50 protein-coding genes and 1 other RNA gene (1 of these 51 running past the window's edge) are annotated in these 46,763 nt (G+C 35.3%); 26 read left to right on the top strand and 25 right to left on the bottom strand.

The window, feature by feature from the left end; all coding sequences use genetic code 11:
- Positions 1 to 355: 355 nt before the first annotated feature.
- The 9 genes from C3K47_RS19820 (at position 356) to C3K47_RS15680 (ending at position 8,160) form a co-directional block, all read left to right on the top strand.
- Positions 356 to 478: a hypothetical protein gene (locus tag C3K47_RS19820; RefSeq protein WP_262508186.1), complete on the top strand. Its 123-nt coding sequence runs from the start codon at positions 356 to 358 to the stop codon at positions 476 to 478.
- A gap of 369 nt (positions 479 to 847) precedes the next feature.
- Complete coding sequence (locus C3K47_RS15715) at positions 848 to 1,168, top strand: hypothetical protein (protein ID WP_103790109.1); 321 nt, start codon at positions 848 to 850, stop codon at positions 1,166 to 1,168.
- Between the two features lie 358 nt (positions 1,169 to 1,526).
- Positions 1,527 to 2,759: a site-specific integrase gene (locus tag C3K47_RS15710; RefSeq protein ID WP_103790108.1), complete on the top strand. Its 1,233-nt coding sequence runs from the start codon at positions 1,527 to 1,529 to the stop codon at positions 2,757 to 2,759.
- A gap of 128 nt (positions 2,760 to 2,887) precedes the next feature.
- Entirely contained in the window at positions 2,888 to 3,748 is an 861-nt protein-coding gene (locus tag C3K47_RS15705) for a hypothetical protein (RefSeq protein WP_103790107.1), read from the top strand.
- A gap of 132 nt (positions 3,749 to 3,880) precedes the next feature.
- Positions 3,881 to 4,168, top strand: a complete 288-nt coding sequence (locus C3K47_RS15700; RefSeq protein ID WP_103790106.1) for a helix-turn-helix domain-containing protein — start codon at positions 3,881 to 3,883, stop codon at positions 4,166 to 4,168.
- 12 nt (positions 4,169 to 4,180) lie between these two features.
- Complete coding sequence (locus C3K47_RS15695; protein WP_103790105.1) at positions 4,181 to 4,540, top strand: hypothetical protein; 360 nt, start codon at positions 4,181 to 4,183, stop codon at positions 4,538 to 4,540.
- 70 nt (positions 4,541 to 4,610) lie between these two features.
- Positions 4,611 to 5,744, top strand: coding sequence for a hypothetical protein (locus C3K47_RS15690; RefSeq protein WP_103790104.1), 1,134 nt, complete (start codon positions 4,611 to 4,613; stop codon positions 5,742 to 5,744).
- A gap of 212 nt (positions 5,745 to 5,956) precedes the next feature.
- Positions 5,957 to 6,433 (top strand): DUF5675 family protein, encoded by a 477-nt coding sequence (locus tag C3K47_RS15685; protein WP_103790103.1) that lies wholly within the window; start codon positions 5,957 to 5,959, stop codon positions 6,431 to 6,433.
- An 8-nt stretch (positions 6,434 to 6,441) separates the two neighbouring features.
- Positions 6,442 to 8,160 carry a hypothetical protein gene (locus tag C3K47_RS15680; protein WP_103790102.1) on the top strand — a complete coding sequence of 573 codons (1,719 nt, stop codon included), beginning with the start codon at positions 6,442 to 6,444 and terminating at the stop codon, positions 8,158 to 8,160.
- A 477-nt stretch (positions 8,161 to 8,637) separates the two neighbouring features.
- On the opposite strand, the gene C3K47_RS15675 is transcribed toward C3K47_RS15680, so the two are convergent.
- The 7 genes from C3K47_RS15675 to C3K47_RS15650 form a co-directional block, all read right to left on the bottom strand.
- Positions 8,638 to 8,853, bottom strand: a complete 216-nt coding sequence (locus C3K47_RS15675; protein WP_103790101.1) for a hypothetical protein — start codon at positions 8,851 to 8,853, stop codon at positions 8,638 to 8,640.
- A gap of 34 nt (positions 8,854 to 8,887) precedes the next feature.
- Positions 8,888 to 9,844, bottom strand: coding sequence for a hypothetical protein (locus tag C3K47_RS15670; RefSeq protein WP_103790100.1), 957 nt, complete (start codon positions 9,842 to 9,844; stop codon positions 8,888 to 8,890).
- A 42-nt stretch (positions 9,845 to 9,886) separates the two neighbouring features.
- Complete coding sequence (locus C3K47_RS15665) at positions 9,887 to 11,638, bottom strand: restriction endonuclease subunit S (RefSeq protein WP_103790099.1); 1,752 nt, start codon at positions 11,636 to 11,638, stop codon at positions 9,887 to 9,889.
- A gap of 9 nt (positions 11,639 to 11,647) precedes the next feature.
- Positions 11,648 to 13,117: a type I restriction-modification system subunit M gene (locus tag C3K47_RS15660; protein WP_103790098.1), complete on the bottom strand. Its 1,470-nt coding sequence runs from the start codon at positions 13,115 to 13,117 to the stop codon at positions 11,648 to 11,650.
- Positions 13,114 to 15,459, bottom strand: coding sequence for an EcoAI/FtnUII family type I restriction enzme subunit R (gene hsdR / locus C3K47_RS15655; RefSeq protein WP_103790097.1), 2,346 nt, complete (start codon positions 15,457 to 15,459; stop codon positions 13,114 to 13,116). Before hsdR ends, C3K47_RS15660 begins: the two co-directional genes overlap by 4 nt.
- A 96-nt stretch (positions 15,460 to 15,555) precedes the next feature.
- A complete protein-coding gene (locus tag C3K47_RS19595; protein ID WP_165784715.1) occupies positions 15,556 to 15,708 on the bottom strand; it encodes a hypothetical protein in 153 nt (50 codons plus the stop codon).
- Positions 15,709 to 15,886: 178 nt separating this feature from the next.
- The gene (locus C3K47_RS15650) at positions 15,887 to 16,096 is read right to left on the bottom strand and encodes a thermonuclease family protein (RefSeq protein ID WP_103790096.1); all 210 of its coding nucleotides are present in this window, start codon (positions 16,094 to 16,096) and stop codon (positions 15,887 to 15,889) included.
- 144 nt (positions 16,097 to 16,240) lie between these two features.
- Between C3K47_RS15650 and C3K47_RS15645 the strand changes: the two genes are divergently transcribed.
- Complete coding sequence (locus C3K47_RS15645) at positions 16,241 to 16,834, top strand: hypothetical protein (protein ID WP_103790095.1); 594 nt, start codon at positions 16,241 to 16,243, stop codon at positions 16,832 to 16,834.
- 109 nt (positions 16,835 to 16,943) lie between these two features.
- Here the strand turns inward: C3K47_RS15645 and C3K47_RS15640 are convergent, their stop codons facing one another.
- From C3K47_RS15640 to C3K47_RS15630, 4 genes are all read right to left on the bottom strand, one after another.
- The gene (locus C3K47_RS15640; protein ID WP_207765313.1) at positions 16,944 to 17,240 is read right to left on the bottom strand and encodes a hypothetical protein; all 297 of its coding nucleotides are present in this window, start codon (positions 17,238 to 17,240) and stop codon (positions 16,944 to 16,946) included.
- 8 nt (positions 17,241 to 17,248) lie between these two features.
- Positions 17,249 to 17,692 carry a hypothetical protein gene (locus C3K47_RS15635; RefSeq protein WP_133159399.1) on the bottom strand — a complete coding sequence of 148 codons (444 nt, stop codon included), beginning with the start codon at positions 17,690 to 17,692 and terminating at the stop codon, positions 17,249 to 17,251.
- A 158-nt stretch (positions 17,693 to 17,850) separates the two neighbouring features.
- Entirely contained in the window at positions 17,851 to 17,982 is a 132-nt protein-coding gene (locus C3K47_RS19815) for a hypothetical protein (protein ID WP_262508185.1), read from the bottom strand.
- A 185-nt stretch (positions 17,983 to 18,167) separates the two neighbouring features.
- Positions 18,168 to 18,401, bottom strand: a complete 234-nt coding sequence (locus C3K47_RS15630) for a hypothetical protein (RefSeq protein WP_103790093.1) — start codon at positions 18,399 to 18,401, stop codon at positions 18,168 to 18,170.
- Positions 18,402 to 18,511: 110 nt separating this feature from the next.
- Here C3K47_RS15630 and C3K47_RS15625 point away from each other — a divergent pair, with 110 nt between their 5' ends.
- Positions 18,512 to 19,444 carry a manganese catalase family protein gene (locus tag C3K47_RS15625; protein WP_103790092.1) on the top strand — a complete coding sequence of 311 codons (933 nt, stop codon included), beginning with the start codon at positions 18,512 to 18,514 and terminating at the stop codon, positions 19,442 to 19,444.
- A 552-nt stretch (positions 19,445 to 19,996) separates the two neighbouring features.
- Here the strand turns inward: C3K47_RS15625 and C3K47_RS15615 are convergent.
- The 3 genes from C3K47_RS15615 to C3K47_RS15605 all read right to left on the bottom strand — a co-directional run bounded on the left by C3K47_RS15615 (position 19,997) and on the right by C3K47_RS15605 (position 21,688).
- A complete protein-coding gene (locus C3K47_RS15615) occupies positions 19,997 to 20,278 on the bottom strand; it encodes a hypothetical protein (RefSeq protein ID WP_103790090.1) in 282 nt (93 codons plus the stop codon).
- A gap of 124 nt (positions 20,279 to 20,402) precedes the next feature.
- Positions 20,403 to 20,960, bottom strand: coding sequence for a YciE/YciF ferroxidase family protein (locus C3K47_RS15610; RefSeq protein ID WP_103790089.1), 558 nt, complete (start codon positions 20,958 to 20,960; stop codon positions 20,403 to 20,405).
- 341 nt (positions 20,961 to 21,301) lie between these two features.
- Positions 21,302 to 21,688: a hypothetical protein gene (locus C3K47_RS15605; protein ID WP_103790088.1), complete on the bottom strand. Its 387-nt coding sequence runs from the start codon at positions 21,686 to 21,688 to the stop codon at positions 21,302 to 21,304.
- A gap of 835 nt (positions 21,689 to 22,523) precedes the next feature.
- On the opposite strand from C3K47_RS15605, the gene C3K47_RS15600 reads away from it, so the two are divergent.
- Positions 22,524 to 24,173: a P-loop ATPase, Sll1717 family gene (locus C3K47_RS15600; protein ID WP_103790087.1), complete on the top strand. Its 1,650-nt coding sequence runs from the start codon at positions 22,524 to 22,526 to the stop codon at positions 24,171 to 24,173.
- A gap of 201 nt (positions 24,174 to 24,374) precedes the next feature.
- Here C3K47_RS15600 and C3K47_RS15595 read toward each other — a convergent pair whose 3' ends face one another.
- Entirely contained in the window at positions 24,375 to 24,890 is a 516-nt protein-coding gene (locus C3K47_RS15595; RefSeq protein WP_103790086.1) for an AbiTii domain-containing protein, read from the bottom strand.
- Positions 24,891 to 24,975: 85 nt separating this feature from the next.
- Here C3K47_RS15595 and C3K47_RS15590 point away from each other — a divergent pair, with 85 nt between their 5' ends.
- The 7 genes from C3K47_RS15590 to C3K47_RS15560 all read left to right on the top strand — a co-directional run bounded on the left by C3K47_RS15590 (position 24,976) and on the right by C3K47_RS15560 (position 32,425).
- On the top strand, positions 24,976 to 25,608 hold the full coding sequence (locus C3K47_RS15590; protein WP_103790085.1) for a hypothetical protein: 633 nt from the start codon (positions 24,976 to 24,978) through the stop codon (positions 25,606 to 25,608).
- Between the two features lie 12 nt (positions 25,609 to 25,620).
- Positions 25,621 to 25,914, top strand: a complete 294-nt coding sequence (locus tag C3K47_RS15585; RefSeq protein WP_103790084.1) for a hypothetical protein — start codon at positions 25,621 to 25,623, stop codon at positions 25,912 to 25,914.
- Between the two features lie 14 nt (positions 25,915 to 25,928).
- Positions 25,929 to 26,642, top strand: coding sequence for an SOS response-associated peptidase (locus tag C3K47_RS15580; protein WP_103790083.1), 714 nt, complete (start codon positions 25,929 to 25,931; stop codon positions 26,640 to 26,642).
- Between the two features lie 660 nt (positions 26,643 to 27,302).
- A complete protein-coding gene (locus C3K47_RS15575) occupies positions 27,303 to 28,604 on the top strand; it encodes a hypothetical protein (protein ID WP_103790082.1) in 1,302 nt (433 codons plus the stop codon).
- Positions 28,582 to 29,157, top strand: a complete 576-nt coding sequence (locus C3K47_RS15570; RefSeq protein WP_133159398.1) for a hypothetical protein — start codon at positions 28,582 to 28,584, stop codon at positions 29,155 to 29,157. The genes C3K47_RS15575 and C3K47_RS15570 overlap by 23 nt, the downstream gene beginning before the upstream one ends.
- 96 nt (positions 29,158 to 29,253) lie before the next feature.
- The gene (locus C3K47_RS15565; RefSeq protein ID WP_103790080.1) at positions 29,254 to 30,657 is read left to right on the top strand and encodes a transglutaminase domain-containing protein; all 1,404 of its coding nucleotides are present in this window, start codon (positions 29,254 to 29,256) and stop codon (positions 30,655 to 30,657) included.
- Positions 30,658 to 30,730: 73 nt separating this feature from the next.
- The gene (locus tag C3K47_RS15560; RefSeq protein WP_165784713.1) at positions 30,731 to 32,425 is read left to right on the top strand and encodes an O-antigen ligase family protein; all 1,695 of its coding nucleotides are present in this window, start codon (positions 30,731 to 30,733) and stop codon (positions 32,423 to 32,425) included.
- Between the two features lie 267 nt (positions 32,426 to 32,692).
- On the opposite strand, the gene C3K47_RS19590 is transcribed toward C3K47_RS15560, so the two are convergent.
- Positions 32,693 to 32,848 carry a hypothetical protein gene (locus tag C3K47_RS19590; RefSeq protein WP_165784712.1) on the bottom strand — a complete coding sequence of 52 codons (156 nt, stop codon included), beginning with the start codon at positions 32,846 to 32,848 and terminating at the stop codon, positions 32,693 to 32,695.
- Positions 32,849 to 33,245: 397 nt separating this feature from the next.
- Here C3K47_RS19590 and C3K47_RS15550 point away from each other — a divergent pair, with 397 nt between their 5' ends.
- The 5 genes from C3K47_RS15550 (at position 33,246) to C3K47_RS15530 (ending at position 38,232) form a co-directional block, all read left to right on the top strand.
- Positions 33,246 to 34,061, top strand: coding sequence for a hypothetical protein (locus C3K47_RS15550; RefSeq protein ID WP_103790077.1), 816 nt, complete (start codon positions 33,246 to 33,248; stop codon positions 34,059 to 34,061).
- A gap of 429 nt (positions 34,062 to 34,490) precedes the next feature.
- Complete coding sequence (locus C3K47_RS15545; RefSeq protein ID WP_103790076.1) at positions 34,491 to 35,012, top strand: hypothetical protein; 522 nt, start codon at positions 34,491 to 34,493, stop codon at positions 35,010 to 35,012.
- A gap of 493 nt (positions 35,013 to 35,505) precedes the next feature.
- On the top strand, positions 35,506 to 35,727 hold the full coding sequence (locus tag C3K47_RS15540; RefSeq protein ID WP_103790075.1) for a hypothetical protein: 222 nt from the start codon (positions 35,506 to 35,508) through the stop codon (positions 35,725 to 35,727).
- Position 35,728: 1 nt separating this feature from the next.
- Entirely contained in the window at positions 35,729 to 37,549 is a 1,821-nt protein-coding gene (locus C3K47_RS15535; protein WP_103790074.1) for a S1 RNA-binding domain-containing protein, read from the top strand.
- Between the two features lie 272 nt (positions 37,550 to 37,821).
- Positions 37,822 to 38,232: a DUF6943 family protein gene (locus C3K47_RS15530; protein ID WP_103790073.1), complete on the top strand. Its 411-nt coding sequence runs from the start codon at positions 37,822 to 37,824 to the stop codon at positions 38,230 to 38,232.
- A 130-nt stretch (positions 38,233 to 38,362) separates the two neighbouring features.
- Here C3K47_RS15530 and C3K47_RS15525 read toward each other — a convergent pair whose 3' ends face one another.
- From C3K47_RS15525 to C3K47_RS15495, 7 genes are all read right to left on the bottom strand, one after another.
- Positions 38,363 to 38,584 carry a hypothetical protein gene (locus tag C3K47_RS15525; RefSeq protein ID WP_103790072.1) on the bottom strand — a complete coding sequence of 74 codons (222 nt, stop codon included), beginning with the start codon at positions 38,582 to 38,584 and terminating at the stop codon, positions 38,363 to 38,365.
- Positions 38,574 to 38,822, bottom strand: a complete 249-nt coding sequence (locus tag C3K47_RS15520) for a hypothetical protein (RefSeq protein ID WP_103790071.1) — start codon at positions 38,820 to 38,822, stop codon at positions 38,574 to 38,576. Before C3K47_RS15520 ends, C3K47_RS15525 begins: the two co-directional genes overlap by 11 nt.
- 2 nt (positions 38,823 to 38,824) lie before the next feature.
- Entirely contained in the window at positions 38,825 to 39,277 is a 453-nt protein-coding gene (locus C3K47_RS15515) for a DUF5675 family protein (RefSeq protein ID WP_103790070.1), read from the bottom strand.
- A gap of 2 nt (positions 39,278 to 39,279) precedes the next feature.
- Entirely contained in the window at positions 39,280 to 40,083 is an 804-nt protein-coding gene (locus tag C3K47_RS15510; protein ID WP_103790069.1) for a hypothetical protein, read from the bottom strand.
- A gap of 190 nt (positions 40,084 to 40,273) precedes the next feature.
- Positions 40,274 to 40,671: a transfer-messenger RNA gene (gene ssrA, locus C3K47_RS15505) on the bottom strand.
- Positions 40,672 to 40,793: 122 nt separating this feature from the next.
- Positions 40,794 to 41,771, bottom strand: coding sequence for a GTP 3',8-cyclase MoaA (gene moaA, locus C3K47_RS15500; protein ID WP_103790068.1), 978 nt, complete (start codon positions 41,769 to 41,771; stop codon positions 40,794 to 40,796).
- Between the two features lie 3 nt (positions 41,772 to 41,774).
- On the bottom strand, positions 41,775 to 42,146 hold the full coding sequence (locus C3K47_RS15495) for a DUF7009 family protein (protein ID WP_103790067.1): 372 nt from the start codon (positions 42,144 to 42,146) through the stop codon (positions 41,775 to 41,777).
- Positions 42,147 to 42,411: 265 nt separating this feature from the next.
- Between C3K47_RS15495 and C3K47_RS15490 the strand changes: the two genes are divergently transcribed.
- Entirely contained in the window at positions 42,412 to 43,509 is a 1,098-nt protein-coding gene (locus tag C3K47_RS15490; RefSeq protein ID WP_103790066.1) for a HesA/MoeB/ThiF family protein, read from the top strand.
- A gap of 65 nt (positions 43,510 to 43,574) precedes the next feature.
- Here C3K47_RS15490 and C3K47_RS15485 read toward each other — a convergent pair whose 3' ends face one another.
- Both C3K47_RS15485 and C3K47_RS15480 read right to left on the bottom strand, forming a co-directional pair.
- Positions 43,575 to 44,801, bottom strand: coding sequence for a pyridoxal phosphate-dependent aminotransferase (locus tag C3K47_RS15485; protein WP_103790065.1), 1,227 nt, complete (start codon positions 44,799 to 44,801; stop codon positions 43,575 to 43,577).
- 71 nt (positions 44,802 to 44,872) lie between these two features.
- Positions 44,873 to 45,268 (bottom strand): DUF1573 domain-containing protein, encoded by a 396-nt coding sequence (locus C3K47_RS15480; protein ID WP_103790064.1) that lies wholly within the window; start codon positions 45,266 to 45,268, stop codon positions 44,873 to 44,875.
- Between the two features lie 328 nt (positions 45,269 to 45,596).
- Between C3K47_RS15480 and C3K47_RS15475 the strand changes: the two genes are divergently transcribed.
- A protein-coding gene (locus C3K47_RS15475) for an alpha-ketoacid dehydrogenase subunit alpha/beta (protein ID WP_103790063.1) crosses the window boundary here: on the top strand, positions 45,597 to 46,763 show its beginning. 1,272 nt of this gene lie beyond the right edge of the window; the window shows 1,167 of its 2,439 coding nt (coding positions 1-1,167); the start codon lies at positions 45,597 to 45,599; the stop codon falls past the right edge of the window.

The following is a 46,763-nucleotide window of genomic DNA, read 5'->3' as shown; positions in this document are numbered from 1 at the left end:
TAACACTAAAAAAAGTAACTTCGAAAAACAGCCTGTATAGGTTAATTAGGATTAACAACATCCAGTGTATAGTTAATCCAGGATTTATTCACTAATCTGTATAGTTATTTCAGGACGGGTCAATATGGTATATGCGTCGAGTATACGTCTAGTATACGTCTAGTATGCGTCTAGTATGCGTCTAGTATACGTCGAGTATGATCCGACTTAAGAGTAGATATCTCGTACTTCTCACCCTTCTCATTCGCTGTTGAGTGGAAACTTTATTTGTAAAACCCAAACTAATTTGCCACAACTTTGATAGCGCAAAACCATTCAATATTCCCGTAAGGAACCTTGGCCAATTCAGGCCGGTGTGGTAAGGTTTGAAGGCGAATTGGACGCAGTTCCGTCGGGAATATTCGGTCCAGCCGACCGTGGAGGCGAAAAATTGCCGAAGGCAGGTGAAATAAAAATCACTGTTGAAATTGATCGTTAGAAAAGGCGGTGACTTTGTAAAATAGGTCCTGATCCCGGTTCAACCAGGATGGAGGCGAAAAATTGCCGAAGGCAGCTGCAATAAAAAATCCTGTTGAAATTGATCGTTTGGACAGGCGGATAGCTAGTTCAATATGAAATTCATTGTTGAATGACTATAAGCGTATTAAACATCTGATGGTCGGCCTCATAGCCGGACGAACGCCTAGATACTTTCTCCTTGATGAGAAATCCATTTATGGATTCTTGAAGGCCATTAAAAAACAAATGATTCGCTGAAAAAAGTATCCAAAGAATCAAGACAAAACGAAGCTACCTCCCACAGTCAAACGCATGGCCCGCCGTTTTGTCTTCCCAGCGCACGAATACAATGATTTTACAAAGTACATTATGCACTTCAGATGCAAATTCATTCAGTGTTCACACAAGGAATCTTGGCATCAAAGCAACATCATTCAATATTTCCGTAAGGAACCTTGGCCAGTTTCGGCCTTGTGCGGTAAGGTTTGAAGGTAAACTGGACGCAGTTCCGTCGGAAATATTCGGTCCGCCGACCGCGGAGGCGAAAAATTGTCGAAGGGTTCCTGAAGGAGAGTTTGTATTGAAATTGATTAGATCAAAAGGCAAAGACTGGAACAATCCCCCTTTACCCAAAGTATTAAGAGATAGCGTCACTTCGTGGAATATATAAAACAAAAGACTTTTCTGTTCAGTAGTTGTAATTATTAACCCAACCCAAACAGAATTTATTCAATAATCTGTTAGCTTATTTCAGGACGAGTCGCTTAAGTAAATGATATAAAAACAGAAAAGCCTCATTCAGTGCTGAATGAGGCTTTTCTGTTTTCGTTTGTGGACCCGGAGGCTCTCAGGAAAATGCGCTCGAATGTGCAGTTTTGTTATCAAATACTTCATTTATGGCCATTAGAGGCACTTTAGTATAATGGATTAAAGCAAAAAATATTAGTAATACTGTAAAATGTTGTACCCATTGTTGTACCCATTTCGTATATTTAGAATATCATATTTATACTCTAAATACTATAATTATGGCATCTACAACTGTTGTTATTAGATCAAAAAAGTTAGACTCTAAAGGAGAAGCTCCACTTTACCTTCGTATCATAAAGGATCGTAAAGCCAAATTTATTTCAGTAGGAATAAAGATTGATCCTAAATTTTGGGACGAAAAAAAACTAAGGATTAAAAAGGGGCATCCCAACTCTCAAAGGTTTAATAATTATTTGACCAATAAGATTGCTGAAGCCGAAAACATCATTTTGGATTTACAAACGAAATCGAAAACTGTATCTCCAAAATCCATGAAGGAAATGGTTATCGGTAAGCCCGCAGTTTCTTTCGGACCCTTCGCAAATAAATACCTGGAACATCTTGAAAGGAAAAACCTCAGCACCTACCGTAAGTATAAATCACTTTTAAAAAAGATTGAAGCTTTTACCCCCACAGGCGACTTATACTTTGATGAGATAGATGTAGCTTGGTTAAAAAAATATGAAGCATTTTTGAAGACCCATTATCATAATAGCCATAACACAATCTACCATAATCTAAAATTTATTCGTCGAGTTTTTCAAGAGGCCATCAATGAAGATATGGTAACCATTGATAAGAATCCCTTTTACAAGTTCAAAATCACAAGGCAGCCAGGCACTCGTGAATTCCTTACCGAGGATGAAATAAAAAAGATAGAAGAATATAAGCTAACTCCATTTACTAAAGTCGATACACATCGTGATATGTTTATCTTCTCGGCTTATGCTGGAGGAATTAGAGTTTCCGATATGCTCCAATTAAAATGGGAAAACTTCGATGGTGAAAGGATTTTATTGCAAACTCAAAAAACTGGCAGCGTAGTATCTATTAAGCTCCCGGGCAAGGCTCTTGAGATTATTGCTAAATACAAGAAAGGCACCAAATCAGCAGCGGATTTCATTTTTCCAATTTTCAACAATGCCATGGATTATGAAGATAAGGACTTTCTATTTCGGGAAGTTTCAACCCATACAGCTTATATTAATAAAAATTTGAAGTGGTTAGCAGGTAAATTGAATTTTGAGAAGAAACTATCCTTTCATATTGCCCGTCATACTTTTGCAACCCGAGCACTTAAAAAAGGAATGCGCATCGAGTATGTTTCCAAATTGCTTGGTCACAGTGATATCAGAACCACACAGATTTATGCGAAAATTGTTAACGAGGATCTTGATAAGGCGATGGAAATATTTAATGAAAAAGCAGCCCCTACACCTACAAATTTGTAAGTTTTCAGCTTAATTCTATTGATAATATTAGAAGTAAGATGACAAATATGTCATTTATTTACTTTTGATTGCCTCGTTTTGTTAACAATTTGATAAAATTGTATTACAATCTACTTCTTTATTCTGCTATGTCAAACGATTTAAATTTACCTATCGTCTTTAACGAGCGATTGGTGGTTAATACTGCTATCTCCAAAGCCCACCCTTACGATTTAGTTACAGACGACTTCTTGGGTATCAAACAAATTGAAAATATCCAATATTGTTCCGTTCTAATTAAAAAATTCGAAAACTGGAAACTCGAAGAATGCCAGGAATTTGTAAAGCATCAAATTAAAGGATTAACTGATCCCATCTCATGGTTACATTCTCTTCGTATGTTATTGGCAGGTAGGGTAGACAAGGATAAGGATCGCTTTATAACCTTAGGCTGGTTAATGAAACATGCCTTGGTGGTAGATGAATTAAAAGATGCAGAGCTTAGGCTCTTTAAAAAATACCGGAAATTTGATTTTGATGAGGTCTCAAAAGAACTCTGCAAGCTTGATTCCTATCCTGAAAAATTAAAGTATTTAATAAAGTGTAAAACAGAGTATTTGCAATTCCGACATGAGGAGCCCAAACCTATTAAACCCGAATTTGATGCTCAAATTGATCTTGAAATTGAAAAGATTAATCAGGTTGCAGAACTCGATGAAAAGTACGGACAACCTAAATCCACATTAGTAATTAAAGCACGTTGGTTAGGGAATGTAAATGTTCTCGGCGACTTGTTCTTTCAATTAACAAGTCTACGGCAAACCAATGGCAAATCTTACCTAGATTTAACTGTTCAACAAACAGCTGAACTAATATCTCAAACTTTTTTAGACAAAGATGGAAGAGAGATTTCAGTAGAAACGATGAAAACCATTTTAAATCCTTCCCGGATCGACAAACGCCCCAAAGAAAATAAGCAAATAGATATAGAGTCCTTAATAAGGTCCTAAATCAGCAATTTAAATTTCTTTCCCGTACTTCCAAAAAGCGCATGTTTCAATAAAAACAGTCCTAAAAGACCATTTTTAGGACTGTTGGACTTTTCCCTTTTCCCCTCATTTGCTTCCAATAAAACAAAAAACATGGAAGCAATCATTTTAACAAAAGATCAGTACGAAACTATCCTTAATCGTCTGGATGAAATCAATCAAAAAGTTGGTGCACCACAAAAGGATGCTGGAGAGACTTTTATCGATAACTCTGAGTTTCTGCAGTTATTAAAAATCAGCAAGCGTACAGCCCAAACTTGGCGCGATGAAGGCAAAATCTCCTTTTCTCAAATTGGTAATAAAATTTACTACAAGCTAGTTGACGTTCAGGAATTATTACGCAAGCACTACAACAAATCATTTAAACCTGGTAAATTTTAATTCGTCTACTTTATGAATCCTCAAAATTTAAACTGGCACCAACTATTAAGCAGTATTCAAGACGTAATGGAAACCGATGGAGAAAAGCTCAAATCCTACGTGGAGTTTTATAAGAAAAAGAGGGGAGAAGCAAATGCGGATGAAAACGAACTATATCGCTTATATCAACGGGTTTTATATGATAAGACCCGCTTTGACCTCATTACAGAATTGCTATACAGAATGGAAAATCTCAACTTCCAAATAATACTATTGGGCATTGACGACTGCATCGAGAAGTACAAGAAAATATCCGGCAAACACCCCTTAGATTATGTAATCACTGTCCGTAAAGAGTTTTCTACCTTTAAAATTTACTTCATGGAGATATAAGCTGATATCAGTGTAATCCTTTTTCTATCAGTGTAATCTCATATAAAATCTGTGTAATCATCTCTATACTATGATTCATTTACCCCCTCCTAAAAATATCAATGAAATACAGCCGGCTCCAGATGATCGCCTGGATCGGCTCTTAGAATCCCGCAAGAAAATACAACGTAATAAATCAATGCCGATCACCTTCAGTTCGCCCATTCTTTGGCAAAACGAAAATTCTGTATTCTTTCCACGTACCATAAATGTAATCCAGGGAAAAGCCGGAGTGCATAAAAGTCGTTTGGCCGAAGCCATCTGTAGCGTATTGTTAAAAAAGCCGATGTATAAACGTGAACTCTTGAATTTCACAACCGACCTGCAAAAGTCTTATGCCATATGTTATGTCGATACGGAGCGCAATCTATCCGAGCAATTGCCGTATTCTTTACAGCAAATTCAAATTAAGGCAGGTTATCAAATTGAAGATCATCCCCAAAATTTCGACTACATCTCATTGTTAGAATTTGAACGGGAAGAACGATTCGAAATGCTCAATATTTACCTGGAATATGTTCGTGTAAAATATAAAAACCATTTGTTTATTGTACTCGATGTAGTTACCGACTGTATTTTTAATTTCAACGATACTAAAGACAGTATGCGATTAATTGACATGATGAACCAAAGCATCAATCGTTATGATGTAACTTTTCTTTGCTTGATCCATGAAAATCCGGGTGCTGGCGATAAAGCACGAGGCCATTTAGGTACCGAGATTATGAACAAGGCATCCACTGTCATTCAGGTAGGTTTTGAGAAGGATGCCAATGGACGATTTTCAGACCTTATTAAAGTTACTTATCTAAAATGCCGTAGTTCCAGAAAACATGATCCCTTTTATTCTCAATATTCTGATGAAGAGAAAGGGTTAGTTTTAGCAACTCCCGAAAAAGTAGCAGATGTGTTGGGTGAATTGCAGAAGAAAAATGATTTGGAGGAAATGTGCGACTTCCTGGGACACACCTTAACAGAACCAATGAGCAAGAAGCAATTGTTTGATTTATTGACGGAAGAATTCGATTGTAAACCACGAACCCTTGAAAACCGCATCAAGCAAATCATGCAAATTCCCATAACCATTATTGGTACAAACGGAAGCTTTTACCGTCTTTGCAAAGACCACGGAAAAGGCGGTATTGTTTATTTCTTAAATAATTAAAATCAAACTCAAAATTCCAAATATTGATTCAGTCTTTTTCCTTCCTTTTATTCTATTTCTGCTTTTATTGCCAATAATAAAAATTAAACTTATTATTTTACAAATAGTTAAATTAGTTTTATTTTATTTTATTAGCTCGCAACCAATAGTACCTACCTAAAGGAAAACACCGAAAGTGTAATTTGAAAAAACCTATTTTAAATACAAAAAATATGAAATTCACATTATTAACAATGATATTATCTGTATTACTTTCTACAGCTGGTTCCTCACAAAACAAATTCGAATTGATAGTTGAAAGAAAACTATCATCGAGCAATTGTACTATGGGCTACTTAATTGCGGATGGAGAAGTAATTTGTTATTCACTAGAGTTGCCATGGAAAGACAATTTAAATAATATTAGTTGTATACCTGTAGGAACTTACAATGGAATATTGAGATATGACAAAACTGATAAGTGGAGAATTCAGTTAGAAAATGTACCTAATAGAACTGGTGTACAAGTTCATATGGGTAATTATACTAAACAAACTGAGGGATGTATTTTAGTTGGCGCAGATGCCAAAGTTGATAATTGTAGTGTTCTTAATAGCTCAACAGCCTATTCAAAGTTAAAAGATGCATTTTATGGGACTGATAATCCGAACAGTACACCCAACAAAAAAATAACGATAACATTTAAATAGTCTACAATATGAAAAAAAATTATTTCATCTTCTTAGCTATTATATTCTTTCCCAGTATTTACTCTGCATATTCTCAGGTAACTCCAAATTCTAACCGATTTGACGTTGAAAACTACATTGCCATTGACAATAATGGGAAGTATTATCCCTATACAGCTCATGGCTTCTATGAAAATGCAGTAAATGGTGCCACTGCCAGAATATATTTATTGCCTATTCTCAAACTGGATTTGACTAAAATAAAGTTCATTGACCAACAGGGGCGTGAAACTTATCAAAGTGATGAAAATATTAGGGCTATGATTATTCCAGTTACCCAAGATTTAGCATTACCTAACGAAAGTCAAAAAGCTGCAATTGATGCCGCCATAAACGGTCATAGTACAATTAAGTCTTTTTATTCTCCAATAGTAAAGAATTCTGCTGGAATACCATTAGTTAATCCTTTTGTGAATTCGGATCCCATTTTATATAATCAAATTATGACAATGGCGAATAATTACGAAGTCAACGCAATTACTCCACAACAGCAGCTTATCAACGACTATAATACTCGCTACAAAGCTCAAATAATCTCATTGACAGAATTAGAGATAATAGTTGAAGCGGGAAGTGAAGTTGTTTATACCAAACGCATTCCTGCCACATGGATTACTACAGGCAAGTCCCTTAGTAAAATTACTATTGATAATCCGTCTGATTATGTCAAGAATCTTATCGCAGGCGGTAATGGTCAAATATTATTTAGTTATAAATTCAAAGATTCTAAAAGTAGTACCATTAGTGCACATATAGATGCAACTGCAATTGTAAATCAATTTTTAAGTGAAGCTTATCAAAGTAGTGTCAGTCAAACCTCAAGCGGTTGGTCTTTTTTGGGTTTGGGCAGTAGCCAGAAATCAATCAGATCATCTTTTGACCAACAAATAAATCAACAATACAATTCTAGCAGTATATCCAATACAACAATTGAAATGTATGATGCCGATGATCAAATGGTTAAAGAATTTGAAAATAAATTCTTTCCTACTCTATCTCAGCAGGAAGCAATACAAAACCATATTAATGCGGCTGAAAAGGCAATAACTGAAGGAAATACAGCTTTGCAAAATTTGCATTTGAAGTATGTAGAGTCATTGCAAAATAACAATCCCAATTTAACACCTAATTTTGAAGCCGCTGTTGCTGCTTTAGGCAAAAATGATTACATAGGTTTTATTGCAAATGGGGTAAGATGGGGAAGTAATTCTGCAATTTCCAATAATTCATTTCGAAGGGTATTGAATAGTAGTGAAATGCAAAGTATGGCAGCAAATTGGAATCAATTTAAGGTAATATCTATTCAGCATATTGTTACCCAACCGGTTACAGTTTCAGAGGAAGTGAAATTTAAAGCTTCATTGGGCACAATAGACGCAATTTCTTTCCAAAATAATTTGTATATCTCCAATGGATTTAGCCTTTCTATGCAAAATATTAATGGAGTTTTTATTGGTCCTATTACAGTAGGTGGGGCACTTCATCAGAGTAACATTACTCCAGGTACACTTATGACAAGAATAGGTTCATATTCAGTTTATAGTGGTCAAACCTTAATAGATGCATTAAATCATTTTAAAGCAGGAGATAAAATTTACCTAACATTGATAACGCCAACAATAAATCCGAATGTTTTTCAAGAGCAAAGGGTACAAGTTACCCTAGGAGCGTATCCTAGCATTAATTAAAAATTAACTTCTCCTAAGAAGTATCGCAACCCCGTAACTGTTGCACAATATAGAAGTACTAAAAGGAAAGGTGATTTGGAAGGAATGTAATACTTCTTGAAAAGAAGCTGTAAAATCACATCAAATCATTCAAATCCCCATTGCCATAATCGGTGCAAACGGGTGCTTTTACCGACTTTGCAAAGACCACGGAAAAGGCGGCATTACCTATTTTTTAAATAGTTAAAAATCAATCAATTAGGACTTTGCAACTTTGCAAAACCATATATAGGCTTTGCAAAGTTGCAAAGGTTAATTATCAAGTAAATAGAATTGAATTAGAAAGAAATCAGAGGTAAATGGACGAAACATTGAAAAACTTAAATCGTGCCCGTTACTTTAAAAAATTGATGTTATTATTTACAATACTTGTTTGCACATACCTTTGACTAGTCGGTTAGAGCTCCTAAATAATAAAAGTGGCGAAAGCCACTTTTATTATTTAGGAGCTCTAAAATGCACTTTCTCTTTAAATGAATTTAATGCTTTCGAGTTTTTGGGAATACTGATTTTAATATCATTAGTGCCCATGATCATATGAACTTTATTTTGCAATTCAAGGGCATCTCTATACTTCGTTTCCTCCGCATCCCTCATTTTATCAGAAAGCTGGATCCAAGCTATGGAGTCATTATTTTTATTGATTGCTTTCATATTTCTATTAATAGGAAAATTGTCTGTAAAATTACTAAATTATCTTGGACGGTAAAATCTTATCCCCTGAAATCCATTGAAAACCTGTTTCCTTTTGTATTACTGCTAACCTAATTAGACCGCCTACTGTTGGTATTTTTTCTGTATAAACCTGGATATCCATTATTATTTTAATCAATAATGCAGCCAGGTTTACTGCTTCTTGGAGACTTAGCTCCCTAAATTTTAATGAAAAAAAATCCTTGGTTACAATATCCCTTATGAACTCAAAATCATTAATTGCTTCAATTATTTCCTTTCTTTTTTCAGCTTTAGGTTTGAATGTTTTTAATATATAATCAATAAAGTGATTTTTTATTTCAAGTGTGTTAGTATAAAGTGATCCAAAGATTAATCTATCAACAAAGCCATCCTGTCCATCGGTTAATATTTTCAAATGTGTTCTATCACTGTATGTTACAATATCAGTATCGTTTGGATCATGGTTATCCTTTGTTTGTGATTTAATTCTGATTAAGAAAATCTGTGGTAAATCTGCAGCTCTGTTAAAATGAGAAAATATAAAATCTGTTTCTCCACAATCGTATTTCGTTAGATGCTCCAGAACGTCCTTTTTTATATAGTTACAAAACTCCTTCAAAATGTCTTCAATATCCCTGGAATAATATACAGATTTATCAATTTGCATTTCTGCAGCAATTTTCTTAACAATATCCTTTATCTCAACTCCATTAATATAGGCAGAACCTGCAGTAGCAATTGCAGAGTAGTCATCAAACTGAAATAACTTATCTGCATAATTTCGTGTATGCGAAGCTCTTCTTTGAAATAAGTTTATTAAATCAGTTATTGGTATGGTGGTTTTTGATTTAGTTTTTGATAAATAATCAATAAAATCATCTTTGTCAATAGAATGCTCAATTGTAGTTACAAATGAGTCTGCAACCATAGCAACTCCATCTTTAGCAATTACAGAAGCGATAAAGGTCATATATTTTTCAAGTGGTTTTAATTATATAGAAATTGGGGTTTTTTATTCTAATTTTTTCCTGAGAGCTACAGCACTTTCAAAGATAGTCTCGGAAAGCAATCCTTGTATTTCTTGAGATTTAATTATTCTTTCCTTCAATTGATCGCACAAAGCAAAAAGTTGATCAACTTTAGACATAATTCTTTGCTGCTCTTTAAGGGGAGGTATTGGCAAAACCAAATTTGTGACATCAGCTATTTTCAAATTCGGCTGAAGACCTGAATTTCCGAAACGTTCGATAAATAAGTTTAGTACAAAAGAACTTTGTAAATAAAGAAAGACATAATTATTCCCTTCCAAAAGCCTAATTGAGGCGACACGCTGATTAAGTAAAGACTTATTATAGCTAGGGGGACATTTACTTATTTTTAATCCTGCAGCTATGTATGGACGGGTCAAAGCAAGAATCAGGTCATTTTCATTTACCACATACTGCTCAAAATCACTTAAAAAATTTGTTGGTAAATAATCATCTGTTTCAACTAACTTGCCAACTCCAGCATTTGTAATTTTGATGACTTTAGTCCCGCCTTGTTGGTTGAAATCATTACTATTAAAAGAGGCTCCTGAAAACACTATTCCGAACTCCCCTAATCTCACCCATTCCCAATTTATTGGTAGTTCAAACAACTTCTCGTCGTCCCTTATTTTGGGCAGAGGTGATTGCTTTTTTAGTTTTCCCTCTTTTATTAATTTTCCTTTTTCCTTTTCGATCATCCTTACCAATTCACTCGCCGGCTCATCATTAGGATCTTGCTTCACTAATCTGCCCATAATAGCCAACTGTAAAACAGTTTGCTTTAGTTGATCAATACTATCTTCAGTACAGAAAAGTGTATCAAAATAAATAGAGAGCCGTTGCCACGCTGCTTGTAGTTCATCAGCATCTTTTGCTTGCGTTAGAGTTTCAAGCAAAGTCTTTACTAGTATTTGATGAGTTTTAAGGTTGTTGGTGTGTTCCACTTCCAACTGATCGCACAAAACCATTAGTTCATTGACTTTGGCTACAATTCGCTTTTGCTCAGCTAATGGAGGAAGCGGAATTGGACAAGAAAGTAGATGTATTTTCTTTAGATTAGTCTGTTTCTTACCATCATCATACTGCAAATAATACCTATTTCTGTCCAATACAAGGGCTAAAAAATCAGAGCTTAATTCATCACAAGTAAGAATACCTCCGATACGCTGATTAAGTGTATATTTATTATCCTCCTCAACTATACAGCATCTAACTAGAGCTATACCTTCTGGCACATCACTCATTACAATAGCAATATCTCCCTTAAATAAAGGGGTCAATCTTTCTGTCGTATATTTTTTAACACTACCATTAGTTGAAACAAATCGAGAATTAATTAATATATAATTTGGTTCCTCTGTAATAAATTGCTCATGTGCTTTACCATTAATAAACATAGCAATGTCTTGCAATTCACACCAAGTCCAATTATCTGGAATTGTATATCGAAAGCTTAATGGGTTTAAAGTTGAATTATCCCGAGACAACTTAATTGAAAAGGCTATCCCGTACTTTGAAGTTAAAACAGTATCTATTCTTTTTAAAAGTTCTGAACCTGATTCTTCATCTAAATCTTGAGGAATAAGTCTCCCTTGTAAAGCCAATTCTTTAATAAGTTCACGTAATCGAATAATCCCCTCCAGACTAATATTATCAATACTTTTAACTCTACCTCTGGATTTTACTCCTTGAGCATGGGACCAAACTTCAAAGCCTTTTAAAATACTATCTGTCATTTGTCAATTTTATTTTGATAAGGCTTCTGCCAAAATTTCCTTTAATTGATTTCGAAGTTTTGATATTTCAGTCTGTTCTTCTTTGTATTGATTAAGCAACTCGTCAGGGTCATGACTGTTTTGTTCGCCAATATGAGGGTTTTTAATATCGAGGTTATAATTCCTACTAATTATATCTTCAACTGAAACTTTCCATGCCTGTTCATTTTCTACCCTTGCCGAAAAACCATCTTCTTCTGAACCCCACCATTTAATTTCCGCCTCAAATTCTTCGAAACGCATGGGCTTTGTTTTGTTGTAATTCACCACACCTTCAGGGTATGGGTGCTCATAAAACCAAACCTGTTCTGTTTGTTTTCCTTTTGTAAAAAAAAGTATGTTTGTTCTTATACCTGTGTAAGGATTAAAAACACCATTAGGCAAGCGAACTATTGTGTGAAGATTACATTCAGTCAACAATTTTTCCTTCAACCGTGTTTGAATACCTTCACCAAATAAGAAACCATCTGGTAATACAACTGCAGCTTTACCTTCATTTTTTAGCAAATGAATAATAAGAGCCATGAAAAGATTGGCAGTTTCTCTTGTACGAATTGTAGCAGGAAAGTTATTTTCAATACCATCTTCTTCCATACCTCCGAAAGGTGGGTTAGTCACAATTACATTTACTCTATCGTTGTTAGTATAATCGCGGAGTGGTCGGGCAAGCGTATTGTCATGTTTAATATTGATAGGCACATCAATACCATGTAAAATCATATTGGTGGTACAGAGCATATGAGGTAATGCTTTCTTCTCTACCCCCAAAATTGATTTTTGTAATATAGCTTCATCTGTTGGTGACTTTACAAAATGCTGGCGTTTGTATTCTATTACATTGGTCAAAAAGCCACCGGTACCGCAAGCAGGATCGAGGACTGTATCTTCCAACTTTGGACTAATCCTATCTACAATAAATGTAGTTACGGCCCGAGGAGTATAAAATTCACCGGCATTCCCTGCACTTTGTAAATCTTTCAAAAGCTGTTCATAAATACTGCCAAACGTATGACGGTCCCTAGATGCATTAAAATCAATCTCACAAATTTTATTTATAACCTGGCGCAAGAGCGTTCCAGACTTCATGTAGTTGTAAGCATCTTCAAAAACATTTTTTATAACCAGGGCTCGTTTTCCGTCCTCCCCCTCAATTTTCAGCTTGTTTTTAAAAGTTGGGAAAAGCTGAACATTTACAAAATCCAATAATTCGTCGCCGGTAATCCCCTCTGAATCTGTAGCCCAATTGCGCCATCTCAAATCCTCCGGTATAGGAGATGTGTAATCGTCTTCTGTTAGCTCTAATTCTAACTCCCTGTCATCTACTATTTTCAAGAAAAAAAGCCAGACCAACTGGCTAATACGCTGAGCATCTCCATCTACGCCCACATCCTTGCGCATTATATCCTGAATCGATTTTATAATACCTGAAACATTACTCATGCTGTCTCTTCCTTTTTAAATAGTTCATTTTCTAATTCTTGAATAGCTTTCTCATAATTCAATTTACCTCCGAAAATGTTTTTAATAATTTCCAGAGGCGTTCCTATATCACTGAAAGGCTTTAATTTAAGAACTTTAGCATCCTCAATACTTTGTACTCCTTTATCAGCATACATTTCCAATAAGCCATTTAATACAGCTCTTGCCTGCTCTCCATATTTTGTAAAGTAATCTCGCTTTTTCACATTATTGGCTCGCTCTTTTCTTGTTAAAGGCGGTTGGTCAAATGCCACATGACAAATAAGGTCAAAATCGCCATAATCTTTTCCTACCAATTCAGCCAGATTTTCAAGTAATACACCGTGGTCTTCAAGTAAATCAATGATTACTTGTTTTTTATCAGCATCATTCCATTTTTTTAAAAAATCATCAAGTGAAGCAAATTCTTGTTTAACCTGTTTTTCCGTAAAGTCCTTATACGATTCAGTAATTAATTTACCATCATCGCCAAGATATTCAATACGTTCGTTTTTAATTTTTACAGGCACCCCGCTTATAACTATTTTCTTTGTGCCAGAATCTTCCGGGCCTTCATCTGTTTCATCATCGTCTTCTTCATCAGTCGGAGGATCTGGTGGTTCCGGATCATCTCCAGGATCTGGGTTGTAAATCACCACTGGCTCACCATCAAAATCTGGATCCTTAAAATGCTCTGTTGCTTTTTTAAAATCCATTATAGTGAAATAGTACTTATTGAAGTCCTCATCTATCCGGGTTCCTCTTCCAATAATTTGTTTAAAGGTGGTCATCGAATTGATAGTCTTATCCAAAACAATCAATCTGCATGTTTTGGCATCAACACCAGTTGTCATTAACTCACTTGTGGTGGCAATTACAGGAAATTTACTTTCCGGGTCAATAAAATTATCAAGCTCGGCTTTCCCTTCAACACTGTCACCTGTAATTCGCATTACATACCTGGGATTATCAATTGCCAATCTACCCGCAACATTTACAATTGCTTTTCGCATGCGTTCTGCATGATCAATATCCTCACAAAAAATAATGGTTTTAGAAAACGGATCGGTTGCGTTTAAAAGTTGCATCACACGCTGAGCAACTAATTTTGTACGTTGGTTAAGCACCAGTATGCGGTCCATATCCGCCTGATTGTAAATGCGCTTTTCAATTTCTTGCCCTAAATCATCTGTCATTCCATCTGGAGGTATCCATCCATCAACATCCTTATCAATATTGATTTTTACCACTTTATAAGGTGCTAAAAATCCATCCTGAATACCCTGTTTTAAACTATAGGTATAAACTGGCTCGCCAAAATAGGTTAAATTGGAAACATATTCTGTTTCCTTGGGTGTAGCAGTTAAACCAATTTGGATAGAGTTTTTGAAGTAATCCAATATTTCTCTCCATGCTGAATCATCTGCGGCACTTCCCCTGTGACACTCGTCAATAATAATTAAATCAAAAAAATCAGGGGTAACACTTTTGAAGATTTTGTCTTCTTCATATGGACCTGTTAATGCTTGATATAACCCTAAATGTATCTCATAAGACGGATCAATTTTGCGATTTTTGATTTTGGTCATAATCGAACCAAATGGCTTAAAGTCGTTCACCAATGTTTGGTCAGCAAGTATATTTCTATCCACAAGGAATAGTATTCTTTTTGCAGCCTTCGCTTTCCATAGGCGCCAAATTATTTGAAAAGTGGTATAAGTCTTACCTGTACCTGTTGCCATTACTAATAGAATTCTTTTTTGACCTTTAGCAACGGCTTCAATAGTTCGGTTTATTGCTTCTACTTGATAATATCTGGGTTCCTTACCTGACCCATCAGTATAATAAGGTTGGAGAATAAGATCAGTTTCCTCGTCTTTGATATCACGGAACTTTTTATAACGTCTCCAGAGTTCGTCAGGAGTTGGGAAATTTTCTAAAGGAAATTCGGTTTCAATATCCTCACTATCTTGCGGCGTTTTATTATGCGAAGCAAATGCATCGCCATTTGAGCTAAAAGCACTAGGTAAACCTAAAATTTCAGCATATCCTAAAGCTTGTTGCATTCCATGGCTAACAGTGTGAGTGTTATCTTTGGCCTCTACAACGGCAATCATTGTCCCAGGTACCCAAGAAAGTATATAATCGGCAAATTTTTTCTTTTTTTTATTCCGGGCAGACAATTCACCTCTCACTATTACTGGCCCCGGTGTTAAAGTAACTTCTCTTCTGATTTGTTTAAACTGATCCCAGCCCGCAGCTTTAATTGCTGGAGTAATGTAGAGATCACAAATATCACATTCGCTAAGTTCTTTTTTACTCATAAGTAGATTTTAATTGAATGTATAATTCAACATTAAGAGGTTTTTGCTATTTATAATTGGTTACTCAAATAAAGTAAATGCCCATAAATTAATTTATTACAAATTGTTATAATAAAGTGTTTGAAAGGTTACCCATAACTGGCTTTTTATCGGATTGATAACATATGGAATAGGATTAATATGTTGATAAAGGGTGTTCGAGTGTTTTTCTTTTGAATAATTACTTAAAAGATCTAATACTTCATTCATTTATATAGGATGTGTAAATTGATTATGATTAAGGTTACAAAAATATCTTTTAAATGACGATTAACACAAATTCTTAATTTGCATACCAAATTTATCAATTTGTTTTCTAAATCGTTTGAACAACCACAGTTTCTTTTTGATGTTATTTTTTCGCACGTCCTAATTGATCAGTTGCAATTTATTCTACTTTCAATTTTGAAAACTTCCTCCACTCCCAATGCGCTACAGCATCAGCTTGGCTCCAAAGTCCAGTTTTTTTATTCCTAGCTATTTTCTCCAATTCATCCCAGGCAGGATTTTGATCATATTTCATATAATGCCAAGCATAACCGGCAGCTAAAATTTTTTCATTTAATATTTCAGAATTGTTCAAATAAACATTTCCGATACTCCTAACTTACCGGTCCTTATTAGTAATTTTTGCCACCGTATTTTATTTGTTGTTTATCTTTATAAATTCAATGCTACTTTCGACCTTGTGCGACAATCGAAATGACCCCTTGTTTTTTGAACCATCAAATGGATTAACAATATGCTAACAGAACAAGACATGTTACGGATTAGCGAGGAAGAGAAATTTAGGCTACAAATTAGAAATGAATTAGAGCAAAAAAATAAAAATAAGGCTATAAGTTTTCTTAATACTCCTCTTGGAATTTTCTTTTTATCCTCTGTGCTACTTTCAGGTATGACTTGGGCTTATACTACTTATACTAATTACCTTACGAACAAAAAGGAATCTAATAGAATGTATTATGAAGTCAGTAATAGATGTTTTCAAGTAAGGAAAATGGACAGTATTTGCAACTCGGATGATTTATCCAAAATTCGATCCGCACTTTTTGGTTATTCTAACGTGGAGAATTATGCTTTGTACCGTGAATATAGTTCTTGGACGCTGAAAGCTCTGGCTCTTGAACTTTGGGAAGACGAATCAAATCAGACAAAAAGTGCCGCGTCTGAACATACTGATATTCTTATACACTATTATCAAATTTTAAAAAACAACCCGATTGCCGATGGTGTATATCAACTACCCGATAAGGAGCAAAAAGAATTCAAATCCTTTAGTGAGGATATTCATGGAATGTCTCTTGGTGACTCGAAAGTAATATGGCCTAAATGATAGTGTAAAGTCTTAACGCAAGCAAGACTTTAAACTACAAATAAACTGAGGAGCTTGTTACTTCATATGTAATTTCTCCATCTTCCTCCATTCCCGAGGTGCAATAGCATTAGCCTGACTCCAAAGTCCAACCTGTTTCTTCCTTGCGGTATTCTCCAATTCGGCCCAGGCAGGGGTTGAAGCCTATCAAGCGACTTTCGATATTGATACATCCTTTCATAAATTCAGACCATTCGGGTACTGAAATTTTAGGATCTATTTTTTCAGGAAGCAGAGACAACAATTTGGGATGATGCCAGCATAAATTCTGCCCGATACTATCGCAATGTTCGCTGATACCCATACGCAGTTTTATTACTTCTTTAACAAGTTCATCCTTATTCATCTGTTGTAAGTTCTCGTCCATAATAAATCTTAAAATTTGCTTCCTAATTTATAGCCCTTAGCTGCACCTATACCAAAAATTATATGCGCCAGTATTAGCTGCATATAATATTCTGCCTTATAAGTGGTACTTGTTGAATGGTGCATTTGAAACAATTGTGACCAACCCAAAATGCCTAATAAACCGCTCAATGCTCCTAATGTGGCACCACTTGCTATTGAAGGTTTAATAGATGTATGTTCCCAAATAAGAGAATAGGCACTCGTAAATGCCAGGCCCACTCCATAATGAGCCGTCCATCCTAGGGCTTTTGCCTCCTTCTCTGAAACAGAAGAGTTGTTTTCATCAACAATTTCACTCAAAACTTCTGGCTCTGTGTAATTCTTTTTTTGACTCTTAGTCAGTAAGTAACTGAACAATGTCATAAGAGAGGTTCCCACAACCGCAGCTGCAATGTTTTTTTTCGTTTCCATATAAGGCATGATAAAAAAAACGTGCCAGTCATTATAATAAGCTCAATTTTATCTTACTCCCTTCTATAAACCTCATTCTAGTCATCTCCTCCACGGTTCAAAAAAGAAGCGTAATGGATTGCTCCATTACGCTTCTGCGATGAAAAATTCCCCTGAAACTACTTTTTACTTTCTTTTTTGGGGACTTCTTTTTTACCATTTGATTTTTGATCAGATTTTGATTTTGAATCATCTTTACCATGCGAAACTGATTTATTATCAGTTTGTGCTTTTTTCGGATCTTTATTCATAATTCTAAAATTTTAATCAATTGACTAACAATTGTTTAAGCTGGAAATTTTATGCCGTTTTTTAGGGAAGGCATTGTTCCTCAGGCTGATTTATTAGAGTTATTAATTCCACAACACGGCAAGGTTCGTTCAAATTCAAATCTTTTATTTTTAACAAGGGCAAAGAAAACCACAAAGAATCACAATTAAACAGCTTCACTGGTACCAGTTAAAAAGTTATTTTTATTGATAATACTCAAAATCAGGGAGGTATCTAATTCCACTTGTGAGTAAAACCTTGTCCTTTTATCAACATAATCTACCAGATGGAAGGTATTGTTAGGTAGAAGCATAGCAATTAAAATAGTAGTAAAGCCAAATGCCCCTTTTGTGAAAATAGTACTCTCTCCGGTAAGCTTTTCCTCCTTTAATAGAATCACAAAATCAATTTTAAGGGTCCACGCAGCCCATTAAGAGCCTTTTCTTAAACTTTGAGCTGTGGTTCCAAATTGGTGGGTTATAATATTTATAACATTAAAAATCCTTCAATATGTATTATTACAATCAAACCCTTATTAATCCTATTGAGATTGATCAGCCAGATCCCTCAGCAGCAAATGCATTACAAGAAGGCCTTGGCGGCCAGTTTGGGGAGATGAGAACCATGATGCAATATTTCTTTCAGAGTTTAAATTTTAGAGGAAAAGCGGTAGAATACCGAGACCTGATTCAGGGAATAGCCCTGGAAGAGATAAGTCATGTGGAGCTGATAGGTAGAACCATATCGCAATTACTCGATGGTGCACCTGGTTACCACGGTAAAAAATTCAGTGTACCAGGCGAAAATGGAGAACCTACAATGGATATGGCTAAAGAGCAAAAGAATCCGCATCATTTTATTGTAGGGGCCCAGGGTGCTTTGCCGGTTGATGCTGCCGGTAATCCTTGGTCAGGTAGTTATGTGCACAATAATGGTAACCTTATTTTGGACCTCCTGGATAATCTTGTTCTAGAATCCACGGGCCGTTTACAAAAATGCCGTATTTATCAAATGTCCAGCAACAAATCGTTGCGCTCAACTGTATCCTTTTTAATAGCACGTGATGAGGCTCATGAAATGGCCTTTGCCAAGGCCTTAGAAACACTAGGTGTGGAGTGGAATAAAATACTCCCAATTCCAAAATTTGATTCCTCCAAATATCCGGAAGTGAAAAAACTCATTGATGCAGGCATAAATCGTGAACAATACCATTTCTGTCTTGACTCTTCTCAAATGGAAGTAATTTTTAACGGTAGTGCTCCTGCAAACGATGGATCATCACTTACAACGCTTCCAGAACCGCAAGAAAATTTTGCTATAAAACCTTCGCCCGAAAGACCCGAAGAATTTGCGCCAGGTTTAGATCCCGAACTTCAAGAATTAGTGGATGCTTTGACAGATGCAAAAACAAAAATAAATGGGAAAACAGACAAAAGGAGATAGAGTGGGGCTTAGAGATTTAAGTCTGAAAGACAAGAATAGGAGTTAAAATCTATTGGGAGGTAGAGTATAGCTTATTCTGCGGAACGGCAATATCAATTCTTCCAATGGATTTAACCCTTTAGTTTTATAATTGAATTATTTTTAAATATCTAAAATCATGATAAAGAATCTAATAAAATTGGTTGTAGTGACTTTACTATGGCGATATAAAAATGAGCTAATCTCTTATTTTTTTTCAGATAAGAGGGAAACTAAACGGTTAAAAACTGAAGGCGACAACAAAAAAATAGGACCCGAAATCCCAAACTATAAGCCAGCTTTTAAACAATATATGAGACGTTATACTGACTCAAACCCAGCATAATGATGGATAATGATCCGTTTCCACCCGTTCGGGTTCATCAAAACATAGAAACTATTTTGAAACTGGAAAAAGATTCCGTTCAAAGTCGATCTATTGCAGAGCATATTGTCGAAAAGGTACAACCTTTGCCGGGCGCACACCCTCAATAAAAAACCTTTCTACATAAACTTCAATGAAATGACACTCCTTTACATTAAGGTATCATTTAAAACCTTTAATAATTCCGCTATAATCAAATTATAAAGCATTTCTTTACCTCTAAAGGATTGGCCATCTGGAACAAAATCACTCGGTACCAAGGGGCTTTCCACATTTGTATTATTAACCCAATAAACCCAAAACTTGCGATCTTCAAAGGTGATCTCAAATTCAGTTACATCTAAATCATGTTCATCAATTGGTGTTACTTGGGCAGGATAATTTAAACCTTCATAAGTCAGGACTATATCGAAAGGTTTTAAATCTTTCATGTGGTTGCATTTAGGTAGACTCAAATTTAATAAAAATGCACCACCGAAATGTAAATAACAGCAAAAAAAGCAGTGTATTTCACTGCTCTTTAAACTTCAAAGATTCATTCCTACTTTTTTTGTCTTACTTTTTGGATGCGGCCTCAACATTAACTGCCCGGGTAGCCACCTCCGTTAATTTTTGATCTGCGGCTTTTTCTTCCTGCAGTGTCGCCTCCAACAGATCTCCTGCTTTTGCTAATCCAAGGGTTTCAGCGAATTGCCTGAGCGTACCATACGTGGCGATCTCGTAATGCTCTACCTTTTGAGCCGCCGAAATGATCCCCGCATCACACATAGCACCACTTTCACATTCTTCCATTATTTCCTCCGCTTCTTTTATTAATCCTGCCATGGCTTCACATTTTACAGCTTCAGGCTTTTTTTTGATGATTTCAAAAACCTGTTCAACCCGACTTACTTGTTCTTTGGTTTCTTCCAAATGAAATTCCAATCCTTTTATAAGTTCTGCTGAAGTAGCATTCTTTATCATCTTAGGAATGGCTTTCGTTAAGGCCTTTTCAGCCCAATAAATATCTTTTAATTCATCCTCAAATAATTGCATGAGCTGCGAAGATTGCATACCTTTTTGTTTTTGCATGGTTTCTTCTTGAGAACCGTTTGATTTATTTTGCTTTTCCATGATCTTTTTAATTTAAATATTCAACATAGAAACTGAATTAGAACGCTCAAACCAATTAACCAATGTTGTAGTAATTCCCCAGGGTGATAATTGATCTATCTTTTCATTTTAAATAATCGTAATTTACAATATGAAATTCTTGTATTAATTCCCCAAAATCACTTATATCGCATTAATTACCTGTACATTTAAATCAAGGGCAGGTGATGATTAGGGCATTTTTTAGCCCAAACCCAGTGGGCAAGTTTTCATTTAGGGCAGAATCGTTGAGAGCTTATACGTTTTGGGTCAATTAACTACATTTTCAGGTTTGCTCTGAGGTCTCTCATGCATGGTGACATCTAAATCCCTCCTCTATTGGCCCCCTCTTCACCCGAACGATCCTGAAGCTCGTCTTCATTTTCTGGATCTTCCTCCAATTTATCCTTATCATCTTCTGGTGTTATCCTATTTTGATATTCACGAGTTGGATCATTCTCTTGTGAGGTATCTGAATTTTTTTCGGGATTTCTAATACCTGTTTGATTTTGACCCTCCCGACGAATTTCTTCCTCTTCACTCGAAGGATAAGGGTTATTCGTGCCAGATTGATTGGTACCCGGTTGATTCATTCGAGATTGATTGGTACCAGGTTGATTTGTGCCTGGTTGATTCGTGCCCTGTTGATTGGTGCCAGGTTGATTGGTAGTGGTCTGACCACCACCCAATCCTTGTTGTTCTAGTTGCATAAATTTTAAGATTTATTAATAGTATCGATAGTGAAATCATCATGCCAATGGAGATGGGGAGAGAATCCTTCTACGGGAAGTGGAATCCACAATGTTGCTGGGATCAATTTATTATGTGAGTGAAACTGGCCTTATGCTAAGCTTCAAAAGGGCAGGCTTGGGGTAAATAGATGTTAAGATTGCATGAGAGGAAAACCATTTAGGAGATCCTACTTCAATTTTTACACAGTTTGTAGATTATCTGAAACAGCAACATTCACGGGAATTGTTCAACTATTTATAACCTAATCATACTTCCATTGGCATTATTTGTGTATAAAATCATTGAAAAACACCAGCCCCCTCGCTGGTATGTTTTACTTGATAAATGTTAACCTGTTCATTTATACTAATATGGGCAGGTTATTTTATTTTAACACGATTTTGAAGAAATGTGCGACTTCATGAGTTGTACCCTAACTGAACCTATGAACAAGCAATAATTATTTGAATTATTAGCCGAAGATTTCGATTGCAAGCCACGCACTTTAGAAAAACGAATTAAGCAAATCATACAAATCCGAAAAACCTCATTGGGCATAACGGTGCATTCTCCACACTTTGCAAACATCAGGAAAGTAAAGAAATTTTACACTTGTTAAAAAATTGAATATCAACTAAATACACTTCGTTTGCACGTTTACAAGTTTGCAAAGGCTATATATGCGCATTGAAAATTGCAAACGTTAATTATAGTATTTATAATTTATAAAACTCTTCGCTCATTTTCATTATTTTGCCTTTTAATATCTAAAATCAATCATTAGGAATATTAGTAAAATACAGCTGCAATTAAATGAGCAAAAAGAAAAGCATTAATCAAACAAAGAAGTTTAAATTTCAACAATATCAAGAAATCGGTTCCCCGGATGCTGAAACTGATAATCTGTTACTAAATGCCTTTATTGAAAATGACGCATTAAAAGCGTTAATAGATATGAATAATCAACGATCAATTGTTATTGGTCGTACTGGTAGTGGTAAATCTGCTATTCTTAGGTATATTGAAAACAGCCAAGAAAAAGTAATAAGGATTGAACCCGAAGCCATGTCGCTAAGGTTTCTTTCTAATTCAACAATTTTAAATTATTTCAGAGCCATTGATGTAAATTTAAATTTTTTCTATAAAATTTTGTGGAAACATGTTTTTGTAATTGAGCTATTAAAGCTTTATTTCAGGGACGATCAACAAAAAAAACAAAACTGGTTTAACAACATTATAGAAAAACTTAATGGAAAGAAAGGGAATGCGAAACGTGAAAAGGCCATTAAATATTTAGAAACATGTAGCAACGATTTTTGGCTTGATACCGAAAAGAGGATTAAAGAGATTGAAAGTAGTGTACAAAAAAAATTCACTGACGAAATAGGTGTCGATTTAAAATCATTAGTCTTTAAATCTAATGCCAATAATTCTTCTGAGGATAAAACCGTTTCAGAAATTAAAAACAAAGCAGAACATGTGATAAGTGAGGTTTTAGCGGAAGAAATTCATGATATAATAAATATACTCCGTGATGAGATCTTTGTTGATTCCCAAAGAAAGCATTTTATCATTGTGGATGACCTAGACAAAGAATGGGTTCCTACAAATATTAGGTATGATATGATCGGTGCAATGATCGAGGTTATTAAGGAGTTTCAAGTATTTAAGGGTGCAAAAATTATTATTTCACTAAGAGATAATTTATATCAATTGATTTTTGCTGGTTTTAAACATAATGGCGGACAAAGGGAAAAATTTAAGCCTTTATATGTTGAACTTCAATGGACTTCTGAGGAGTTGAATCTTTTATTAGAAAAACGATTGGACATAATTTCCGAAAACACTTTATCAGTAAAAGAAGCTTTTGAAAAAATTTACAATAAACATGCAAAAGGTCTTACAGGTTTTGAATATATGCTTGAAAGAACCTTCTATCGACCTAGAGATGTAATCTCTTATGTGAACCATACTATTGAAAACAGTAATAATAAATCACATTTCACACTCGATATTATAAAAAAAGCAGAAATTTCTTATTCAGTGGATAGACTTCAGGCGATTGAGGATGAATGGGGTGAAAACTATGGTAATATTAGGGAGATATATAAGTTTTTAGAGGCAAAATACAATGGTTTTAATGTTAGAAATATTAAGGAAGATGAATTTATAAATATTTATTTTTCTGAGGAATTAGAGAAAAAATTCCGAGGTGATTTATTACTTATTATACAAAAATGGAAGTCAGATGAAACTAAATTTAATTCGTTTTTAAAAGAATTACTATTCCTCTTATACTTAATTGGGATTATTGGTATAAAGAAAGGTCCTACAGCTCCGGTGCAATTCTTTTTTGACAAGACCTACGCATTAACCAAAAATGAAATTAGCAATGATTCGAAAATTTATGTTCATAAAGCCTTCTATTCAGCATTGAGAATAAATACAAAAGAATTAGAATAACATAATGCCTTTTACAAAATTGATTTTTAGCACATTTTTTGGTCAAATGATTGCTCCTAGATAAAACATATTTCATTTATAATCACAAAATAACTTTTTTGTCATTAAATAATTAAAAGTAAATTTTAAATTAGAATTGACTCGCTTCCAAGCGTAACTCATAGGTAGATGTGAACCTGCTCATTATTCGGGCAGGTTGTTTTATTTTATTGTCAATTGCTGAATAAGTCTATCTTTTACCCCATTCCTTACAACCTCTAAATTTTTAATCAAACATCTTCTGTATCCACTTTGTATTTCAATTCCTTTTTTATAAAACCACCCGTAACTCGCTATTGAAAAGCCTTGTACTTCAAATTCAGTCAAAGGATATTTTTTGTATTCATCATTATTATATAGCAGCTCATTTTCTATGGTTGCAATGGAATGTTTTATAGGCATATAACCTAGCTGAAAATAATGTTCCTCTGGTATTTCAAGTACTGTATGAATTTCATCATTTGAATTATTAGGTCCAACTAAAATAATATCAGCTTCAACCCATCTATAATCCGGTATTAATGCCCTATCAATTTTTTCATACCCATCAATTTCTAATTTTACCCAATTATGAAAATCAATGTCGTTAACAACATCATCAATATCCATAATTACCTCTAAGGCATCCGAAACTAAAATTCTTCCTTTTGTTAAATCCAATAATAATTCTTTGTGCATACAATTCTACATCCAATCTAAATTAAAGAAACTTCTTGCAATACTAAAAATCAGTATTCAACTTTGCTAATAAATTTAGTATTCAATGAGCGACAAGATTACATTCATTTATAAAGGAAAAAAGTATGAGAGGGAATATTTATGTAACAACTGGTCGAAATTTTACATTGTATACTCAAAAGGAAGTAAGTACACCTTTAGGCAAAACGTAGAAACATACCCGGAAACAGATGGTTGGTTCATTGAAGAAGAACACCAGATACCGGAGGACTTGGTTAAAATAATTGGCACAGCCTTAGGTAAAACTTTTCGAAAAACGGCTCAAAACCCACGCTTAGCAAGATATGGTAAGATGCCAATTGATAATACACCGGCACCTACAATAATTTACAACATACGGTTAGCGGTGTATGACAAAACAATTACTGTTAAAAATTTATTAATGATGAATTACAATGGTAATCCCGGCAATCCAATGGGTTATGCCGAAATTTTTTATGAAGGGAACTACATCATGGGTAATTTATTTTTCAACCCACATACGCGCGAATTTCGGGCGCTAATTCCTAATTTTAAGATCAACCCACATAATAACTCAGTATTAAGTATCGGTTTAATGAATGCGCCAATACCAGGTAACCAAATTCCTAGTATTGGTGAGCAAATGGAAAATCCAAATCCAAGAGATGGAGTAGATTTTAGTTATAGCGATTTTTAAAACTTAAATGCAATGAAAATTTTGGAGAATGTAGAATTGGATATTTTAATAGAGTATAATGGCGAAGTTCACAATCGGTTGATTAATAAAGGTTGTAATTATTTAGAAACCATTTATGCGATTGATCCAACGGAAATGGAGGCCGATGATAAAGTTGTATTTGTAATTGTTCCGATAATTAATAAAATTGATGGCCCCTTGGCAAACAGTCCATATGTTTTGTCAATTAATGATGAAACAGTTAAGTCGGTTGTAAATGGTGATTATCCGGTTAGATGGCTAATAAATCCTGAACACTTAAATTAAAACACTTGTAAGCTATGTGCTATAATTATAAAAATGACGCTGCCTCCAAAGACATGAAGGTGCGGTTTAAACGGAAAATGAAAGAAGAAGATGAACAAAACTATAAGCCTGTTTTTAAGGCCAATGGATTTTCTCACCCATTAATGCCGGTAATTACCCAGGAAGAACCTGAATTAATTCAGCTTTACCAATGGGGTCCATTTAATGCATTTGCCGCAGAAAACGAACGGAAATACAATACCTTAAATGCTATTTCGGAAGAGATATTTGAAAAGGCCACTTATAAGAAAAACATCCAAAATAAACGATGTTTAATACCGGCCACCGGTTTTTATGAATGGATGCATGTGGGTAAAGAGAAATACCCATTTCATATTGCCATTGATGAACCCATCTTTTGTTTCGCCGGTATTTATAACCACTGGAAAGACAAAGAAGGAATTGAACGTAAAGCCTACACCATATTAACCACCGCGGCTAATCCAATTATGGAGAAGATCCATAACACGAAGAAGAGAATGCCGGTGATTATGCCAATGGTATTGGAAGATAATTGGCTAAAACAAGATTTGGCAATTGAAGAGATTAAATCCCTCTTACTTCCATATGAAAATGAGCGGACACTCGCATTTTCAGTTGATAAAAAAGTGATTTTTTCAGAGGATGCCAATACTCCCAAAGTATTTGAAAGAGTCGATTATCCGGAGTTGGCTTTGTTGATGAATTGAACAGTCTAGTTGTCGGAGATTCTCAAAAATTTAAAATTATGAATAAATGACATTGACAAACTCTATGAAATTATCCGCGCAGACGGTCCGTTTGTTTCTTTTGAAAAGTGGGAACAATTTCAGATTAGCAATATTAAGGTTTGTACCAGAGTCCTAAAAACACCTGGGGTTTATGCACTTCGGCTACAAAACTGTGCAGTTAAACTTCTTTAAATAAGAAGAGGGAAATCCATTAACAAAAGATTTAATAATCCCATGTTCATCGAGTGTGTGATGATGATTTTGAAATCCACGTACACGCATTCGGTTCTAATCCATACTATTCTTCTTTTCGGTCCCAAATAAATACAAGATAGGATTAATTGAAAATAAAACTTATTCCTGAATTCCTCATCTATCAAACTCTGTTTTGAACCTTTTTTGTATCACAGTGTTTTTCTTTTTCTTTTAAGTTGTGGGCCACTTTAGCTATTTGTTTAGAGTGGTTGGTTATTTAAATTTTCCCGTTTTGTATTTAATAATTAACTAATAGTTACTGAGAGGTTTAATAATGGTAAAATCGTAGAATAATCTAATAAATCGTAGGATTGTCCATTTCAATTATGTTATAAGTTAAGCATAATTGAAAAAATTAATTATTAATTAAATTCTGCTATTTTAATGAAACTAAAACATTTGCTATCAGGCGTACTCTTATTCTTCGCCACAATTATTATTGGAATTTCCTCATGTAAAAAAGAGGATCCGATTGAAATTGATCCAGACAAACCAATTATTGATCAGGTCAAAACCTGGTATTCAGATCAAACTAATAATGAAAATTCTTTTTCTAAAAATGAAGCCCAAGGAAATTCAGAAGACTTTATTAAAGATTTTGTCCAACAAAACAAACCCTACTGGAAATTAGCTATTAAAGCAAAGACTAGGAACGGTACTGACTACATGGCTTTACCGGTTTATTTTGACAAAGTTAAAGGAGTCTATCGTGAATTAGTGATCAACGTGATTGACAACAAATTATATGGTGCAATAAAAGAATATTCGTTAAGTACGGAAGCACATGTAATGGATGAGTTAAAAATTTATAGTCTTAGCGGTAGACTTATAGAAAAAGGTAAAATTACTAGGAAAGGATATATACCAAGAAAAACTCATAAAAATTCTGATATAGAGACTCAGGCCATTGGCGATGAAATATATGAATTGCCAGAAGTAACTGTTACATCTACTTATACAGGTCCAATGTGGATAAATCCTTTCCCAATTATATCTCCACCAAGTTATTTGTGGTGGACGTATACTGAAGTCTATAATAGTCCAGCTACAAGTGGAGGATCTTGGTACTCATATGTGGAACCGGAAATGAAAGACGAGGATTGGGTCCAATATTGGAATTATTACAATCAGAGCGACATATTAAATAATATTTCAAATCCATGTGTTAAACAAGCTGTAGATGAGGCTATTTCACAAGGATTAAAAAATGAGATAATACAAACTTTATATAGTCAATTTAACATTAATGATGATATAAATCTTCGATTTTATGAATCTCCCATGGATCCTGAGGTTGATGGACATGCTGAACCTGTGAAGATTAATTCTACTTGGAATGTAGATATTTATCTTAACGACACTACTTTACCACTTTCATCTAAGGAATATGTAGCAGCAACTGTGTACCATGAAGCAATACATGCTATCTTAAGGGTGAAAGGCAAAGATGATATTTTAGATCATTATGATATGGCTTTAAGTTGCATTGAAGAAATGAGTATTGCATTACATGAACGTTTTCCAGATTTACCTTATGAGTATGCGGAGGCTTTAGCTTGGGGTGGATTACAAGAAACTATTTCATGGGTTTATCTACAAACTCACTATCCTCAAAAAGCGCAGTTTATTCTGCAAATAAACCAAAAATATAAAAATCAAACTTATGGAACACCAATATGCAATTAAAAATAGTAGAAATTATAGAACTATTTATATGTTCTCTCTATTATTAATGATAGGAACGATTTTATCTAAGAATTCAAAAGCTCAGGATAAAAAATACAATAAAGAAGAATTTTATAAACAATTTAGTATAGGATTAAAAGTTCCGCCCTTAAAAGGTTGTTCAATTAATTTTTTGAAACTAGTTTTTGAGATAAATAACTCGGGAGAACTCTTTAAAATTGATGTTGTTGGAAGTTCTGATGAAATAAAAGATGCAATTTTCAAATATATTAATAATACAGATACCACTTCAATTACTAAGCGGGATACCACTTATAAAAAAATACTAAAGTTGGATACCTCTTGGTTGCAGTCGTTTATTAAAGAAAAACAATTGGTAAACTGTACAGTATCATTACCTATTATTGTTTTAATTTATGATAATAATAACTGTAAAATAAATGAAGAACTAAAAGCCATATCCAAAGATATAGCCATTTATGGTTCTGAGAACCTTACAAAAGATTATTATTTAAACCCAATAATTATTGAGAGGTTTAAAATCACTCATTAATTATAACTTTTTATTCTTATTTGATATTATAAGGAAGTGAACTTTTATATCACTTCCTTTTTTTAACTGTAATAGGAGTATTTTTAAACCCATGAAATGAAATATAGCTTAATTTTTCTTGTAGCAATTTCTCTTGTTGCTTGTCACCGCTCAAGCGATAATTTGATTGATAAAAATATTCACCTAGCCCGTGAGAATAAGAAGGAACTAATCAAAATCAGAGATAATTTTGAAGAATCTTCTCAAAAACGGTTAGCCTCAGATTTCCTATTAAAATACATGGGGAACAAGGGTTATCTTGATAGCGTTAAACAATTTCATTCAGATGTGGAAAATGTTAAAAGCGATTTTATTATTTCAGACCTCAATAATGCATTTGTTATTTGGGAGTTGAGTAAATGGAAGCATGAAATCTCATTCGAAACATTTTGTAAATATATTTTGCCTTATCGAGTTGGAAATGAAAAAGTTGAAGATTGGAGAAAGTATTTTTACGAGCGATATAAGCACTTTTCTAAGAACTCTTTCAATATGAAAGCGAATGCTAGACTAATTGCAAAGGATATATTAAACTGGTATACTTATAAAAGTGATTATTATCCCATCGTTCAAACACAAAGTTTATCTAATATTTTAAAAAATAAATCTGGAGTCTGTGGAGATATAGCCAATACTCTTATTTATGCATTCAGAGCTAATAATATACCTGCTGCTAAAGAATATGTCTCTTTCTGGGGAGGACGAAACATGGGTCATGTAGAAGCAGTATTTCTAACTGATTCAAATCGATTTACGCCATTAACTGAAGATACTTTTAGATTTTTTGCAGCAAAGGTTTATAGAACAACCTATTCATCAATTGAGCCGGAGTCAGAAAAAATTAAAAAATTAGGATTAATGATTGATGATATTCCCTCTACTTTTTTTGCTATTACAGGTGAAGACGTTACATCAGAAAGGACTTCGGTAAGTAATATTAAAGTTCAATTAAATAATGTTTTTGACCAAAAAGTGGCTTATCTCTGCGTTTTTAATAATGGCGAATGGAAGCCCATTTCTTGGGGAAAAATAGCATCTAATAGCATAGTGAAATTTGATCAAATCGGCAGGAATATAGTGTACAATACAGCTTATTATAATAATAATTCCCTAGTTCTTACCGGGCAACCATTCATCCTTGAAAAATCTGGTAATAGGAAGGCGTTTTATCCTATTGAAACTAGTTCAAGGTGTATAAAAATCTACCATATTGGCTCCAGTCAGGGTATTGGTCATAATGACAATGGTTTACTTCCGAATACAAATTACCGCCTATCTTTTTTTAAAAATAATTCTTGGATTGAATTAGAGACTAAAACAACACTACAAGATAAAAAGGGATTATCTTATTTGACCTATACAAAAGTTCCAGATAACGCTTTATTAAGAGTAGTAAAAGTTAATGGAAAAGATTTAGAGAGGATATTTACCTATGAAAACAATATGCAAATTTGGCATTAGCTTTTTAACGCCCCATCGTAAAATACATGCTTTCGGGATCCTTTTAATAATATTCATTTCCATACTTTTTAATATGAATGGAGATTATTGGTCAATCCAGTATTGTCCATGGATATTGGTAATAAGCTTGTTGCTAATAGGTTTTATTGGAATTACCGGATTTAGAATAAATAACATATCGATTGGAAAAATTGATATGCTATTTATTGTGTTTACTAGTTATATAATCCTTTCAATAATTCTAAATGGCAAACCATTTACGGACAAAATATATGTCTTTATTGGTTATTTTTTATTTTTCTTTATTGCGCAGCTTTCAATTGATAATAAGGAAAATTTAGACCTGATTTGGTTAGGGCTTATATTAATTCTTTTCGCTCAGGCAATCCAAGGAGTTTTACAATATGTTGGTGTAATTTCTCCCGCCAATATTTTTTTTACCATTACAGGATCCTTTATCAATCCTGGCCCCTATGGTGGGTTTCTTGCTGTGGGGCCACCAATTCTTATCTACTATTGTAACAAATACATTCAAAGGAAAATGTTCTACTATAGTTTGATTTGTATTGGCTTATTTATTCTGACTGCTATTGTGCTTTCTGGTTCAAGAGCGGCATGGATAGCAAGTATCGTAGGAACTTTGTTCATGGCAAAAAACCTATGGTTTCAAAATATGAAGCCATTTGCACTGGTAAACAAAAAAATTTTGACATGTATTGCTATTGCATTTTTATCACTGTTTTTGTTTTTTTTATTCCAGCTAAAAATGGATTCATCTTTAGGTAGGATATTTATTTGGAAGATTTCGTTGAGTATTTTTAAAGAACATCCACTATTTGGAATTGGATATGAAAAATTTGGAGTCGAGTACGGTAAATATCAAGCAGCATATTTTCAATCCCAGCAGGGCTCTTCAGAGGAAGTACGATTGGCAGGAATGAATTATTTCACTTTTAATGAATATTTAAAAATTCTTATAGAGTATGGCATTACAGGTTTTATGTTATTTGTTGTATTTATATATGGAGTTATTAAACTAATACTAACAAAAAATGATACCTGTGAGCAATTGATTGTCCCCTTATCGGTTACAATAACAATATTGATTTTCGCATTTTTTTCCTATCCATTTAGCACGATTCCAATTTCCTTATTGTTTTTCCTTTCAATCTCAATTATTTCATTTTATGAAAAGAAACAAAATCAATTCCTAACTTATAAATTGCCAATTAATAGCTTGAGTAAAGGTTTCTTCTGTCTTGTACTTGTTTTTATGGTTTATAACGTTTCCATGAAATTAAAGGCCATTAGAATTTGGCAGCATGCTCAACAAAATCTATTGTTTCGTGAAAAACAATCATGGTTAGATTACAAAAATATTTACTCTTTGTTAGATAATAATGGCGCTTTTTTGTTCAATTATGGAGCCGAATTATCAGCGGGTGGATATTACAAAGAGAGTTGTTTAATACTCAATAAAACCGAAAAATTCTTTAATAGTTCGGATCTGCATATAATTCTTGGCAATAATTATAAAAAATTAAAAAATTATCATATGGCCGAAAAGGAATTCATAACGGCACATTATATGGTGCCTAATCTTTTTACACCTTTAAGCCACCTATTTGAACTATATAAAGAGACTGGAGAATCAAAAAAAGCGACAGAAATGGCATTGAAAATTTATCAATTGCCAATAAAAGTTTATTCGGATAAGGTTAAAGAGATTAAAACAAATGCATTAGATTATCTAAATGAGGCTAAATAATAATTGTACAGTTTTCTTTAGTGTACTTTCTTTAATGGCTGCTTGTTCCGTTTAAAATGTTGATTATTAATAAAACTAAAGTGTATTTGTATTCTTTCGTTTTAGATTAGAATCCCCTCGTTATACGAAGGGTTAAGTATTAGAATCACCTCGTGGAACTAATGCAACCAAAGATTTCGTCTATTCAGTAAGTTGTAATAGATTAAACCCATCCCACGACAGGTAAATAGGCATTCCTCAATTGTCGCCGGCAATGGGTACGCCAGCCTATAAAGTAACAATTAGCATTAACACTTTATACCCTTCGGGTGCCAGGCGGCAGGCTGTCATACCCATTGCTTTCGGCTCCTCATTCGTCATAGCAGCTCTCTCCGTGCTGGCAGCCGCTTCATTCCTTGCGCCTCGTTCCTCGGCTCCATCCATTCAGCCGCTACCATCCCGGTCGCTGCTCGTGTTTAGGCTCGCCTGCTGGTCGGTCAGGCTGCGGGTTGTCATACTTTTTGCCAAGCGTCACCCTGAGCGCAGTCGAAGGGCAAAAAGTCCGCCAACCCTTGTGTAGTTCAGGCCGCCAGGCTTTTGCCCATACATTACCTCGACTTCCAAAAGCCGCGTCCTTTCTACATAGGTCGCAAACCGCCCTCGTACCTCGGGCTGCTGTTTGCTCCCACCGTTCCCTCCACTCGCAAGCGGCTCGCATCACAAGTCCGACACACGCTCAGGGCTGTTTTACCTGCTTATAGCCGGCCACCCACCAAATCACATAAAAATTAATTTTTAGTTATTATACTTGCACCGCTTAACCTATCACTAATCAAAGACCATGAAAAATCTTTTCTGGATATTTATCGTATGTGCCACATTATTTGCAAGCTGCAAAAAAGACCAAGTAACTGAGCTTTCCCATCATAATAAACTGTATAAAGAATTTTATCACCGTGCTGCCGATCAAGTCAGAATATTTTATTACAACAATGATAACACCTTGAAAAAATATGAATACCAATTCGATCAAGGAATATCTGAAAGACATGAATATTTTTATAAAAATAAGCAGCTAACACAAATTGAAAATTATAGTTGGAATGGTTTAGCTAAGGATTTAATTCTCACCCAAATCTTTAAATTAAACTATATCGGAAATGGACAAATTGAAATCGAACAGGTATTGGGTGACCCCGCTCATGGATCATTACATGGCAGTAGTACAACTATGTATGGCAGGAAAGTGGTTTTGTATTTCGATGTAAACGGAAATCTTGTTTCCTGTAATGTATATTCAGATTCTATGGAAATAATAACCAAATATAAATTTGATCACGATAGCAGGGGGAATATAATATCAGAAGAGAAAAAAGATTTTTTTAATGATCAAATTACAACCTTCTATAAAGAATACAAATATGACAACAACATAAATCCTAAATATAAGCTTGAAGACATATTTGATTTTAGTAAGTACTACTCACCTAATAACTGCATCGAAGAAATCGAGAAAAACGAAGCAGGCGAAATATTAAGTACAATCAATCGGGTATTAGAAATTAATAATGATTACTTGCCCATTAATTTCACCGCCTATTCTAATTATAAATACAGTGGTAGTTCACAGATAAGGCGTGAATATGTATATTATTAAACCTAATCATTTTTATTTTTAGAAAATACCATTCAAAAATTAAGGGTTGGTAATTTTAGAGCTAACTCTTCGAACAAACTCAAATATGAACATCATTAAATCATTGGTAGTTTTTTATCTAGCTGTCTCATTTTGCGGCTGTCGCAAAGGGGCTTATACAAGCCCCGCCTAATACAAAAAGTAGATAGCACCGTTGTTCTGCTTCAAAAAATAAAAGATACACCAAAGTTAAGGGGCTTACACAGCCCCTTTCTTATACCCTCCAAAAGACTACGACATAAACTCAAAAAGCTTTAGAGCTCTACGCTATAACTTGCCTTATCAAGGATCAATTCTAACAGGGCCTAAATATATTGAGGGTGTTGTAGAAAAAAATCAATTGAATAGTTTCTCTAATTTTGTATTTTGTTAATAATCAGAAATTTAATTATGAATAATGAAATTAGTTTAATCAAAGCTCGTTACATGCTAAGAGATAAAATGGAGGGAATTAATGGTAGAATAGACCTTTTCAATGAATCCAATGATATTGAAGAGCTTAAGACTCTCTCTCATCTGTTACGGGAGAATACTAATGATCTCTTCAATGACCCTTATAAAACCGAAGTCAAACTAAGAAAATATAAAACTGAGGAGCAATTAAAATATATTATTAATGACCTTAGTCAGGATTTTACGGATAAAACCGATGATTTAAATTTTGATTATTTGTATCGTGTGATTTCATTATTGGCGAATGATCTTGATCGTATTCTCTATTTTGGAGCTAGCCCTAACCCAAATTTTGTAGTATATTATAATACAAATCAGAAAACAATACCATCAGAGTGGAAAAACATTACAGAATCTTATATTAATGAATTAATGGGACGGAACGAAATTGATTTTCCAACTTTAGAATACCGAATACTCTGCCTGAAAAAGGAACTTTGGAATACAATCGCAACCTAAACAATAGTTTCAGACACTAAATAAATTCGAACTGCTATAAGTGGGGTTGGATGTGGTAATAAATGAAAAGCCTCTTTTAGCGACTTTGAAACTATTTTCAATCAAACTTAGGTTGATCCAATCTCGGAATCATATTAGTAATATTCGATACTTCATACTTTGTCAACTTATTCCATCCAGCAGCGTCCTGTATAAATTCTCAAAGCCTTTGCCTGCTCACAACCTCGACTTCCAAAAGTCACGGCCTTTCTTCATAGGTTGCAAACCGCCCTCTTTCCTTGGGCTGTCGTTTGCTCCCCTCATTCCCTCCACTCGCAAGCGGCTCTCGCCACAAGGCCAACACACGCTCAAGGCTGCTTTACCTTCGTTTTTCCACAACCCTTGCACAGCAAAAACAATTAAGTATTTTAGCGTAATTCAACCCTGAAAGACTAATTGGTGCAGCTTTATTGCGTCTATTTAATTGTTAGCGGGAATTTTAAAAGAAAACACTATGGATAAAAAAATTGACATTCCAGCCATCCACGAAAAAGACTTAAAACAAGTCCTCAGTGACCTTGGCATACTTGAAGACCTTCAAGAAGGCAAATTGTTCTGTGTTAATTGCTGCAAGCTAATCACTTGGGACAATTTATTTGCTTTAAAAGTAGTCGAAAATAAACTTGTATTATTTTGCGATGAGGCTGACTGTGTAGATAACTCAACTGAAAAATAAGATGGATCAAATAATAAAAGAGATTTTAAAAATCGGTTTAGTTCCTACTTTCCTTTTGGTTATTCTGTATTTAATAATACAAGAACCGGAAAGGGCCAATAAGTTAAAAGCAATTATAACCCAGCCTTTTTTTAAACTATTCAAGTGGTTTTCAAAAGAGCACATATCATCAAAAGTGTCCTCCCAGGCAAATGAGTTCTTAAATTCATCTATATTCTCCCAACTTACCCATACTGAAAGGTATAATTTAAAGGTAAAATGGGTTAAAGAGGTTAACGATCCCATTCTTTCCGAAAACGGCACGTTAATCCTAAGAATGAAGGAGGAGGATGACCAAACAAGAAATATATTAGCAGCTGTTCATACAGCTTTACCTCATGTTGTATGTCCCTTAATTAGAAAAAATATCAATAAAACTTGTGAGAAGTCGATTGATTTGGCTATTCTGAAAAAGCTATCTAACAAACTTGGTAAGCATGGCAAGTTGACATTTAAAAAATATTTTTTAGACCCTGAAACTGAAATTGATTCAAAAATTAATGCATTAATAATTAAGTTACAATCACTAGACGACCATGGGTTTCTACTGCCAATTTTTATAAATGAGCTAGAACTCCTTAGTGAAGGATTATTCGCAGATAATGATATTACTGATTATTCAGAACAAACCTTGCTATTTCTCGAATACTTATTAAAAATAGTCAATAGAGAAGTCGGTCAAGAAATCCAATTGGAATATCTTAATTCACCTTTTAAAGTGAGTACCATTTTACTTGCTAAGGCTCAGCGAGCAGATACACAAGGATTAAAGCCATATTTGAGAAGACTTAAAATTAACCTTGATAAAGGAAGTGAGTCAATCTACGTTATATCATTCCCTCCTGCTTTTGATTTCTTCAAACGACTTTTATCTACATTAGATAACCATGAAAGAATTTTTATAAAAAAAGTTGTAAAAGCTCAATACTACAAGGAATCGTACCCTGGTCAAAGAGACCTTAAAATTGCAATACTAACAAAGAATGAAGTATTTGCTGATGAATCATTTGAGCAAAAACTACTTGAATACAATCTTCATGAAGGTTCTAAAGTAAAAGGGATTGTAGATGATATATCTCATAATGAGACTTTAGTAAATGTTTTAGGAATGAGAGCTTACATTCAGAGAAATGAATGCTCGTGGATAAGTATCGTAAGTTGCGAAGATGTTTTAGTTAAAAATCAGGAATATGATTTCGTAATTAAGAAAATTGATAAATCTGCCAACATGGTTTATTTAACCATGAAAACAGACGAAAACAACCCTTGGACACAAATTGAATTACCTAAAACAAATGAAACAATTGAAGTAGTCATTAGCTCATTTAATTCAATTAATTTTAAAGCTGTTTATCAAAACAAACTGGAAATTTATATCCCCACAGATGAAATATCGTGGTTCTTTCTAACACCCAATCAAAGTAGAGAACTTATCGGGACAACGCAAAGGGTTAAAGTATTGAATGTTGACGATGAAAACGAAAAGGTATTTTGTAGTCTGAGACAAATTGAATCTGACCCTTGGCCAAAAATACATGAAAGTTTAAAAGTTGGAATGGACTTTAATGGAAAGGTTACTGATATTACTCCCCACTATTTACAAGTTAAGTTAGCTAATAATTTTTTTGGTATTATTCCAAAAGAATCCTTAGAAGCAGCTGGTCATGAATACAAAAACTTTCATGAAAATGTAGTAGTAGGACAAGGTATTGACGTATATGTATCAAAAGTATTTATAGCAAAACAACGTATTCGACTAGACCTTAAAAGAAACAAAAAATAACGCGCCCACAAACTCGTTAATTATAAGGGCTTAATTTCCAAAAATAAAAGATACACCAAAGTTAAGGGGCTTGCATAAGCCCCTTTCTTATACCCTCCAAAAGACTACGGCATAAACCCACAAGGCCTTTGCCCCCAAGCCCATTTATTCCGTTTCCTTTTGGAGGCTAACCCGCGCCCCTAAACTAGCGGCTTTCTCTTTTCTTTTTTCTAGTTTTTTCTTTCTCTCTTTTAGAATTAGAGCGCGAAGCGCAAAACTTTAAAACTCAAGTTATGCGCCTCAAAACCTATTCTCAGAAAAACGCCAAGTCAACCTTTGAATTCTATCTACTTTCAAAAGGCTGCAATTCAGGAAAACCGTTAGAAAATCCTTGCCCAAATTGCTTTACCTGTATTTGTAAGGATGAACAAGAAAAAGAGCAGCTTTTCACTCTATGTTTTGGTCTTTGGCAGGGCGGTTATTTTCTGCCATTCATAACCGGTTCAGTTATTCCTTTTATCCGGTTAGATGATCTATCAACAGTCATTAAAACCGCTCTAATCAAAATCAATGAAAAACCATTAGAGTTCAAGCAGAGCGTTTCGGTTATTCGATCCCTTAACCAACACAGTAAAATCATAGAAAGCCAAATTAAGCTCATTAAAGAAGCTAAAAAGGTATTGCTATACAAACTGCTGCGCTAAGGCCACTTAATGCCTTAAACAACATTTAAGCCTTATGTAAAGCATACATATTTCATATCCGGCTAGGCCGCTAAGTAAAAGTCCTGAGTGGTAAGCCCAGGACTTTGTTTTAAATCAATTAAGTATTTGTTTAATCCCTGACAGCCGTTTGGCTGACGGCCGAGGCCACCACGCCAATTGTTGCCAGATAACCTGCAATGGTTCCAACCACGGCAGGCAGTGCAACAGGAGCGGCCAATAGTGCTCCGCCGATAGCGCCAATCATAAGACCAATTGTGCGGACCTTGCGGAAGAATTTAGGAGTTGGAGACTTTACCCGGTCAACCAGGGTAATTTTTTTATCAGTGTTCATAGTTTTTAAATTGTTGATGTTCTAAAATTTCAATTCGTTTTTCCAGATAACTTACTTTCTGGTTTAGTAGATCGTAACCGTTTTTAAATTCAGATTTGATCAGCGAGGTAGTGGTTTTTACTTCTGATAAATCGCGTTCTACTTTTCTGAAATCAGTATGCAGCTGTCGGATGAAATAGGCTACTACCGAAAGGAGCAAACTTATTAAGGACCCAAAGAAAATTCCAAGTTCTGACATAATTAGAGGTGTTGATTGGTAACTGTTAAATGAACAGATTCAGCAGCAACGATTCTTGTTAGTACGGGATAGATGCGTTCATAAGCCAGGCGTGATTGGTAAACTTCAAATTCGTCATTCACCAAATTATACCAGGAACCAAATAGCGGGCAACCTGCAGTGTCATTAATGGTATTGCCAATATGCAGGTAGACCGATTTGAAATTAGGGATGCCCGAGATCTCGATCATTCCTTTATGCATTATTGGATATCGCTTTCGGTAATCCAAGTTCATGCCTCCCCATGTATTTAACAGGAGTTTGTAAGAACCTTCCGGTATGCACGTTTTACCTGGTACTTTAGTTTTACGTATCGCATCTTCTAAAAGATAACACGCAAAAATTCCGTTAACATATAAATGGCTCAGGGTGGATGATTTTCCCTGAGCCATTCGTTTAAGTTCAATAAGTGCCATCTTTAAAAGGTAGCAATCAGTTTTAACGCATTGCTTCCGCTCAACAAGTAGTAATTGGCGCCAACTTGCTGGTAGAATTCTACCCCAATAGCAGCCATTACAGTTGCATCGGTTGAAACCGTTGCCAAGTTTGATAAAGCTGTGCTTAAGTTCAAAGCTGGTACCGCTTGTTTCAAATCCTGGTAATCAGAGATTGCTACGGCCGAAGCTTCGTTTTCCGCTGCAGCCAAAGGCTCATAAGTTTTTGTAGCTTCATTATAGGCATAATCCGAAACCACACCTAATGCCAGGACTACTTTAAAATGGGTAGCACCTAAGGGAGCTCTTATCTTGCTAAACGGATCAAATGCTTCCACTTGTAAATCGGCACTTAAACGGTTAACTGCAGGAGTTACAGTAAACGGTACATTAAACACGGTGTCAAAATTAATCTTGCGATTAAACTGAATACCCAATAAATACTGAGGTTGCTGAGAAATGAGGATAGCGCGGTAACCACGAGCTTCTGATTGATCCTCCAGGTTGATTTTTTTCATTACCGCAGTTACCCGGCCAGTTAGCTGCGGATCAGACATTGAATTAAGTAATGAGGCAAATGCTGTTCTCAACGATTTACCGGCTTTGGCCGAACCGCCAAACTCATTCATGTTTTCGCGGGTTCGACGGAACTCGTTAGCAGTTTTTACTTGCTCACCAGTTGGACCGCCAACCATACCGGCAAAGTAACCTTTTTGACCTTTGATTTTGAAGTGGCGGATATCGCCCAGGGTGCCCACATACTTTAAGGAGCCTTTTTGTCTTGCCATAGATTTAAATATTTGATTATGACAAAGAAAGGGGAGGGGTAAGGTTTTTAGAAAATTATAGTAGTGCAAAAAAGCACAGAAGGATGCAAAGAAATAATATTTTAAAATGTTGTACCTATGTTGTACCCCAAATAAAAAAGAGCCTTGAAACGGCTCTTTTTGGCGTTTAAATGATGTTTTTTAAATTAAATTGTGGACCCGGAGGGATTCGAACCCTCGTCCAAACATGGGATTTGTTGCGCTTTCTACGTGCTTAGTTGGTGTTTAATTTTCGACCGTAACCTGCCCGCCTACAGGCTAATTACAGCTTAGCTTCTTTAATTGTCGGGTTAGCTGCGAAGCGTTACTAACCTTATTCCTTCTTTTTAGTGCCCCCTGGTCAAACGCGGAAGGATTGCGCTTTTGGGGAACATCTTGCCTCTGGCACTATGCCAGATAAAAGTGATTTTTACATCTGTAAAAATTACGCAGCAAGAGCGTAGTTATTTTCGCCGTTTATAGATTGAAGGTTTTCTTTTACAGGCACTCCCAACAACGCCTGGCATGCTTACACACAAATCTTCCACCCTGTCAATTCCGGTCGAGCCCATTTGTGTAAGGTTGCAAATATAGGGCATTAGCTGCTCTCTAGCAAGTGCGGATGTGATTGCCTTTGTCTTTATTTTCTGTTTTAAATGGAAGGGGGATTTATAAAAAACGTTCGATGGAACTTACCCACCGATCATTGACATACTCTCGTGAATGGGGAGATCGTTTTGCTTTTCAGCCTCAAAGCCATTTATTGGCTTGTTTAAAACAACGTTTTGGATGGTGCTGATAAGGTTTTGTTCGCTGATGCCCGAGCGAATTAAATCCCTTACGTTCAGTACATCTTTCCCGTATAAACAAAGCTTTAATCCGCCGGTAGGTGTAACGCGTAATCGGTTACAGCTTCCGCATAATGAACGGGAGTAAGCTGGGATAATGCCAATCGTTCCGGCAAAACCCTCAACACGATAACTAAATGAAATGGCATTAGCCTGTTCTGGGAGTTTAACCAGCTTATAGTGTTGTTCTATATGATTTAAAATGGTAGTGTAGTTCCATGTAATTCCCGAATAATCATTTCCCTGGCCGTTAAAAGGCATCTCTTCAATAAAACGAATGCTAATAGGATGATTCCGGCTTAGCTCAATAAAATCATAGATCTCATCGGTGTTAAAATGGTTCATAACCACCACGTTTAATTTCAAATTAAAACCATGGTTAATTAACGAATGAAACGATCGTTGAACCGAATCAAACTCATCGCGCTTAGTTAAAGCAAAAAACTTTTTAGGGTTTAAGGTATCCAAACTCAAATTAACTCCTGAAACATTTGCGTCCTGCAGTTCATTTAAATATTGATTGGTTAAAACCCCATTGGTGGTTATAGAAAGCTGGTTGATGCGTTCAATTTTTGAGATCTCCCGAATCAAATAGGCTGTGTCCTTGCGCACAAAAGGCTCCCCACCCGTGATTCTTACCTTATTAATACCGGCTTTACTTAAGGAATCTGTCAAAAACAAAATTTCTTCGAATGAAAGCAGTTCTTCACGATTCAAAAAATGCTGGTGTTCGGGCATGCAATAACTGCAACGCAGATTACAACGGTCGGTAATGGCCAATCGCAGGTAGTTTATCTCACGTCCGAATTTATCGATCAGCATGTTTTAACAGTTATGAGCCGATAAAGGATTATCAAATGATGCAGTTTCATCTTCATTTCGCTCGGTCAGGCATTTATAATCCTTTTCAATAGCGATCTTTAATTCCGATTGATCATCGTTTTTTAAGCTTAAATACAAGCCGTTTTCATCACTTTTACTCCAGTTGAGTAGTTGCGTTTCAGGCACTAAAAGGTGAACAGAAAATGGATCGAGCTTTATAACTGCAGTTTCAATAGGCTTTGATTTTATACAAAAATGAAGTTTGCCATTCGCTATTGATGTTTCTTCTTTTGTGTGCCCGCTTTCATTGATCAATAAAATGTCGTTTTTGTCTAATCGAAACCTGATCGTATTTGCTTTTATTCTGATTTTCATATCCCTTTATAAGAATAAGGCTAATATAAATCATTTGAATACAATTAGCGATATTGATTTTGGTAAATCATGATCTTGATCATCTAACTTGGTTGAATATTGAATGTTTTTTGATTTTTAAAATGTTTTGGATTGATTTTATGGATTGTTTTTAGGATTTTATTTAGAAGTTTGGATTAAAGATCAAGTTAGTTGCAATAGCATAAATGAAAGTTACAAATGAATAGTAGTTTCTGGCTATTTTAGTTAATATCGCTAAGGAAAAATGGATTTTAATAAAGAAAAATACAATCGTCAATTGCTTTTAATCGGCTTTGGAGAGGAAGCCCAGCAAAAACTGTTGAACTCATCGGTTTTAGTAGTTGGCGCTGGAGGTTTAGGCGTTCCTGTTTTGCAATACCTTACAGGCATGGGTGTGGGTAAAATTGGAATTATTGATAAGGATCTGATAAGCGAGAGTAACCTTCATCGCCAGGTTTTATATTCGGTAGCTGATGTAGGAAAATCAAAGGTACAGGTGGCAACTGAACGTTTGCATGCCTTAAATCCCGATGTTGAGCTTTTGCCTTTTAATGATCATTTAAGGGTGGAAAATGCACTGTTGCTGATCAGCTTGTTTGATGTGGTTGTTGATTGTACCGATAATTTTCAAACCCGCTACCTTATTAATGATGCCTGTGTAGTGTTGAACAAACCGTTTGTTTATGGTGCCATTCATCAGTACGAAGGGCAGATCAGTGTTTTTAATTATCAAGCGAGCGCTACTTACCGCTGTTTATTTCCTTCAGCACCTGAAAATGGCTTGGTTGCCGATTGTAATGCTAATGGTGTGTTAGGAGTTTTGCCCGGCATTGTGGGTTGCTATCAGGCAAATGAAGTGGTTAAAATACTCACCGGTACAGGTGAGGTCTTGTTCAACAAAATGTTGGTTATCAATATTCTCGATAATTCTCACCTGATCTTCAATTTTCAGGCTAAAAAAGAAAATCAAAATATAACCGAACTTAAACCTGATGACTACCAGTCATTGTGTTCAAGCTTTATACTAAATAACATTACACCAGTTGAGTTAACAGAAAGGCTGGTTTTGGAACCAGGTATTCAATTGGTTGATGTACGTGAAGAGTTTGAATTGGAGATCTGTAAAATAGATAGGGCTGTGCATATTCCTTTGCGTGAAATAACTTTAAGGATCAATGAACTAAATTCAGAGCAACCTGTAGTGTTAATTTGCCATCATGGCATCAGAAGCCGCCATGCCGCAGAGGATTTAATGAGCAAAGGGTTTTCGAAAGTGTATAACCTTACCGGCGGTATCGATCGGTGGGCAAGGGAAGTGGATGATTCGATGCAATTATATTAAGCTAACCGGAAAAATAAAACGCCAAACTGTTAAGTAATGGCGTTTTAAATTAGGGTCAAATTCTTTTAGTAGGAAGCTTTTTCAGATTTAGCAGAAACAATTCTTCCTGGATATTCGAGCAATGCCTTTTCCAAACAGATCAAGGCCTTTTTCAAATCATTTTGGTTGATCACATAAGCCATACGAACTTCGTTGCGCCCAGCTCCCGGAGTTGAATAAAAACCGGTAGCAGGTGCCATCATTACGGTTTGGTTCTCGTACGAAAACTTGTCAAGTATCCATTCGCAAAAACGGTCACTGTCATCTATAGGTAAACGTACAATGGCATAAAATGCCCCACCCGGATTCGGGCAATAAACACCATCAATTTTATTAAGTGTGCTCACCAGCAAATTACGGCGTTCAGTATATTCATTAATTACCTTATCGAAATAAGCTTGTGGAGTATCAATAGCGGCCGTTGCAGCAATTTGAGCTACGGCTGGAGGTGCTAAACGAGCCTGTGCATATTTTAGTGCAGCTGCAAAAACCTCTTTATTACGGGTAACCATTGCCCCTAAGCGAGCACCACAAGCACTGTATCTTTTCGAAACCGTGTCGATCATAATATAATGATCTTCAAGTCCCTCAAGGTGTCCTGGAGAAATGAATTCTTTGCCATCATAGCAAAACTCTCGATAGGCCTCATCACAAATTAAAAACAAGTCGTGTTTGATTACCAGTTCTTTAAGCTCTATGAGCTCTTCTTTGGAATATAAATAACCTGTTGGGTTATTTGGCGAGCAAATAAGGATGGCTTTCGTCTTTGGCGTGATCATTCGCTCAAACTCACTGATGGGAGGGAGGGCAAATCCAGTCTCAATGTAAGATTGAATAGGTTTGATCACCACGTCCGATAAACAGGTGAAAGCGTTGTAGTTAGCATAAAATGGTTCAGGCACAATAACTTCCTCACCATGATCAATGCAGGCACTGATGGCGATGGTCAAAGCCTCTGAACCTCCATCGGTTACCAGGATATCAGTAGGGCTGATCGTATAACCATGATGCTGATAATACTCGGCCAGCTTATTTCTGTACTGAACAGTACCTTCTGATTGGGTATAGGCCCAAACTTTAAAATCAATGGATTTGATGGCATTAAGCATGCCTTCAGGCGTTTCAATATCAGGTTGACCGATATTTAAATGGTAAACGGTTTTTCCCTCACTTTTAGCTTTTTCAGCAAAAGGGGTCAACTTACGGATGGGCGAAGCGGGCATTTGAAGCCCTTTGGTCGATATTTTGGGCATTTCCACAAAAATAAAAAAGTCCCCTGCTAAGCAGAGGACTTTTTTATTTTTTATACGAAACCCAAACCGAATTATTTTCCGGCTGGTTTAGCTGCTGGCTCAACTTCACCTTTAATATAAAGTACTTTACTAGGTGTTTTTGAGTTTGAAGTGATCGTTACGTTTTTATTAAAAGGCATTGGACGGCCGGCACTGTTATATGAAACAGTAACGATACCGGTTTCTCCTTTTTTCACAGGCTCTTTAGTCCATTTAGGAACGGTACATCCACAAGGAGCAGTAACGTTAGTAATGATTAATGGCTCATCGCCTACATTCACAAATTTGAAATCGTAAGTAGCCACTGTTCCTTCTTTGATTTTACCGAAATCATGCACTTCTTTTTCAAATTTAAATTCGGCCGACTGTGCTTTTGCAAGGTTAAAACCTGCAAACATGATGAACACTAACAATAATAACTTTTTCATACTGTTTGATTTTTTGTTGTTTCTTTTAGTTGTATTTAATATTTCAATGATACAAAAATGTTCAAATATAATACCATAATATTATACAGTTAAACGTTTACAAGCTTAATTAGTTGCAAAACAGGTTTATCTGATTGTAACAGTTTGATGATACAGTTTTTCGACATCTTGTAGTTAAATAACTTTTGTTGGCGATTTATAACGGTGAGTTAATTGCCAATAATGAATGTCGAAAGGTTAACAGCTTGATAGAAAAGTGATTAAAGCTTTTTTGTCAAATGCTTATTGCAAGCTAATTTTGTTATTTTTGCCCACCAATTTCACCTTTATGATGATTAGCGAGAAAGACCATATGGTTACATCTGTATTAGAGAACAAAGAGCTAAGCTTTGAAGAGTTTAAACGGGAGGTGCTTACCGATTACCGTTTAGTACAGGAAAGCCGGCAGGCAAGTTTGCTTGGCCGCAAAGAGGTGCTTACCGGTAAAGCCAAGTTCGGGATTTTTGGCGACGGAAAAGAACTTGCCCAAATTGCAATGGCAAAAGTGTTTAAAGAAGGGGATTTTCGCTCGGGTTATTACCGCGATCAAACCTTCCACTTTGCTTCAGGTATGTATTCGATCAGTGAGTTTTTCGCTCAGCTTTATGCACATGCCGACGTTAATGCCGAAAGTTCAACAGCAGGCCGCGGTATGACCTGTCACTTTGGTACACGCAGCTTAGACGATAACGGAAACTGGAACAATTTAACCCAGATGAAGAATTCGTCGGCAGATATTTCATGTACTGCTGGTCAGATGATACGTTTGGTGGGTTTGGCCCAGGCATCAAAGCTTTATCGCCAAAACAAAGAGCTTTCGTACATGACCCATTTCTCTAATAATGGTAATGAAATCGCTTTCGGGACAATTGGAGATGCAAGTACTTCTGAAGGTCACTTCTTTGAAGCCCTGAATGCAGCCGGAGTTCTGCAAATTCCTATGCTGATCTCTGTTTGGGATGATGGCTACGGAATTTCAGTAAGTCAGAAATATCAAACTACAAAACAAAATATATCCGAATTATTAAAAGGTCTTCAACGCGATGAAAATGGCGAAGGCTTTGAAATAATCAGGGTGAAAGGCTGGGATTACGCCGCCTTGGTGGAAGCATACGAAACAGCGGCTTCTCTTTGCCGTACCCATCATATTCCGGTTTTGGTGCATGTGCAAGAGGTTACTCAACCTCAGGGGCATTCTACTTCGGGTTCTCATGAACGTTATAAATCAAAGGAGCGTTTGGAATGGGAAGCCGACCACGACTGTATAAAAAAGATGCGTGAGTGGATAACCGAAACAGGAATGGCAAGTAATGAGGAGTTGGATGAGATTGAAGAGCAGGCTAAACGCCATGTTCGTGAAGTGCAAAAGCAAGCCTGGGTAAATTTCAATGCACCTATCAAACAGGAGATTACCGAGGTAGTTTCTATTTTTGAAGAGATCGAATCGCAAAGTAGC

This window comes from Solitalea longa (assembly GCF_002920915.1).
Taxonomy (GTDB): domain Bacteria; phylum Bacteroidota; class Bacteroidia; order Sphingobacteriales; family Sphingobacteriaceae; genus Solitalea; species Solitalea longa.
Note: the sequence above shows the minus strand (reverse complement) of the source record. Positions and strands in the feature narration are given on the sequence as shown.

Bases quoted from the DNA above. Each gene is read 5' to 3' on its own strand.
- C3K47_RS15715 (WP_103790109.1), top strand. From the start codon at position 848: ATGATTTTACAAAGTACATTATGCACTTCAGATGCAAATTCATTCAGT.
- C3K47_RS15710 (WP_103790108.1), top strand. From the start codon at position 1,527: ATGGCATCTACAACTGTTGTTATTAGATCAAAAAAGTTAGACTCTAAA.
- C3K47_RS15705 (WP_103790107.1), top strand. From the start codon at position 2,888: ATGTCAAACGATTTAAATTTACCTATCGTCTTTAACGAGCGATTGGTG.
- C3K47_RS15700 (WP_103790106.1), top strand. From the start codon at position 3,881: ATGGAAGCAATCATTTTAACAAAAGATCAGTACGAAACTATCCTTAAT.
- C3K47_RS15695 (WP_103790105.1), top strand. From the start codon at position 4,181: ATGAATCCTCAAAATTTAAACTGGCACCAACTATTAAGCAGTATTCAA.
- C3K47_RS15690 (WP_103790104.1), top strand. From the start codon at position 4,611: ATGATTCATTTACCCCCTCCTAAAAATATCAATGAAATACAGCCGGCT.
- C3K47_RS15685 (WP_103790103.1), top strand. From the start codon at position 5,957: ATGAAATTCACATTATTAACAATGATATTATCTGTATTACTTTCTACA.
- C3K47_RS15680 (WP_103790102.1), top strand. From the start codon at position 6,442: ATGAAAAAAAATTATTTCATCTTCTTAGCTATTATATTCTTTCCCAGT.
- C3K47_RS15675 (WP_103790101.1), bottom strand. From the start codon at position 8,853: ATGAAAGCAATCAATAAAAATAATGACTCCATAGCTTGGATCCAGCTT.
- C3K47_RS15670 (WP_103790100.1), bottom strand. From the start codon at position 9,844: ATGACCTTTATCGCTTCTGTAATTGCTAAAGATGGAGTTGCTATGGTT.
- C3K47_RS15665 (WP_103790099.1), bottom strand. From the start codon at position 11,638: ATGACAGATAGTATTTTAAAAGGCTTTGAAGTTTGGTCCCATGCTCAA.
- C3K47_RS15660 (WP_103790098.1), bottom strand. From the start codon at position 13,117: ATGAGTAATGTTTCAGGTATTATAAAATCGATTCAGGATATAATGCGC.
- hsdR (WP_103790097.1), bottom strand. From the start codon at position 15,459: ATGAGTAAAAAAGAACTTAGCGAATGTGATATTTGTGATCTCTACATT.
- C3K47_RS19595 (WP_165784715.1), bottom strand. From the start codon at position 15,708: ATGAATGAAGTATTAGATCTTTTAAGTAATTATTCAAAAGAAAAACAC.
- C3K47_RS15645 (WP_103790095.1), top strand. From the start codon at position 16,241: ATGCTAACAGAACAAGACATGTTACGGATTAGCGAGGAAGAGAAATTT.
- C3K47_RS15640 (WP_207765313.1), bottom strand. From the start codon at position 17,240: ATGGACGAGAACTTACAACAGATGAATAAGGATGAACTTGTTAAAGAA.
- C3K47_RS15635 (WP_133159399.1), bottom strand. From the start codon at position 17,692: ATGGAAACGAAAAAAAACATTGCAGCTGCGGTTGTGGGAACCTCTCTT.
- C3K47_RS19815 (WP_262508185.1), bottom strand. From the start codon at position 17,982: ATGAATAAAGATCCGAAAAAAGCACAAACTGATAATAAATCAGTTTCG.
- C3K47_RS15625 (WP_103790092.1), top strand. From the start codon at position 18,512: ATGTATTATTACAATCAAACCCTTATTAATCCTATTGAGATTGATCAG.
- C3K47_RS15615 (WP_103790090.1), bottom strand. From the start codon at position 20,278: ATGAAAGATTTAAAACCTTTCGATATAGTCCTGACTTATGAAGGTTTA.
- C3K47_RS15610 (WP_103790089.1), bottom strand. From the start codon at position 20,960: ATGGAAAAGCAAAATAAATCAAACGGTTCTCAAGAAGAAACCATGCAA.
- C3K47_RS15605 (WP_103790088.1), bottom strand. From the start codon at position 21,688: ATGCAACTAGAACAACAAGGATTGGGTGGTGGTCAGACCACTACCAAT.
- C3K47_RS15600 (WP_103790087.1), top strand. From the start codon at position 22,524: ATGAGCAAAAAGAAAAGCATTAATCAAACAAAGAAGTTTAAATTTCAA.
- C3K47_RS15595 (WP_103790086.1), bottom strand. From the start codon at position 24,890: ATGCACAAAGAATTATTATTGGATTTAACAAAAGGAAGAATTTTAGTT.
- C3K47_RS15590 (WP_103790085.1), top strand. From the start codon at position 24,976: ATGAGCGACAAGATTACATTCATTTATAAAGGAAAAAAGTATGAGAGG.
- C3K47_RS15585 (WP_103790084.1), top strand. From the start codon at position 25,621: ATGAAAATTTTGGAGAATGTAGAATTGGATATTTTAATAGAGTATAAT.
- C3K47_RS15580 (WP_103790083.1), top strand. From the start codon at position 25,929: ATGTGCTATAATTATAAAAATGACGCTGCCTCCAAAGACATGAAGGTG.
- C3K47_RS15575 (WP_103790082.1), top strand. From the start codon at position 27,303: ATGAAACTAAAACATTTGCTATCAGGCGTACTCTTATTCTTCGCCACA.
- C3K47_RS15570 (WP_133159398.1), top strand. From the start codon at position 28,582: ATGGAACACCAATATGCAATTAAAAATAGTAGAAATTATAGAACTATT.
- C3K47_RS15565 (WP_103790080.1), top strand. From the start codon at position 29,254: ATGAAATATAGCTTAATTTTTCTTGTAGCAATTTCTCTTGTTGCTTGT.
- C3K47_RS15560 (WP_165784713.1), top strand. From the start codon at position 30,731: ATGAATGGAGATTATTGGTCAATCCAGTATTGTCCATGGATATTGGTA.
- C3K47_RS19590 (WP_165784712.1), bottom strand. From the start codon at position 32,848: ATGGATGGAGCCGAGGAACGAGGCGCAAGGAATGAAGCGGCTGCCAGC.
- C3K47_RS15550 (WP_103790077.1), top strand. From the start codon at position 33,246: ATGAAAAATCTTTTCTGGATATTTATCGTATGTGCCACATTATTTGCA.
- C3K47_RS15545 (WP_103790076.1), top strand. From the start codon at position 34,491: ATGAATAATGAAATTAGTTTAATCAAAGCTCGTTACATGCTAAGAGAT.
- C3K47_RS15540 (WP_103790075.1), top strand. From the start codon at position 35,506: ATGGATAAAAAAATTGACATTCCAGCCATCCACGAAAAAGACTTAAAA.
- C3K47_RS15535 (WP_103790074.1), top strand. From the start codon at position 35,729: ATGGATCAAATAATAAAAGAGATTTTAAAAATCGGTTTAGTTCCTACT.
- C3K47_RS15530 (WP_103790073.1), top strand. From the start codon at position 37,822: ATGCGCCTCAAAACCTATTCTCAGAAAAACGCCAAGTCAACCTTTGAA.
- C3K47_RS15525 (WP_103790072.1), bottom strand. From the start codon at position 38,584: ATGAACACTGATAAAAAAATTACCCTGGTTGACCGGGTAAAGTCTCCA.
- C3K47_RS15520 (WP_103790071.1), bottom strand. From the start codon at position 38,822: ATGTCAGAACTTGGAATTTTCTTTGGGTCCTTAATAAGTTTGCTCCTT.
- C3K47_RS15515 (WP_103790070.1), bottom strand. From the start codon at position 39,277: ATGGCACTTATTGAACTTAAACGAATGGCTCAGGGAAAATCATCCACC.
- C3K47_RS15510 (WP_103790069.1), bottom strand. From the start codon at position 40,083: ATGGCAAGACAAAAAGGCTCCTTAAAGTATGTGGGCACCCTGGGCGAT.
- moaA (WP_103790068.1), bottom strand. From the start codon at position 41,771: ATGCTGATCGATAAATTCGGACGTGAGATAAACTACCTGCGATTGGCC.
- C3K47_RS15495 (WP_103790067.1), bottom strand. From the start codon at position 42,146: ATGAAAATCAGAATAAAAGCAAATACGATCAGGTTTCGATTAGACAAA.
- C3K47_RS15490 (WP_103790066.1), top strand. From the start codon at position 42,412: ATGGATTTTAATAAAGAAAAATACAATCGTCAATTGCTTTTAATCGGC.
- C3K47_RS15485 (WP_103790065.1), bottom strand. From the start codon at position 44,801: ATGCCCAAAATATCGACCAAAGGGCTTCAAATGCCCGCTTCGCCCATC.
- C3K47_RS15480 (WP_103790064.1), bottom strand. From the start codon at position 45,268: ATGAAAAAGTTATTATTGTTAGTGTTCATCATGTTTGCAGGTTTTAAC.